Source organism: Algibacter pectinivorans (assembly GCF_900112595.1).
Lineage (GTDB): Bacteria > Bacteroidota > Bacteroidia > Flavobacteriales > Flavobacteriaceae > Algibacter_B > Algibacter_B pectinivorans.
On record NZ_FOMI01000002.1, the window covers coordinates 16,690 to 74,360 of the forward strand.

A 57,671-nucleotide genomic window follows, 5' to 3' on the forward strand; every position below is an offset into this window, starting at 1 on the left:
AATGTTACAAGCTATAACTTGCCTTCAGATTTACCGGAAACTTCAACCATTTTTGTAACCATTACACCTTATAATTCGGTTGGTGATGCCATTTCTTGTACAGAAGAATCTTTCAGCACTGAAACTTTAGAAACTATTCCGGTGTGTACCACATTAACAAGTCCGTTGGATGGTGAGTCTGATATTGAACCGGACACCACCATTAGTTGGAACAACATCCCAAATGCAACAGGTTACACACTAACACTAGGAACAAACCCGGGAGATTCCGATATTTTAAACAATGAAGATGTTGGAAACACCACAACCTTTTATTTAAATTCAAACTTACCATACAATGAAACTATTTTTGTAAGCATTACACCATACAACACTTTGGGCGATGGTATTTCTTGTTCAACAGAATCATTCACAATAAAAGCAGAACCATTGGTAGAATCTAAATACGGATTCTCCCCAAATGGCGATGGTTTTAACGATTTCTGGGAAATTAAAGGCATTGAAAATAGCCCTAATAATAGCGTTGATATTTATAACCGATGGGGCGATTTAGTTTTCACAATTAGTAATTACGACAACCAATCCAATGTGTTTCGAGGCGAAGCTAATAAACTAACAAAGTTTGGAGCAGGCTCCCTACCAAATGGCACCTATTTCTTTCATATTAAAGTTAACGGAACACACAATTTAAAAACCTTAAAAGGATTCGTAGTTATAAAGCGATAATAACAACATGAATAATATTAATAAACTTTACGCTTTAATAGCCATAGTGGTTGTTTCCCTAATTAGTAACGCTAGTTTTGGGCAACAGACACCCACATTTTCGGAATATAATTACAACCCATTTATAATTAACAGCGCATATGCAGGTCTTACGCAAAACACCGAAGTTTCGCTGTCCAATTCTGGTTTTTTTAACGATTTCGAGGGTAGCCCAAGCAGTCTATCCTTAAGTGGTCACGGACAAATGAACCGTGGAAAAGTGGGTCTAGGCGCCGGACTTATTCGAGATAAAATTGGGGTAACCACCTCAACCAGTTTTTTTGCTGCGTACTCCTATAAAATCTTTTTCGATTTTGAGAGTAACCGTCCTTATTGGCAACACTACTCACCGGGCGTAATCTCTTTTGGTATTACTGCTGGCGTACAACAATACCAAGATAATTTAACCGAATTAGGTATTACCAACGACCCCAATTTTGCGCAAGACATAAACACGACAATACCAACAATAGGTTTAAGTTTTCTTTTTAATCATGCGTCCTTCTATGCTGGTTTTTCCGCTCCCAATGTTATGGGTAATTCTTTGGCTACCAACAAAGATGTAAAACTTAGCACACCCGTTTATGGGTATTTTGGTTATAGGATTCTAAGCGATGCCTTCCGGAATATTATGATAAAACCCAACGTACTTATTAAACACGAAAAAGAAGCGCCCATGCAAATCGATTTTAATCTGGCAACAAGCTTTAAAAACAAATTCGAAATAGGCGCAGGTTACCGCACAAGTTCGTCTGTAAATCTTTTGGCTGGTATCTATTTGTTAAATAATTTACGTTTTATTTACACGTACAATATCGCTTCAAACAATTCACCTCTAGGAAACAGTCATGGCATAATATTAAGTATACAATTTAAAGAAGGCTACGCAATAGATTAGTTATATATTACTAACTTTACCATAAAAAAACACAATGAGCAGTCTTAAAGAATTCCAAAAATTAGTTATAAAAAATGCTTCGCATATAAATGGTCTAAAGGCAGGAGATAAAGCTCCCGATTTTAATTTACCCAATGCATATGGTAAAAATATATCGCTTTCAAAAAAGTTAGAATCAGGAATAGTACTTATTAAGTTTTATCGTGGTGAGTGGTGCCCCATCTGTAACCTTGACCTACGAGAAATACAAAAATATATACAAGAAATTAAATCTTTTAACGCGTCGGTTATAGCTATTAGTCCGCAAAAACCAGACGATACTTTAACTGTACTAGAAAAAAATAAATTAGAGTTTGAAGTACTGAGTGATTTAAAACAAGATACAATAAAAGCCTATAACCTTCAATTTAATCCTGGTAAAGATTATCTTAAAAGACGTGATTTAACTTTATTAAATGCCGATGGGTCCAGTAATTTACCCGTACCAGCTACATTTATTATAAATACAGACCAAATAATAGAAGCAGCTCATGTCGACCCTAATTATACTGAAAGAATGCCTATTATAGACATAATGAATACTTTAAAACGAATAAAAAGATAACATACATTAGAGTTTCCCTTACCTGTAGGTTTAAATAACCACCACAATAATTCTTTTATAGTTTCTTCTAGACTATTTTTAATAGCGTCTACTTTTTTTGCTGCAAATTTTTTAAATTAGCTCAACAAATTCATAGGTCTATCTTTATTTGACCTAAAAATCATGTTTAAATGATTCGGAATAAAACAATAAGTATAAAACTCCAAGTCTCTTTCTTTTCAGAAATAATCCATACGCTTTACTAAAATATCAAAATAAACTTAACGCGTTGTAAAAACTTACATCCAATTTATAGTTACAACAAACTCAAATCACAAATCTGATTTACGGTAAAATTTAGATTTTCAACTTATATTACAAAACCCAAAAGCTTTCTTATTGTTACCACCCGCTATAAACGAGCGCTAACAATAAGATGGAAATATACAGCTTGACATCTTTTTATTTTAAGGCGCTGGATTAGGCATGGCCTCATGTACCGCATCAATTTGCTCCAAAATAGCATCGCTTAGGTTTACATTTAAACTTGCAATATTTTCTTTAAGCTGTTCCATTTTTGTGGCTCCAATAATAGTACTGGTTACAAAAGGGCGTTGGTTTACAAAGGCTAAACTCATTTGCGCTAAGCTCATGTTGTTCTCTTCTGCAATTTCCAAATACTTTTTAGCAGCTTCACTTGCTTTTTCGCCACTATATCTGGCAAACCTTGGGAATAATTTTAGTCTAGCATCATCTGCTGCCGTTCCTTTTATGTATTTACCAGAAAGCACACCAAAAGCCATTGGCGAATACGCTAATAACCCAACATTTTCTCTTAAAGCAACTTCTGCCAAATCGCTTTCAAAAGATCTAGTTAGCATGGAATATGCATTTTGAATGGTTGATATTTTAGGTAAATTATGGTGTTTCGATTCTTCTAAGTAGCGCATGGTGCCCCAAGCATTTTCGTTAGATATTCCAATATTTCTTATTCTGCCTGCTTTAATTTCAGCATCTAGACTTTGGAGAATTTCATTAAAATTATCGTTCCATTTAGCATCTAATTTATAATCTCTAATTCCGAAACGATTAGTATCGCGCTCTGGCCAATGCAATTGGTATAAATCGATATAATCGGTTTGTAGGCGTTGGAGTTCTAAATCTATGGCTTCTTTTATGGCGCTTGGACTAAACCCTGTGGTTCTAATATGAGCCGTATAATCCCCAGGTCCTGCAATTTTAGATGCTAAAATAACCTTGTCTCTATTCCCCGATTTTTTTAACCAGGTTCCAATAATTTTACTTGTACGTCCGCTACGTTCTGCCGTGGCTGGTACTGGATATAACTCGGCAGTATCAATAAAATTAATACCTTGATCTAGAGCATAATCTAATTGCTCGTGGCCTTCGGCTTCGGTGTTTTGGTTTCCCCATGTCATAGACCCTAGGCATATTTTACTAACTTTTATATTGGTGTTGGGTAGTGTTGTGTATTTCATATAAAATTTTATTATAAAACGTAAAGATAAAAAACCGTTAAAAGCTAAAATGGCTTTTAACGGTTTTTTATGCGTTAGGGATTGCGGTATTGTTGGAGCTCTTTTTGTGTTGTTGCACACTTGTCTGCCTAAAGGCAGATATGCAACACAAAAAAGCGACTACCAAAATGTTTACATTCATGAGTTCGTTAATTTACAATAAAAACCAACGAACTAAAGCCCGACCCTTGTGGTAACCTGCCTGTCGGCAGGCAGGCACCCAAATTTTATTCCTCACTTAGCAACTTAGAAAGTTCGTCTAACTTTGGTGTTAAAATAACTTCTATACGTCTGTTTTTCGCTTTACCTTCCTTGGTTTCGTTAGAGGCCACTGGTGCGAATTCGCCACGTCCTGCTGCCGTTAAATTTTCTGGATTAATAGCATCATTCTGACGTAAAATATTTACAATTGCCGTGGCACGTTTGGTAGATAAATCCCAGTTGCTTGTTAAAACACCATTACCTGTGTATGGCACGTCATCGGTATGACCTTCAATTAAAACAGCTATGTCTGGATTCTCGCCAAGTACCGTACCTAGTTGCTTTACAGCACGTGTACCCTCTGAACCAACAGCCCAACTTCCTGAACTAAAAAGTAGTTTATTTTCCATAGACACATACACTTTACCGTCGCGTTGCTCTACCGTTAACCCTTTACCTTCAAAATCGGTTAAGGCTCTAGAAATGGCATTTTTAAGCGCGGTCATTGCGGCATCTTTAGAGACGATAACTTGCTCTAGTTCTGCCACACGGTTAGAACGGTTTTCTAGTTCTTTTTTAAGTTTCTCTAGACGTGCGTTTTCGGCTGCTAGCGCTTGCTCTTTAGCTTCTAATTGCGCTAATAACTCTCTGTTTTTTTGAGAGTTTGCCGCAATTGCTGCCGAACTATTTTTCTCTAAAGCATCGTAAGAGGCCTTCATATTATCTAGATTGGCTTTGGCAGCGTTATACTCGCCTTGTAATTTATCGCGTTGTGCTATAGCCTCGTCGTAAGCCGATTGTAACTGCTTTAATTCGTTTTCGGCTGCTGTTTTAGCACTTAAAAGCGCTTCGTTATTGGTTGATAATTTGCGATTTTCTTTTTTTAAATCGGCATACTTGGCTTCGAGGTCCTTATATATCTTTGGAGACACGCAAGATGCTAATACTACAAGAGTGAATACTGTGAAAATGCTTTTTTTAATCATGTTGCTTTGCATTAATTTGTTATTAATTTTCTATTTCTACAAGAATAGGACAATGGTCGCTATGAACTGCATCTGAGAGTATAACGGCTCTTTTTATGTTTTCTTGTAAAGGTTGTGAAACCATGGCATAATCTAATCGCCAACCTTTGTTATTGGCTCGAGAATTGGCACGATAACTCCACCAGCTATATTGTTGTAAATCAGGATGCAGATGCCTAAATGAATCGATAAACCCGCTTTCTATAAAACTCCCAATCCACTCGCGCTCTACAGGTAAAAATCCCGAAACACCCTTCATTTTTGGGTTATGAATATCTATTTCTTCATGGCAAATGTTATAATCGCCACAAATTACTAAGTTTGGAATCTCTTTTTTAAGATTGTTTATATACTCCTGAAACAGGTCCATATATTCAAGTTTATGGTTTAATCGGGCATCGTTAGTTCCCGAAGGTAAATACAAACTCATAACCGAAACGCCATTAAAATCGGCACGAATATTTCGGCCTTCAAAATCCATAGACTCAATTCCGGTACCGTACTCGATGTGATTCGGTTCGGTTTTACTTAAAATGGCAACACCACTATATCCTTTTTTTTGTGCGCTATACCAATAGTTGTATTTATATCCAGCACCTTCAAAAAGGCTTAAATCCAATTGTTCTTCCATAGCCTTAATTTCTTGTAAACAAATAACATCTGGATTTGCAGCTTTTAACCAGTCGATAAAACCTTTATTAATGGCTGCACGAATGCCGTTTACGTTATAGGATATAATTTTCATTAGTTTTTATTTAAATTTTTAAAAGCGTTGTACCTTTTGTTGGAAAAATACGCTTTTTATAAAAAAGCGATTGTTTCAGCTAAAATAAATAATACATTACTTTTACGGTATCATTTTACAGCAGATTTAACTAATTTTTTTAACATATTAGTTTTAGTGTTTGAGATCTCGACATAAAAATCGAGATTAGTTGGATCATATAATTTTAGAACCCCAAAAAGGCTTCTAAAACAGCGTTTCACTAAAATATTTTAAACAATTTGTAGTTTACATAGTTAATGAAGGACATAATTACCTTACTTATAGTTTTAATTGGATTTTGCGGCTTTTCGCAAAACCCATCCTCCAACTATAAAACTAAAAAATATGCTGTAAAAAACACGATTAAAATTGACAGTGTAAGCATTAATTCTAATTACTTTTTTATAAAAAAAAAGGATAGCACCGTTATAGATCCCACCTACTATTTGGTTGATTTTCCAAACGCCATTTTAACATTTAAAAAGGCTATTGATACAGATTCTGTACTAATAAACTACCTAAAATTCCCCGACTTTTTAACAAAAAACTACCAACAGCTGGACGAGCGCATTATTGTAAAAAATAATAGCACCATCCAAACCTTATATAAATTAAAACAACCTAATACAGATAAAACCTATGTCCCTTTTGATGGTTTAACAACCTCTGGAAGCATATCGCGTGGTGTAACGGTTGGTAATAACCAAAACTCGGTTTTAAATAGCGAATTAGACCTTCAAATTACAGGAAAATTAAATGATAAGGTATCCTTGCGAGCCTCCATTCAAGATGCTAATATTCCGTTACAAGAAAGTGGGTATAGCCAACGTTTAGATGAGTTCGACCAAGTATTTATAGAGCTATTTAGCGACCGCTGGAATATTCGTGCTGGAGATATAGATCTGGTAAATACTAACTCTTACTTTTCAAGCTTTTCTAAACGCGTACAAGGATTAAATTTTAACTTGAATTTAGGTGAAACAGATAACAGCACCAATTTATTTGCGGCAGGCGCTATAGTTAGAGGGCAATTTAGTACGAGCCAATTTACAGCTTTAGAGGGTAACCAAGGGCCGTACAAACTTCAGGGCCCTAATGGCGAATTATTTGTGCTTATTGTTTCGGGTAGCGAAACGGTGTATGTAAATGGCATTCCTATAAAACGTGGTGAAGACCAAGATTATATTATAGATTATAATGCAGGCGAAATAATATTCAACTCGACTTACCCAATAACATCCGAAATGCGAATAACGGTAGATTACCAATATAGCGACAGAAATTATTCGCGATTTGTAGCCTATGGTGGCGGAAATTATGAAAGCGAAAATTTGAAAATTGGAGTTTCTGTGTATTCTGAAAATGATGCTAAAAACCAACCGCTTCAGCAAAACCTATCGGAAGAACAAGTTGAAATTCTTGCCAATGCTGGCGATGATAAGTCGTTAATGGTAGCACCATCTGAAGTTCGAGATGAACTAAACGACAACCGCATTTTATATAGAAAAACACTTTTTGGTACTGTTGAAGGTTTCGAGTTTTCTAACGATCCAGATGAAGAGTTATACCGCGTAACTTTCACTTTTGTAGGCGACAATCAAGGGGATTATGCCTTGAGCAATATTAACGCTATTAATAATATTTACGAGTATGTTGGCGTAAACCAAGGAAACTACGCGCCTATTATTCAATTGGTAGCCCCAACCAAACTACAAATTGCGGTTTTAAATGGTAGTTATGCACCAACAGAAAAAACGAATATTAGTTTCGAGGCTTCGGGTAGCAAAAATGATTTAAATGCGTTTTCAACCATAAACGACGATAATAACGATGGTTTTGCAGGGAAAATTAATATCAATCAAAACCTTGTAAAAAAAGATAGCCTATGGACTATTGATGCTTATTTGGATAGCGATTACATAAGTTCTAACTACCGCAATATTGAGGGTTTGTACAATCCAGAATTTAACCGCGACTGGAACTTAGACCTCGACAACACCAGTGGTATTGGATTAAATTTAGGAAACCAAATCCTTTTAAATTCGGGTTTAAGGTTATCGCATCTTAAAAAAGGCAGCATTAATTACCAATTTGAACATTTAAACTTCTCTGATGGGTTTAACGGAAACAGACATATTACCTTTGCTAATCTGTTTTTAAATAAGTTTAATATTTATACGTCTTCTAGTTTTTTAAATGCGGATTCTAACGTAAACACCTCAACCTTTTTAAGGTCTTTTAATCGTATTACCTATAGCATGAAACATAGTTGGGTTGGTACAAGAATAGCTATTGAAGATAACGAACAACGTAATAATAGCACGCAAGAACTTACGGCTTTAAGTCAGAAATTTAAATCGTTCGAAGTATTTGTTGGTGTTGGTGATAGCACTAAGATTTTTACGGAAATTGGGTATAAAAACCGTGTAAATGATAGTATTAGAACTAATGCATTGCAAAAGGTAAACACATCCAACACTTTTTATTTAGACTCCAGACTTATTCAAAACAAAAACACCAATTTATCTTTATACGCCAACTATAGAACCTTAAATAATACAGATGATGCTATAGATGATGAGAATTCTATAAATTCTAGACTACAATTTAACCAAAAATTATTTAAGCAAATTGTGCAATGGAATACTATTTTTGAAACCAATTCTGGACAATTAGCACAACAAGATTTCACTTACGTGGAAGTTGAAGCCGGACAAGGTACCTACACTTGGAATGATTATAACCAAAACGGTATTCAGGAACTTGAAGAGTTTGAAATTGCTCAATTTCAAGATCAAGGTATATACATTCGGGTTCTACTGCCCAATCAGGTATATTTAAAAACGCATCAAAACAGACTAAGCCAAACGCTTACTATTAACCCAGCACAATGGTCGGTTTCCAATAAGAAATCCAAAAAACTCTGGTCGCATTTTTACAATCAAACCAGTTATTTAATTGATAGAAAAATAAAACGTGAAGGCAGCGATTTTAATTTGAATCCCTTTAACAATAACGAAGCAGACCAATTGGGTTTACAATTAAACTTTAGAAACGTATTGTTTTTTAACAGAGGAAAACAGCGTTACACGACGTCTTATACTTTTTTAGAAAACACCACACGAAGCATATTATCTGTTGGATTTATAGAAAATGGTTTAAAAAGCCATCAGTTTAATTTTAATCATAAATTATCTGAAAACTGGCTAGTAAATATGCTTTCGGCTTTTGATACTAACGAGAGCATTAGTGAAAATTTTGCTAGTAAAAATTATAATTTTGATGAGGCCAGATTTAACCCTAAACTATCTTACTTATTTAACGACAATTCTAGTTTCGATATATTTTACCAATACGCGAGTAAAAACAATACTATTGGCGATTTAGAAAGTTTAAAACAACAGAATTACGGCGTATCTTTTAGTTTAGCCAGTAGCCAACAAAGTGCTATTAATGGCGAATTTAATTACTTTTCTAACGACTATACAGGCAATTCAAACACACCAGTAGCCTATCAAATATTAGAAGGTTTACAACCCGGAAAAAACTTTACTTGGAGCCTGTTAGCGCAAAAAAAACTAACCAAATTTTTAGATTTAAACTTGAGTTATTTTGGAAGAAAAACGGAAACTAGCCGCACCATACATTCGGGCTCTATTCAGCTTAAAGCTTATTTTTAAAAATGCGTTTTAACCTGATCTATATCTTTAAAAACAGCTAGTATGGTTTTAACGGCTTCGGTATAAAACTCGGGATGAATGTTTTCATAATCATCGGTTGGTTCGTGATAATCTTTATGATCGGCAACCCCAAAATATATAAACGGAATGTTTCTTTTATGAAAATTAGCATGATCTGAAGCATAGGTCCAATTCTCTAATCCATCAAACCCATCATGACCGCTAACTAATTGTATTTTAGAAGTCGTTTTTACCTTCGAAATTAAATATTTCAAATTCTTATTGAATGATGTACAAACGGCAAATAACTCATTTTCATCGCTTCGGCTAATCATATCTAAATTCAAATTAACCAAGATATCATTTAGGGAAACAATAGGATAATTTACATAATACTTAGAGCCTTGTAAGCCTAATTCCTCACCATCAAAAGCAGCTAAAATAACGGTATGTTTTGGTGGGTATGTTTTAAAATATTCCGCGAAAGCGAATAAAGCACTTACTCCAGAAGCATTATCGTCTGCACCATTATATATACGGCCTTGTTTAACACCTTCATGATCGTAATGTGCACTTATAACAATATACTTTTTAGGAAACTCCGTACCTGTTATTTGGCCAATAACATTTACCACATTATACTGTTTACTTCCTTTAAAGAACGTAAATGCTTGTTCGAAGGCTTTTCCTAAAGGTTTAACCTGTGCGCTATGAAATTGGTTTACAATATATTTTCGGGCCTTTATAGCGCCTGTTTCACCGGTTCTTCGACCTTGGAACGCATCGGAAGACAAGAACTTAACATGTTTAAGCAAGTCTTTTTCGTTAAAGGCTTGTGTTAAAGCTTCATTTGATTGAGCATAAACAAGCGTGCTTTGAAAAATGATACTAAAAAATAGAATTAGGGCAATTTTATTCATACACAATAATAGTAAATAAATAACAAAGCCCATACCAACACGTTGATATGGGCTTAAATTTATTTTAAATGGAACTACTTAACGGCAGCTTTCATTAATTCTCTATTCATTCTAGCAATATTATCTAAAGAAATTCCTTTAGGACATTCAACCTCGCAAGCTCCAGTATTTGTACAGTTACCAAAACCTTCTAAATCCATTTGCGCAACCATGTTTTGTACACGGTCTGCCGCTTCTACTTGTCCTTGTGGTAATAATGCATATTGCGATACTTTAGCACCTACAAACAACATAGCAGAGGAGTTTTTACAAGTTGCAACACAGGCTCCACAACCAATACATGTTGCAGCATCCATGGCTTCATCGGCAGCATGTTTAGAAATAGGAATAGAGTTTGCATCTTGCGTATTACCAGAAGTGTTTACAGAAATGTAACCACCTGCTTGTTGTATACGCTCAAATGAAGTTCTATCGACTACTAAATCTTTTATTACTGGAAAAGCTGCTGCTCTAAAAGGCTCTATGGTAATAGTATCGCCATCTTTAAACATACGCATATGCAATTGGCATGTTGTAACGCCCCTGTCTGGACCATGTGCTTCACCATTTATATACATAGAACACATGCCGCAAATACCTTCGCGACAATCATGATCGAAGGCTACTGGCTCTTCACCAGAATTCACTAACTGCTCGTTCAAAACATCCATCATTTCTAAAAAAGACATGTGTTCTGAAATTTCAGTCACCTTATAATCTACCATTTGACCCTTTGAACTTGAGTCGGCTTGTCTCCAAATTTTAAGTGTTAAATTCATAATGCCTTTATTATTTGTATGAACGTTGTTTTAGTTCTATATCTTTAAATTCTAATTCTTCTTTATGTAAAACAGCATCTGCAGGCTCTCCTTTATATTCCCAAGCAGCTACAAAAGCAAACTCTTCATCATTACGTTTTGCTTCTCCTTTTTGAGGACCGTCTAACTCGGCAGATTCTTCTCTAAAGTGACCTCCACAAGACTCAGATCTCATTAATGCATCTTTAGCAAACAACTCGCCTAACTCTAAGAAATCTGCAACTCGTCCTGCTTTTTCTAGCTCTGGGTTCATTTCGTTTGCCGTTCCTGGTACAGAAACTTCTTTCCAGAATTCTTCACGAATCGCTTTAATTTCGGCCATGGCCTCTTCTAAACCTTTTGCGTTTCTAGACATCCCTACTTTATCCCACATTACTTTCCCTAATCGCTTATGGAAGTAATCTACAGATTTTGTGCCTTTATTATTTACGAAGAAATTAATTCTTTCGGTAACTTCTTTTTCTGCAGCTTCGAACTCTGGAGTATCTGTTGAAATTTTTCCAGTTCGAATATCATCAGATAAATAATCGCCAATAGTATAAGGCAATACAAAATATCCATCGGCTAAACCTTGCATTAATGCAGAAGCTCCTAATCTATTTGCACCGTGATCTGAAAAGTTGGCTTCTCCAATACAGTAACATCCAGGAATGGTAGTCATTAAGTTATAATCTACCCATACACCACCCATGGTGTAGTGTACTGCAGGATAAATCATCATTGGAGTTTCGTATGGGTTCTGATCTACGATTTTCTCGTACATCTGGAATAAATTTCCATACTTAGCCTCAACAATAGCTTGTCCTAATTCGTATATTTTTTCCTTAGAAGGATTTGTTATATTTTGGATTTTAGCTTGCTCTTTACCATAACGTTCTATGGCCGAAGCAAAATCTAAATACACCGCTTCGCCTGTAGCATTTACACCAAAACCAGCATCGCAACGCTCTTTAGCGGCACGCGAAGCTACATCTCGAGGTACTAAGTTACCAAATGCTGGGTAACGTCTCTCTAGGTAATAATCTCTTTCGTCCTCAGATAAATCGACTGGTTTTTTCTTTCCTTCTCTAATGGCTAAAACATCTTCCATTTTTTTAGGAACCCAAATACGACCATCGTTTCTTAAAGACTCAGACATTAATGTTAGTTTAGACTGATAATCTCCTGAACGCGGAATACATGTAGGGTGAATTTGCGTATAACATGGGTTTGCAAAGTATGCGCCTTTTTTATGGATTTTCCATCCGGCAGATACATTGGATCCCATAGCGTTGGTTGATAAGAAAAACACATTTCCATAGCCACCAGAAGCAATTACAACGGCGTGAGCAGAATGACGCTCAATCTCGCCCGTAATTAAGTTTCTAGCTATAATTCCTCTTGCTTTACCATCAACAACAACAACATCTAACATTTCGTGACGGTTAAACATTTCAATTTTACCACGAGCAATTTGTCTATTCATTGCAGAATAAGCGCCCAATAGTAATTGTTGGCCTGTTTGACCCTTAGCATAAAATGTTCTAGACACTAGTACACCACCAAAAGAACGGTTGTCTAACAAACCACCATAATCGCGAGCAAAAGGAACACCTTGAGCCACACATTGATCTATAATATTTGCCGAAACCTCTGCTAAACGATATACGTTTGCCTCACGAGAACGATAATCGCCACCTTTTACAGTATCGTAAAACAATCTATATGTAGAATCGCCATCGCCTTGGTAGTTTTTTGCTGCATTAATTCCCCCTTGAGCTGCAATAGAGTGTGCTCTACGTGGAGAATCTTGATAAGCAAATGCTTTTACGTTGTATCCCAGTTCTGCTAAAGTTGCAGAAGCGGAACCACCTGCTAGACCTGTTCCAACAACAATAACATCAATATTACGTTTGTTTGCTGGGTTAACTAAATCTATATGATTTTTATAATCTGTCCATTTATCTTTAATTGGACCTTGAGGTACTTTTGAATCTAAAGCCATAGTTTTAAGATTAATGGTTATTAAATAAATGATGAAAAAGCGCGATAATTACAAATCCTAAAGGAACTATTATAGAATACGCTTTACCAAATGCTTGTAAATTCTTTTTACGACCAGCTGTAGATCCCATAGATTGGAAAGCCGATGTAAAACCATGAGCTAAGTGCAATCCTAATAGGACAAATGAAATAACATAAGCCCCAACACGTAGTGGGTTTTGAAATTTCTCTACTAATTCGTGGTAATATCTAAATTCACCATTGTGAAGTCCAGACATATCACCTACAATATATTTTGTATTGATTTCTGGAATCCAGAAATCGATAAAATGCAGTACAATAAAAGCTAAAATCACTAATCCGCTGTAAATCATGTTACGACTAGACCAAGTTGAGTTTGCGGCACCGTTGTTTCTAGCATAAGCCACACCATTAGCTTTTTTGTTTTTAAGCTCTAAAATGAAACCCATTACAAAATGAAATACTACTGCAAAAATTAACACTGGTTGCAATGCATATTGCACGAGTGGGTTTGTACCCATAAAGTGTGAAACCTCATTAAAGGCATCTGGACTAAAAACAGATAACATGTTTATAAATAGATGCTGAAGTAAAAAAAACATAAGGAAGAATGCAGAAAGCGCCATGGCTACTTTTCTTCCAATCGAAGATTTAAAAAATCCGCCCATTATTTTAGAAGTTGTTATTTTGATTTAAACAAAGGTAGTTATGGATGGACTCTTAGACAAATAACAAATGTGATGTTTTCCTTATTTAGAATGATTTTAAAAAATACTTAATTTTAAAAATAACATAAAATCTTACCTATGTAATTAATAGTTAAAATATTTTTTTATTAACGCACAAAAAACTAAACAATTTACGGCATAAAAAGAAGCTTATTATCCATAGCTTCTTTTAAAAATTTTCAATATGCCTAATCAATCGATTAAAAGCTTTTTTGTTAAAACGGTATTACCTGAATAGATATCAACAAAATACATACCTTTTGAAGCGTTTTTTAAGTTAATAGCTTTTGGCCCTGAAGAATTTTTAACAAAATTATTATAAATAAATCTACCACTAACATCGTATACAACAATTTTCTCTATATTTATTGAGCTATCATGACTTATAAACAAATTTCCATTTGTTGGATTTGGATACATTTTAACACTCGTAGATAAATTATTATCTTGAATACTTAGCGAACAATTTTTAGGCGAATCTTTAAGTATTGGTTGGCTACATATAGGTTGGCTTGTACTACTAGCTTGCACTAATGCCGCGGCTTCAATATTATCATTATTTAAAGTTCTTAGTACTTCTTCCTTTGCAATTTCAAAATGCATTAAATCATTGGTATCGATAACATGATCTATTTGTCTGCAATGCCCAAGCTCATGAAGAGCAACACTTTGAAAATCAAATTGAACGGTCGAAGGTGGATTTAAAGAAAAATTCCAATCTGCATCTCCATCGAACACGATATCAAACTCCTTAACATACCAAACTAATCTACTTACTCCATTAATAGTTTCGCTGCATGAAACGTAATAGCTTGTTCTTTGCCCAAGTACTAAATCTGGTAATTGTTCTTCAGGGTTAGAACTCTCACTACTATCAAAAGAAATTACATTTTTGTTATCGTTAATTGCTTTATGAATGGCGTTTGAATTTGTTGCTAAATTATCTTCGTCTAGTTCCCAGTTCATTTTGGTTTCACAACTCCAAGTATCTAGCGCCAATTTAAAAGCCTCCTTTACTCCTTTAGTTTGGGCTAAATGCGCAGACATTTGCCAAGTATATCCACCATTCCCATTATCATCTACTAACTGTGCAGGGTATGCTATTCCATTACTTACAATATTATTTTGAGCATAATTAATTTTTAAAGCATTATCAGTCAAATAACTACTACCATTATTTAGGGTAATTCGTAATTCACCTGTTCCTGCTTGAGATGGAACTTCGACTTCTATTTGAATATCTGTCCAAGTTAAAACCTGCGTATCTAAAGCATCGATAAAATTACCTCCGGCGTTATCGGCGTTTCTAAAGCCAACTTTACCTTTAATTGAACCAAAATCCGAACCTGTAATTGTTAAAATAGATTTAGTTCCTGCAGAAATTGTAGTTGGATAAAAATTTGCTACATCAAACAACTTAGCACTAGTTTGTTTTGGTAATTTATTTTTTATACTAAATTTTGATACTTCTACAAATTTAGTTTTAGTACTACTTTCTATTTCTTTATATAATGTACTTTCTATACCTTGCTTTGTAATTAATTGGTTTGAAGCTAAATTACTAATAAAGTCATATTTATAAAACGCTTGAGAGAGTCCATAAGGCGAAAACACGACGTTATTTGAAACATTACTAACCCCTTTTAACTTACCATTATAGTCGTGCAACGTAAAAACACCTACGTCACTTAGCTTTAAATCTAAACTAGGTGATACTATTTGTGCCTCATTATCTATAACTCCTCCTAAAGTAATAACATCTACAAATGCCTTTACTTCTCCTTTAAAAACCTTAAACACCTCTACCGTATTAACGGTATATATTTTTTCGTGATTAGCATCCCAGAAAGACTGTTTACCTATAACCTGACCTTCAACTACAAAACTAGATTTTTCAATTTGATCTTTTAAAGTTACTTTTTTTAACAAGACTTGAGCGCTTAAAGCCTTTAGGTTTACAATAATTAATAAACTAAGTAATATATACTTTTTCATTTCCTAAATTTTAAATAGTTGGTTTAAGCCCTTCGTAGAAGCACTAATGATTGTTTTTCTATTTACGATTGTTATCCGGTTTTAGACTATATTAAAATAAAAAAAACAAATACTATCACTTTAAAACCAACTTTTTAGAAACAAAACCTAAATTTACTGAATACAAATTAACAAAATAAACACCTTTAGAAACTCCTTTTAAACTTACGGGTACTAAGTTACTACTATCTATCGTTTCTATTTGACGAATTAAGCGCCCACCTAAGTCGTAAATAGTAATCTTTTTTAAATTCACAGCTGGAGACTCAATATAAAATTCATTTTCTGTAGGGTTTGGGTATATGGTAATACTATTTAACAAAGCAATATTATCTTCTACACTTAAACCACATGAACCGGAGTAATCTGTCATTAAAGGAATGGCCGGATTACCATTACAAACTTGATTTGTTGTACTTCTTAAGTGCACACTATTTCCTGCTTCGATACTATTATCATCCAAAGTTGAGTTTATAACCGCATTGAATATTTCAAAATTCATAATGTTTGAGATGTCGTTAACATGCCCTAATAAGTGCGCATGCCCCAACTCATGTAATGCTACTGTTTCAAAATCAAATTCACCATTATCTAAAGTTTCTCCTTCAAGGCCAAAATACCAGTTTGTTTCTTTATCGAAAACCATATCACTATCTACAACATAAGCAATTACACTCGACCCACAAATCCTACCGCTAAATGCTGTGTAGGTTACGCCCAATACTCCTGCTTCAAGTTCATTTCCATTATCAAACCGTATTATATGTGAATCAATATCACTAATTTCACTAGTGGTAGATTCCTCTGTATCTATAACCCAATTAACACCTGTTTCACACCTCCAACTTTCTAAAGCCTTTTCATAGGCAGCTTTAGCACCTGTATGAACCACATCCTCATAAAAATCGGCATAAAACGACCACGTATTGCCTCCTTGCCCATTATTATCATAGTGCTGAACCTCAAAAGCCTGATTTTCTCCACTAATTTGAAATACAGCATTTATTGTAGCATATTTAACAGTTAAATTATTAGTTGATGTATTACTTATACCTCCTGAATCTGTAACACGAATATTACCACTGCCAGCAAAACTTGGAACCAGAACTCTAATTTCTGAATCGGACCAAGATATAACTTCTGAATCCAAAGCATCAGTAAAAACCGCACCTCCTTCATCGGCGTCCCTAAAACCCACTTTACCTATAGCTGTACCAAAACCAGAACCCGTTATTACCAACTCCGTTTTAGTTCCAGATGTAACTGGTGTACTTGGAAAAGATATACCTGTCGGCATTAAAACACCAGCATTTTTTTGACTCTCTTTAGCCGCTTTAAAAGCTCTAACTTCTTTATAACTTGTTTTAGTAAGCTTTGTTAGGGTTTTATAAAATGTGCTTTCAATACCATTTGTTTTACCAAATACATTAGCAACCTCATTGTTATCTCTATCATATTTATAGAAACCTTGAATAGCACTATATATTTTAAACTGCTTTAATTTTGCTTCTTTTAAATTATAGTTACTATCATATAATGTAAAAACACCTAGATTTCCTTTTTTAAGATTTAAACCATGCGAAACAACAAAAGCATTTAACCCAACCGTTCCTCCTAACTCTACAACCTCTACCCGTTCTACAAATTGGCCTTTAAAAACCTTATAGACATTTACGGTATAAGCTGTGTAAATTTTTTCTTGTGCCTCGTCCCAAAAAGAACGTTGAGAAACCACTTCGCCCTCTACCACCAAGCTAGAATTATCAATTTGTTCCTTTAACGATATTTCTTTTAACGATACCTGAGCATAAACATTTGTTAAATTCATTAAAAAAATTAATGCAACAAACATTAATCTAAACGGTAAATTTTTAATCATATTTTTTTTAAATTTTGTTTAAATACGCCAAGGGATTATCAAATATAACAAATATAATTCTACTTTTTATTTATACATTTACATCAATGATAAAATTAAACTTTATTTAATATGAAATATTTACCTATAGATAAATCTCTTTTTATAACAAACAGAGCAAATTTTAAAGCTAAAATGAAACCTAATAGTTTGGCTGTTTTTAACTCCAATGATATTTATCCTATAAGTGCAGATAGTACAATGCCTTTTCAGCAACACCGCGATATTTTTTACTTAAGTGGTGTAGACCAAGAAGAAAGCATTCTTGTACTTTTTCCTAATTGCCCAAAAGAAAAACATCGTGAAATTCTATTTTTAAAAGAAACCAACGCACATATTGCCGTGTGGGAAGGTGAAAAACTAACCAAGGAAAAAGCTTATGAAACAAGCGGTATAAAAACCGTTTATTGGTTGCAAGACATGGAAAAAATCATGTTTGAATTAATGACCCAATGCGACACTGTTTATATTAACACCAACGAGCATTACCGCGCTAATGTTGAAACCGAAACCCGTGAAGACCGATTTACAAAGTGGTTGAAAAATAAATATCCTGCACATGCGGTAGCCAAAAGCAATCCTATTATGCAGCATTTACGCTCGGTTAAATCGCCTATAGAAATTGACTTAATACAAAATGCTTGTAATATTACCGAAAAAGGTTTTCGTAGAGTATTAGATTTTGTAAAACCAGGAGTTTGGGAATATGAAATTGAAGCAGAGTTTATGCATGAATTTTTACGAAATCGATCTAAAGGCTTTGCTTATACACCTATTATTGCCTCGGGCAACAATGCTAATGTTTTACACTATGTAGAAAACAACCAACAATGTAAAGCTGGCGATTTAATTTTATTTGATGTGGCTGCTGAATACGCTAACTATTCTAGTGATATGACACGAACTATACCCGTTTCTGGTCGATATACCGATAGGCAAAAATCAGTCTACAATGCTGTACTTCATATTAAAAACGAAGCGACTAAAATGCTAATACCTGGTACAGATTGGGCTACATACCATATTGAAGTTGGTAAACTAATGACTAGCGAATTACTAAGTTTAGGATTATTGGATAAGGCTGATGTGCAAAATGAAAATCCAGACTGGCCTGCATATAAAAAATACTTTATGCATGGCACGAGCCACCACATGGGGTTAGACACACACGATTACGGTATACTAACCGAACCTATGGAAGCCAATATGGTTTTTACAGTAGAACCTGGAATTTATATACCAGATGAAGGATTTGGAATTCGATTAGAAGACGATGTGGTTATCCAAAACACAGGTGAACCTATTAATTTAATGAAAAACATTCCTATAGAAATTGAAGAAATTGAATCTTTAATGAATTCTTAAAAATAAAAAAGGGTCGTTTTAAAAACGACCCTTTTATCTACAACACTAAATATTTTATTTTACAGAGTGACTAATTCAAATAAATAATCGTTTAGCTTTTGTAGCGTATTTATCTTATCATGAGAATCAATTAACAAAGAAATATTATTATTGCTCCCTCCATAAGAAATCATTCTAATTTTTACGTCTTGTAATATTTTAAACAACTTATAAGTATCTTTATGGTTTACAACAGAATTACCAACTAAACAAACTATACTTTGATTAGCATCCACTTCAATTGATGCAATTTTGTCTAGCTCTTTTAAAATTTTATCTAAATTTTTATCATCATCAATCGTTAATGAAACAGCAACCTCAGAAGTTGTAATCATATCAATAGATGTTTGGTACGTTTCAAAAATTTCAAAAACCTTTTTCAAAAAGCCATGAGCCTGTAACATTCTAGCCGATTTAATTTTAATAGCTGTAATATTATCCTTTGCAGCAATAGCTTTAATACCCTCTCCTGAAGTACTATTAGAAATTAAGGTACCGTGCGCATCTGGTTTCATAGTGTTTTTTAACCTTACTGGAATGCTATCCTTTCTAACTGGTGTTACGGTTTGAGGATGCAAAATTTTTGCTCCAAAATATGCTAACTCTGCAGCTTCCTCAAACGATAGGTTTGAAATAGCATTTGTATTATCCACGTATCTAGGGTCATTATTATGCATACCATCAATATCTGTCCATATTTGAACTTCTTCAGCCTTAAAAGCCGCACCTATAATAGTGGCAGTATAATCACTTCCACCGCGCTGTAAGTTAGAAATTTCCCCAGCGCTATCTAAACAAATAAAGCCTTGAGTAATATATATTTGAGCATCTTCTGCTGCCTTAAAAACACGATCAAATTCTGCTTTTATATAGTCGGTATCAGGTTCCTTAAAGTCATCAATACGCATAAAACTCAATGCAGGTAATAATGTAGAACTTACACCTTCTTGTTTTAAATAACTATTAAACATATAGGTAGAAAGCAATTCACCTTGTGCTAAAATTTTATTTTCTAAGGTTTCAGAAAACACCTCATTTGTGCTTTCAACCAAAAGCTCAAAAACGCTTGATACATAATTTTTAACATCGCTATTTAACGCAGCATCATTTAAAAGCTCGTCGATAGTAACAAAATACGTTTCAAGTAAACTATTTACTTTATCGATAGCTGCATTAGACTCATTATTTTTAATATCGTTAGCTATAGCTACTAATTTATTTGTTGTTCCAGACATAGCCGAAAGAACAACTATCTTTTTACTCCCGTCGTTAATTATACTTTTAACCTCGCTCATGTTTTTTACTGAGCCTACCGAAGTTCCACCAAATTTTAATACTTTCATCTGTTTATTCTATGTTTACAAAGCTTTCAGATGTAACCTTAAATGAGAAAAATAATCAAGCCGTTTTGCTTTTAGAAATTATTTTTAACCCTACCGGTTTCATTTTCAATAAATTGAGTTACAAAAATATAACTCATTTATTAAATAAAGCATTTTAAATAAAAAAAAAGTTATTTTTACACAAATTGTTAAATAATTAACATTAAAAACGTTTAATAACATGAAAACGGTATCAAATTGTGTTGAGGACATTTTAATAACACAGCCTTATTTAGAAGAAGCACTCTCTAGAAACATAATAAACTTTAGTGCGCTTGCCATTGAACTTGTAGAACCCATAAGTAAAATGTTAAAAAAGGATGTAAAATCTGGAGCTATTATGATGGCTTTAAGGCGCTACAACCCACCTGTAACTTTAGGTAATTCCATTAAAATGAAAAGAGTAATACAAAACCTAGGTGATATTACAGTACGTTCTAACCTTACCGATTTTACAGTAAAAAACTCAACCACATTAATAGATAATCACGCCAAAATTCTAGAACGTATTAATACAGAAGAAAAACTTTTTTATGCTTTTACAAGAGGTATACATGAGAGTAATATTGTAGTTTCTAGCAGCTTAAACAACTTTGTTAATCATCATTTAGCTGGCGAAACTTTTATTGCGGTACAAGAAAACCTATCGGCCATTAGTATTAATTTACCTCAAGACAACTCTAAAATAGCAGGTTTATATTATCATTTTTTTAAACGATTAGCCTGGGAAGGTATAGTCCTCTACGAAGTTTTATCAACTACAAACGAGTTTACTATTTTAGTTGAAGACGAATTTGTAGACAAAGCATTTACAGCAATTAAAAGAGTAAAATCTTAGCTTATTTATACTGTTGATTTTATCTTTGCATTAGATAAAGACCGCATGTATTTAGAACATAAAGGCATTAGAATATTTTACACAGATCATGGTCAAGGTAACACCGTAGTTTTACTTCACGGATTTTTAGAAAACGCCTCGATGTGGGAGCCATTTACACCTACAATTTCGCAAAACAATAGAGTTATTACTATAGATTTATTGGGCCACGGAAAAACCGGATGCTTAGGTTATGTGCACACCATGGAACTCATGGCCGAAGCCGTACAAGCAGTTGTAACACATTTAAAGGTATCACGATTTTATATTGTAGGACATTCAATGGGTGGATATGTATCACTCGCTTTTGCGGAAAAAAATCCAGCCGCATTAAAAGGTTTGTGTCTAATGAATTCGACACCAAACGAAGACACACCCGAAAAGAAAAACAATAGAGATCGAGCCATAAAAACCGTTAAGCAAAACCATAACACTTTTATACAATTAGCAATAGGCAACTTATTTAGCCCTAAAAACAGAATTACATTTGCCGATAATATTAAAACTTTAATTCTAGAGGCACAACAAACACCAATTCAAGGTATTGTTGCTGCATTAGAAGGTATGAAAATACGAAAAGACCGCACCTCTGTTTTCCACTCGGCACCATATAAGACTATGCTTATAATTAGCAAAAAAGACCCCATTTTAAATTACGAAATGCTTCTTAATCAAACCAAAAACACTAAAGTGAGCATTGTAGAATTTAACGACGGACACATGAGTCATATTGAAAATAAAGAAGATTTTTCACACGAATTAATGCATTTCATCGAATTTTAAATACTTTTTATCGACCAATTGAATGATTTGTATTAAATTTAGACAACCCAAATTAACAAATCATGAAAAAACCTAACCAATTACCTAAAATGTACTGCAACCTTTTTGGCCATGATTATCAAGTTACTAAGCGAGTAACTTACCATGTAAAGGAGTACACTTGTAGACATTGCAAAACACAACTTACCACAAATAGCAATGGCAGTTTAACCAAGCTTACACCTAAATTTAAGGAAATTAACGCTATTCTTGAAAGAATTCACAACTCTAGAACGCAACGTTTAAAGAATAAAAATCTCTCTTCGTCGATTTATTAAATACTAATTATTTTAATATACTGATTTTTAATACTTTTAAAACGGTCCTTAAAATTAATTAATATGAAAATAAAATGAAGAGCATCCAATGCAAGGTGTTTGGGCATGACTTTAAAATATCTAGACACGTTACTTACCATGTAAAAGAATACGCTTGTAAAAATTGTAAAACAGAACTTACCACAAGCGGAAACGGCGAATTAGTAGAATTAACTCCTAAATTTAGAGAAATAAACGACGTTTTAGAGCGCATACATCACAAACGCATTCTAAGAAAAAACGCCCCTCTAAACCAAGAACTGGATAAAACCCAAGCAAAACTGCGTATTGCTTAATCGTTAAAACCCTTCCAACCTTGTGCTTTTATAGGAATTCTTGTGTCCGCTCGCGTTACAAGATGTAAACCTTCGCGCGCTTCTTTTACAAAGCCAATAACCGTTAAGTTAGGATTAGCCTTAATTTTCGGGAAATCGTCTTGCGAAATAGTAAAAAGCAACTCATAATCCTCACCTCCATTTAAAGCAACCGTTGTGCTATCTATATTAAATTCTTCGCAAGTTGAAATAACTTGAGGATCTAATGGAATTTTTTCTTCATATAAATCGCATCCAACTTCGCTTTGTTTACAAATATGAATAATTTCAGAAGACAAACCATCACTAACATCAATCATAGATGTGGGCTTTACATCCAAATCCCTTAGTAATTTAATAATATCTTGTCTTGCTTCTGGCTTTAGCTGTCTTTCAACAATGTACGAGTACATTTCTAAATCTGGCTGGCTATTAGGATTCACTTTAAAAACTTCCTTTTCGCGCTCTAACACTTGAAGCCCCATATAAGCAGCTCCAAAATCTCCCGACACAACAATTAAGTCGTTTGGCTTTGCACCGCTTCTATAAACTTCCCGATCGTTTTCCACAGTACCAATAGCGGTAACCGAAATTAACAAGCCTTTATTAGACGAGGTCGTATCTCCACCAATTAAATCTACATTATATAAAGCCGATGCCGCCTCTATTCCGGCGTACAAATCTTCTAAGGCTTCCAAGGGAAACCTATTAGAAACCGCAATAGATACGGTAACTTGAGTAGCCGTAGCATTCATTGCATAAACATCAGACAAATTTACCATTACCGCCTTGTATCCCAAGTGTTTTAAAGGCACGTAGCTTAAATCGAAATGCACGCCTTCAACCAATAAATCTGTGGTAACAACTACTTTTTTATCGTCAAATTTTAGCACCGCAGCATCATCCCCAATACCCTTAACAGTAGAGGTTTGCTTAATTTCAAAATGTTTAGTTAAGTGGTCTATTAATCCAAATTCACCAAGATCACTTAACTGCGTTCGTTGCTGGTTTTTATCTTCTATCATAATGCAAAAATAAGAAGCTATATTTGTTTTTACTATCTTTAATAATTATTTAGCATTTTAATACAATTATAAATGACTTTTTCACGCCCATTTTCCTACCTAATACTTGCATGCGTTATAGTTTTTAATATACAATCTTGTAATGATGAGCCCTACGAAATAATTCCTGTAGTAGATAGCGATAGCGATGGCATTTTAGATGATTTTGATAATTGCCCATTTATAAGCAACCCAAACCAATTAGATGATGATAAAGATGGTATTGGAAATCTTTGCGATGATGATTTTATTAATACTGAAAATACACCACTAGCTATTTGCAAAAACGGTTTTGCCGATATTTACCCCTGTAACGATTACGATTTAATGGCAAACATACCATTAACCATTTTTGGTGCTACAGCAGGCAATGATTGTTGGGGTTGGACAGACACCACAACCGGAAAAGAATATGCGTTAATGGCAACATCGCACAACACGGCATTTATTGATATTACCGAACCTACCGCGCCCATTTACTTAGGAAATCTTCCAACAGCGACCTCTAGTAGCCCTTGGCGAGACGTTAAAGTGTATAAAGACCACGCATTTGTAGTTGCCGATTGCAGCCTAGGAAACGACCCTAATTGTAACGACAACCATGGTATGCAGGTATTTGATTTAACACGATTGCGTAACGTACCTAACCCTCCAGAAACTTTTACGGCAGATACACATTTTACCGAGTTTGGCAAAGCGCATAACATTGTAATTAACGAAGATTCTGGCTATGCTTATATTGTTGGCGCCAACCGAAGCTCAACATACCTTGGAGGCCCGATTTTTATAAACATTCAAGACCCTAAAAATCCAGTTGCCGAAGGTGGATTTAGCGAAGGCGGCTACTCCCATGATGCCCAAGTTGTCACATATAATGGACCAGATAGTGATTATAGCGGTAAAGAAATTTTAATTGGCAGTAATGAAAACGAGGTGGTTATTGCAGATGTTACAGATAAAGCAAATCCAACCATTATTTCAACTATAAGTTATGCTAACGTGTGGTACGCACACCAAGGTTGGTTTACTCAAGACATGAAATATTTTATTTTAGGCGACGAGTTAGACGAAGCTAGAGCCGGAAACAACACAAGAACCGTTGTTTTCGATTTTACAGATTTAGATAATCCTGCATTTCATTTTGATTATTATGGCGAAAGCGCTGCAATAGATCATAATGGTTATGTAAAAAATGACACCTATTATTTTGCCAGCTACCGTGCCGGAGTGCGAATGCTAAACATTTCTAACATAGGAAATAGCAGTTTTACAGAAGTTGGATATTTTGACACCTACCCAACTAACAACGGTACCGAGTTTAATGGCGCATGGAGTATTTATCCATATTTTTCTAGCGGAAACATAATAGTAAGCGATTTAGATAGAGGCTTATTTATTATAAGAAAAAGTGGTTCATAGAGGTCTTAATATGTCTATTTTCATAAAGTCATACCAAAATTTAATAGGCGTTCTCGCCATAGCCTTGTTATGCTTTAATTGTTCTAAAACAGAAGAATCTTCAAAAACTATAACCGAATCTGTTACCATTAATTTTGTAAAATCCCTAGGCGGATCCAAAAACGAAAGCGCTCAAGCTATTACCAAAACTTTAGATGGTGGTTATGCTATATTAGGATACACACAAAGTTTAGATGGCGATATTACCAATAAAACCAACGAGTCTTTTGATTACTGGATCCTAAAATACGACCAAAACAGTAACCTAGAGTGGCAAAAAACTTATGGCGGAACTGATGATGACAGAGGTAACGACATAATTCAAACCTCAGATGGCGGGTATGCCATAATTGGATTTAGCAAAAGTAACGATGGCGATATTACAAGTAACCAAGGTGCTCAGGACTTTTGGGTATTAAAACTAACAGCTTCTGGTACTATTTTATGGCAAAAAAATTATGGTTTTTTAGGGGCCGATATAGGCAACACCATAATCCAAACCAACGATGGCGGCTTCTTACTAACGGGAGTTTTAGATGTTTCGGCGTCTAACGGACAGGGAAATAGCAAAAACGCGAATGCAAAACATTCAAAAACAGCACATGCTGGAGGCGATTACTGGGCCATTAAAATAAATGCTTTAGGAGCTATCCAATGGCGCAACTATTACGGAGGCTCTTTTACCGATACACCATATGATGCCATTCAAACCGAAGATAATGGGTTTTTACTTGTAGGCTCGTCCGATAGCAGCGATGTGGATATTAAGGGTAATTTAGGTACCTACGATTTTTGGGTGGTAAAACTATCTGAAACCGGAGCTCTTGTTTGGGAGAAATCGTTTGGTGGCTCGCAAACCGATGAAGCTAGAAGCATTGCTAAATCTAGCGATGGCAACTATATTATTGTTGGTAATACTAGAAGTAGTGATAACGACGTTTCTATTAACAATGGTGCTGCAGATTTATGGGCTATTAAAATAACACCTACAGGAAACCTTATTTGGGAGAAATCTTTTGGTGGCTCTAGTTTTGATGTCGCACTTTCTATTTCTAAAACAGTAGATAACCACTTTATAATAGCGGGAAACTCCCGAAGTTTAGATAGCAATTTAACCAAAAATTACGGACAAAATGACGCATGGATTTTAAAAATAGATACTAACGGAAATCTTTTATGGCAAAACACCATAGGAGGATCAGAAATTGACTTTGCCTACGACGCTGTCGAGCTAAACAACAAAAGCATCATAGTTGTTGGAGACACTAGTAGTGCTAATTTTGATCTTTCAGCTAACAATGGATTTTCAGATTTACTCATATTCAAATTAAATTAAATACATAAAATGAAAAGAATCTCCCTTTTACTTCTTATTTTATTAACGCTATCCTTGGCATGTAGCAATAATGATAAAGTAGATTTAACCAATGTTACGTTCAATTTTAATCATAATTGGGATGGCACTAAGGTTACAAACGCCGATTTCAATACTTTAAAATTCACTAATGCGTACGGCAATCAAATGAGCATAGAACGTTTACGCTACCTTATTTCAAGAATAGTATTTCAAAAAAGTAATGGTAAAACTATTGTTTTAGAAGGCTACAACCTAGTTGATGTTACAAATAATGAAACCCTATCTTTTATGCCTTCAACCTTTGTTACAACAGGCGAATACAGCAATATTTCATTTACTTTTGGGTTTAATAATGAAGCCAATACAAACAACTATGCCGACTTAAATACAGCATCATGGAATGTACCAGACATGCTTGGTGGCGGTTACCATTATATGCAACTGGATGGTAAATTTTTAAACGATGCCAATGAAGAACAAGGCTATAACTACCATGCTATTCGGGCAGTTGATACCCCAGGAGAAACCCCAAGTTTCCCTCAAGACACATTTATAGTTGTTAACCTTGGTCCAACCACAATAACCGATAATGCCACTTTTAATATTGAAATGAATATTGCCGAGTGGTTTAAAACACCAAACACTTGGAATTTAAATGAATTAAACCAAACACTTATGCCAAATTCGGCAGCACAAATAATGATGTATGAAAACGGACAAAATGTATTTAGTTTAGAATCTGTAAATCAATAACTTAATTGAACAAATGGTTGTACCATATCGCGCTTGCTTTCCTGTTTTGTTTTTCTTGCGAAAATGAGCCAGTAGAACAATACGTGGCAACTCCAAGCCCTTTACAAATTCCAAAACTATTTTCAGACAATATAATTGCACCAATAATCCCCATTAACAATCCACAAACCCAAGAAGGCATTGCATTAGGGAAAAAATTATTTTTCGATCCCATTTTATCTGGAAATAACACCCAAGCCTGCGCAGACTGTCATGCTCCAGAAAATGCATTTACAGATTCGGCTAAATTTAGCGAAGGCATAAACGGCAATTTAGGCACCAGAAATTCCATGCCTCTATTTAACCTAGCTTGGAATTACGATGAAAAATTCTTTTGGGATGGCAATACTTTTAGTTTAGAACACCAGGTATTTGTTCCTGTTTCAGACCCAACCGAAATGAATAGCAACTGGAAAGATGTCGTACTAAAACTACAACAACACAGCGAATACCCAAACTTATTTAAAAATGCTTTTGGCACAAATAATATCGATTCAACTTTAATATCAAAAGCCATTGCACAGTTTGAACGCACCTTAATTTCTGCCAACTCTAAATTTGACCAATATCTTTTAGGTGAAACCAAATTAACGCCCAATGAACTAAACGGTTTTAATGTTTTTATGGACGAAACCAAAGGCGATTGTTTCCACTGTCATGGTAGCGACAAAAACCCACTCTGGACAGACCATGCATTTCATAACAATGGTCTAGACAACGCTTTTACAGATCTAGGTTTAGGTGCCGTAACAGGAGATCCAGCCGACAACGGAAAATTTAAATCCCCCTCGCTTAGAAACCTTGCCTTTACCGCGCCATATATGCATGATGGCCGATTTGCAACACTAGACGACGTTATAAACCATTACAGCCAAGGACTAAAAAACTCTGCAACTGTAGACCCTTTAATGAAAAAACTAAACCAAGGCGGTGTTCAATTATCTGATAACGACAAAGCCGATTTAAAAGCTTTTCTACTAACACTTTCGGATTATGAATTTATAAGCAATTAAGTCTAAAAATAGGTATTAGATTACATTTAAAATGCATTTCATCGAAAAAATAGTTTATTTCAACTGAAAATAGTCGTTTTTTAGTACTTTTACAGTCCCCAAATCTGTCATTGTTATGAACACAACTACTTTAAATGCGTTTTGTATTGCCTATGGACACAATTACTTCAGGCTTCACAAAGCCAACGAAAATACACCAGAACTTGTATGTAAGTCTTGTCGTGGTTATTTTAAATTTGAAAACAACGGCATAATAACACCCTTTTACAATTCAGAAAAGAGTGTCTTTACAGTTAATTTTCTTCACAAAAAAACGGCTTAATCCGTTAATTTTATTTTCATAATTAACCTATTATTAAGTACGAATGCAATAATAATTCGCGCTCTTATTACTTGATAAGTAAAACCTATTAAACTATATACTAATATAATGTTAGGTTATTCGATTTTCAGGGACTTATATTGTATATTTGTGCTCTATTTAGAAACTGTCTTAATTTATGCATTAATACACATCTAAATTTAATAATAAAACAATATGATAAAAGTCTCTGAAACAGCAAAAAAGAAAGTGGTTGAGCTTATGGCCGATGATGGTTATGATGCAACTGTTGACTATGTACGTGTTGGAGTAAAAAGTGGAGGTTGCTCTGGATTATCTTACGATTTAAAGTTTGACAAAGAACAACATGAAGGCGATAAAGTTTTTGAAGATAACAACATCAAAATCATAGTTGACAAAAAAAGCTTTTTATACCTAATAGGTACAACATTAGAATATTCTGGAGGGTTAAACGGAACAGGTTTCGTTTTTAACAACCCTAACGCCAACCGTACTTGTGGATGTGGCGAATCATTTTCATTATAAAATAAGAAAAGTAATATGTCGAAGTATACCGAGGATGACTTACGCGAAGAATTAAAAACCAAAGAATATGAATACGGGTTTTATACGGATATAGAATCTGATACATTTCCTAACGGTTTAAATGAAGATATCGTTCGTGCTATTTCTAAAAAGAAAGAAGAACCAGAATGGATGACCGAATGGCGTCTAGAAGCCTTTAAAGCCTGGAAAGAAATGATTGAGCCAGAATGGGCCAATGTACATTATAAAAAACCAGACTTTCAAGGTATTTCTTACTATTCTGCACCCAACAGCAAACCAAAATACGATAGTTTAGATGAGGTAGACCCTGAGCTTTTAGCAACTTTTGCTAAATTAGGTATCTCTATAGACGAGCAAAAAAAATTGGCTAATGTAGCTATGGATGTTGTTGTAGATTCGGTTTCGGTTGCAACAACATTTAAGAAAACATTAGGTGAAAAAGGTATTATTTTTATGAGTATTTCGGAGGCTATTAAAGAGCACCCAGAACTTGTAAAAAAATATTTAGGTACCGTTGTGCCACAAAAAGACAATTTCTACGCGGCTTTAAACTCGGCTGTGTTTAGCGATGGATCTTTCTGCTACATCCCTAAAGGTGTACGTTGCCCTATGGAACTATCAACTTACTTCCGTATTAATCAAGCAGGAACAGGACAGTTTGAAAGAACTTTAGTAATTGCAGACGAAGGTAGCTACGTAAGTTACCTAGAAGGCTGTACAGCACCAAGTCGTGACGAGAACCAATTACACGCTGCAGTAGTAGAGTTAATTGCTTTGGATGATGCCGAAATTAAATACTCGACCGTGCAAAACTGGTTCCCAGGAAATGCCGAAGGTAAAGGTGGTGTTTACAATTTTGTAACCAAAAGAGGCTTGTGTGAAAAGAACGCTAAAATCTCATGGACACAAGTTGAAACGGGTTCTGCAGTAACCTGGAAATATCCATCATGTATATTAAAAGGAGATAACTCGGTAGGTGAATTTTACTCAATAGCAGTAACAAACAACTACCAACAAGCCGATACTGGTACAAAAATGGTACACTTAGGAAAAAACACGAAGTCTACCATTATATCAAAAGGAATTTCAGCTGGAAAATCCCAAAACAGTTACCGTGGTTTAGTTCAAATAAACTCTAGAGCCGAAAACGCACGTAACTTTTCGCAATGCGATAGTTTACTAATGGGTAACGAATGTGGCGCACACACGTTCCCGTACATTGAAGCTAAAAATAAAACAGCAAAAATAGAACACGAAGCAACAACAAGTAAAATTGGTGAAGACCAAATATTTTACTGTAACCAACGTGGTATCGATACAGAAAAAGCCATTGCATTAATTGTAAACGGTTTTAGTAAAGAGGTATTAAATAAATTACCAATGGAGTTTGCCGTTGAGGCTCAAAAATTATTAGAAATTAGTTTAGAAGGCAGTGTTGGATAAAACTTTTTGACCTTTCTGCCCAGGTAGAAATGGCATCCGTTTAACTGAAAACATGAATAAACATGAAAAGCGTATTATTAATTTTATTAGCATCTTTTACGGTTTTAACAAGCTGTAAAAACGATTCGAAATCGGAAAACCAAAACACTAGTAATTCTTCATCTGAAGAAAAAACAGTAAAACAAAATGACGGACTCACACATTTAAAAGGTGAGTTTGTGTATTACGATGGTGCTGCGGTTTTACAAACACACGCTAATATTTACGGTGTATTAATTACAGATAAGCTCAAGGAGTTAGACAAACAAGCCCAACAGTATAAAAGCGAACCAACAGATATGGTTTTAGTTGAAATACGCGGAAAAATAACAAACCAAAAAGACGAAAAAATTCTTTGGGAAAACAAAGTTGAAGTTATGGAAATCCTAAACGTAAAACCAACACCTAAAGAAGATAATAAAGTTATAAAATTAGAAAACTAACTGGAATAAAAAACAAACTACAAACTCTAAACCCATAGCAGAAGTAATCACTTGGGATTTTGAATTTGGAATTTTAAATATAAAGTATGTTAAAAATAAATAATTTACACGCAAGCATTGAAGATAAAAGCATCTTAAAAGGTATTAATCTTGAGGTTAAAGCAGGTGAAGTACACGCTATAATGGGACCTAACGGTTCTGGTAAAAGTACACTGGCCTCTGTAATTGCTGGTAAGGAAGAATACGAAGTTACCGATGGTAACATTATTTTTGAAGGTGAAGATATCGAAGAATTAGCAGCCGAAGAACGCGCACACAAAGGTGTGTTTTTATCGTTTCAATATCCAGTAGAAATTCCTGGAGTGTCTGTTACTAACTTCATGAAAACAGCTATAAACGAAACACGTAAAGCAAAAGGTTTAGAGGATATGCCTGCAAAAGACATGCTTAAAATGATTCGTGAAAAATCTGAATTACTAGAAATAGATAGAAAGTTCTTATCACGTTCGTTAAACGAAGGATTTTCTGGAGGAGAAAAGAAACGTAACGAGATTTTTCAAATGGCTATGCTAGAACCTAAATTAGCGATTCTTGACGAAACCGATTCTGGATTAGATATCGACGCCCTTCGTATTGTAGCTAATGGTGTAAATAAATTAAAAAGCAAAGATAACGCTGTTGTAGTCATTACGCACTACCAACGTTTGTTAGACTATATCGTTCCTGATTATGTACACGTACTTTATAATGGTCGTATAGTAAAATCTGGTGGTAAAGAACTAGCGCACGAATTAGAAGAAAAAGGTTACGACTGGATTAAAGAAGAAGTAAACGCGTAAATAGTTGCAGTATTCAGTGGTAGTTTGCAGTGGCTTACTCAAAACTGATTACTAAAAATTTTAAAAGAAAGTAAACAGTCAAAATCAAAGTTTTAATTTATCGAAAACGGAGACTGAGACTGAAAACTGAAAACAATGGATTTAAAAGAAAAATTAGTATCGTCATTTTTAGCATTAGAAAACAAAGTTGATATAGACAGCTATGTGCACGATGTTAGAACTGATGCTATAAAAATATTTGAAGACCAAGGTTTCCCTTCTAAAAAAGAAGAAGCTTGGAAATACACCTCTTTAAATAGTATATTAAAAGAAGACTACAGTGTTTTCCCTAAACAAGAAAACGCATTAGAATTTAAGGATATTAAAAAGTACTTTATCCATGATATAGATACTTACAAAATTGTTTTTATAGACGGTAAATATGCTTCGCATTTGTCGCAAACTACACACGATGGTATCGATGTATGTTTAATGTCTGCGGCATTAAGCAAACCAAAATACCAATTGGTTATTAAAAATTATTTTAATAAAGCAGCCGAAAAAGACAGTTTAACCTCTTTAAACACAGCCTTTTCTTGCGAGGGTGCTTACATCCATATTCCTAAAAATAAAATAGTAGAAAAACCTATACAAATTCTACATTTTTCAACAGGAAACGAGTCTGCAACCATGTTACAACCACGTAATTTAGTTGTAGTTGGCGAGAATGCCCATGTGCAAATAATAGAGCGTCACCAAAGTTTAACAGAAAATCCTGTACTAACAAATAGTGTCACCGAGATTTTTGCTAGCAAACGTGCCATTGTCGATTTTTACAAAATCCAAAACGACAACGAAAACGCAACGCTAATAGACCACACTTTTGTAAAACAAAGTAGAGAAAGTTTTGCTTCTGTGCATACGTTTTCTTTTGGTGGTAAATTAATACGTAACAATTTAAACTTCTATCAAGAAGGTGAGCGTATCGATTCTACCCTAAAAGGGATTACCATAATTGGTAACAAACAACATGTAGACCACAACACTTTAGTACACCATATAGAGCCTAATTGCGAAAGTCACCAAGATTATAAAGGTATTTTCGATGGTAAATCTACAGGCGTATTTAACGGAAAAGTATTAGTAAATAAAGAAGCACAAAAAACTAACGCATTTCAAGCCAACAATAATATTTTAATAAGCGATAAAGCCTCCATAAACACTAAACCGCAATTAGAAATTTTTGCAGACGATGTTAAGTGTTCTCACGGGTGTACAATTGGGCAACTAGACGAAAGCGCTATGTTTTACATGCAAGCTAGAGGTATTCCAGAAAAAGAAGCCAAAGCCCTTTTAATGTTTGCTTTTAGTAATAACGTACTAAGCTCTGTTAAAATACCAGAATTAAAGCAACGTATTACCAAAATTATCGCCAGCAAATTAGGCGTAAATATTGGTTTCGATTTATAGCATATTTTAGCATTCCCTCTTTCGAGGGAATCTCTATATGTTAATTATAAAATTTTTATTTTGAAGCTAATCCCGCTTTCGGCAAAAGTTTATCCAGAGCGCAGTCGAAGGACTATATGTGAGGAGCTCCAACAAATGCCTCAATCGGGGCTAAACCACCCGCCATGTTTAATGTAGAAGACATACGAAAAGACTTCCCGATACTTTCTAGAAAAGTAAACGGTAAACCTTTAGTGTATTTTGATAATGCAGCCACATCGCAAACCCCACAACAAGTTATCGATGTTATTGTAGATTATTACTCAAACTACAATGCAAACATACACCGTGGTGTACATACCTTAAGTCAAGAAGCAACAGATTTATACGAACAAGCACGCCATAAAATACAAGCACATTTTAATGCTAAGTTTGCGCACGAAATCATTTTTACATCGGGAACTACACATAGTATTAATTTGGTAGCCAATGGATTTTCGTCGTTATTAAAAAAAGGAGACGAAATTATTGTTTCTGCCTTAGAGCACCACAGTAATATTGTGCCTTGGCAAATGCTATGTGAACGTACAGGCGCTAGTTTAAAGGTCATTCCTATGAATGCCGAAGGCGAACTAGTCATATCAGAATTCGATGCATTACTGTCCAAAAACACTAAACTTGTATTTGTAAATCACATTTCAAATGCATTGGGCACCATAAATCCTATAGAATATATCATCGAAAAAGCGCATCAAGTTGGTGCTGCAGTTTTAATTGATGGCGCACAATCGGCACCACATATAAAACCAGATGTACAGGCTTTAAATGTCGATTTTTATGTAACATCGGCGCATAAAACCTGTGGACCAACAGGTGTTGGTATGCTTTACGGTAAAGAAGAATGGCTAAATAAATTACCGCCTTATCAAGGTGGTGGCGAAATGATAGACGAAGTAACATTCCAAAAAACCACATACGCCGCTTTGCCGCATAAATTCGAAGCCGGAACACCAAACATATGTGGTGGTATAGCTTTTGGCGCAGCGTTAGATTATATGAACAGCGTAGGCTTTAAAGCCATTGCTAATTACGAACATGAACTTTTAGAATACGCCACAAAAAAACTTTTAGAAATAGAAGGTTTAAAAATTTACGGCACTTCAAAACAAAAAACCTCTGTTATATCTTTTAATCTAGAAGGCATACATCCTTACGATGTTGGTACCATTTTAGATAAACTAGGTATTGCGGTAAGAACGGGACACCATTGCGCCCAACCCATCATGGATTTTTACAAAATTCCAGGAACCGTTAGAGCATCTTTTGCATTTTACAACACTAAGGCCGAAATAGATACTTTGGTTGAAGGTGTAAAAAAAGCAAAAATGATGTTATCCTAACAGCTTTGGCTTATTTTTTGTACTATTTTTCAAATAACATTCAATTTATTATTCAACATGAAATATTTTACAATTTTACTAGTAAGCTTTTTAGCCCTAAACGCCTGTAAAAACAGCAATACTAATCCAGATTCCAGCAATGCCGAACCACCATCGGGCACCTACACTATTAACACACTTCCAGAGCATAATAACATATCACAAGAGTTAACAATAACTTTCGACGAGGCAACAAAAAAAGTATCAGGACATTCTGGCTGTAACCAATTTTTCGGCACCTATAACGTAAATGGAACTTCTTTAACGTTTAGCCAAATGGGGTCTACAAGAAAAATGTGCGATCCTAACGCAAATGCTTTAGAAACGGCTATGCTTCAATCGTTAAACCAAATTAACACCTATACTATAAAGGACAACGTATTACAATTAAAGGTAGATAATAAAACTTTTATTCAGGCCGTTAAAAATTAACATGCCTCTAACTATTGAATAGCAAATTTACTTATTGTATTTTTGTAGAAAAAGTAACCTATGAGTATTGAAGACATTCAAAACGAAATAATAGACGAATTCTCAATGTTTGAAGATTGGGAAGAGCGTTACCAATATATGATTGATTTAGGGAAAGATTTACCCTTAATTAACGACCAATATAAAACGGATAGCAACATCATAAAAGGCTGCCAAAGTAAAGTTTGGGTTCATGCCGAAATGAACGACGATAAAATAGAATTTACTGCCGATAGTGATGCTATTATTACAAAAGGTATAATAGCTATTTTAATACGGGCTTTTTCAAACCAACACCCACAAGACATTATAGATGCCAACACCGATTTTATTGATAAAATTGGATTAAAAGAACATTTATCGCCAACACGAGCTAACGGTTTAGTAAGTATGGTGAAACAACTTAAAATGTATGCCATAGCATACCAAACACAACTTAAATAGCCTGTGTTGTTAGTCCTGTAAAAACAGGAATATTAATACCATTTTCGCTTTCGCGGAAATAAAAAATTTAGAACCATGAGCGAAGCCATAGATACTGCCGAATTAGGCGAAAAAATAGTAAACGTTTTAAAAACGATTTACGATCCGGAAATCCCTGTTGATATTTACGAACTAGGATTAATTTACGATGTATTCGTAAACGAAGATTACGATGTTAAAATACTAATGACTTTAACAACACCTAACTGTCCTGTTGCTGAAACTTTGCCTTTAGAAGTTGAGGAAAAAGTAAAATCACTTAACCAGGTAAAAGATGCCGAGGTAGAAATTACTTTCGATCCGCCATGGACACAAGAACTAATGAGCGAAGAAGCAAAATTAGAGTTAGGTATGCTTTAATTTGGCCGAGAGCCTGCAACTAAACAAAAAAACACTTTAAAAAATCATATTTTTGGAAGACAAAATTATAAATCGCGTAGCGAATAGCAAACTAGTTACCCTAGACCTTGAGGATTTCTATCCTAAAGGCAACCGTGTATTGTTTGATATTAAAGATTGGCTATTTGAAGGATTTGTGCTTCGAGAAAAAGATTTTAGAGCACAGGTTAAAACCTTCGATTGGTCTCAATACCAAGATGCTTATGTGGCATTAACGTGTAGCTCAGATGCTATAATTCCGGGTTGGGCATATATGTTTTTAAGCATTCAGTTAGAGCCTTATGCAAAAAAAACAATAGTTGGAAATTTGGATAATTTAGAAACTTCTATTTACCAAGACATCATTAATTCTATGGATGTTTCCGGCTATAAAGACAAACCTATAATTATAAAAGGTTGTTCAAACAAACCTGTACCACAAAACGCTTACATCATGCTTTCCAATAAGTTACAAACGGTAGCAAAGTCTATCATGTATGGCGAAGCGTGTTCTTCTGTTCCGCTTTTTAAAAAACTGTAATTTTATTGTGACTAAAGTATTTTACTTGAGTCTAAAATGTATATTTGCAAAAATTTTCAACAAAAATTAAAATTATGAAAAAATTATTTTTCACTTTATTATTATCTGTTAGCGTAATATCAATAAACGCACAAACAAAAGAAGAGCTTCAAGCTCAGAAATCTGAAAAGCAAGCTATAGCAGATGCCGCACAAGCTGAGGCTAATGCTTTACAAGCTAAAATAGATGCCCTTCCAGGATGGAGAAAAGGAGCTTTTGGTACAATTGGAGGAAGTTTATCTAACTTTAACAACTGGTATTCTCAAGGTACTCCAAATAATGCTTCTGGTAACATTGGTTTTACAGTAAATGGTTTTGCTAACTTAATTGAAGACAAGTTTTTCTGGAGAAACAGTTTAACTACAAACTTGAATTGGGTAAAATTAGACAATAAAGACAACGGAACGGACGAAGACGATAGCTTTGAGCCTTCTACTGATGTTTTTAACATTTCTTCTTTATACGGTAGAAATATTACTAAAACATTAGCAATCTCTGGTTTAGCAGAATACAGAACTACTATTTTAGACAACTTTAATGACCCTGGTTATTTAGATGTTGGTGTTGGTGCTACTTGGACTCCAGTACAAAACTTAATAGTAGTTGTACACCCATTAAACTACAACTTTGTATTTGCTGATGGCGACTCTGTTTTCGAATCTTCTTTAGGTGCTAAAATTGTTGCTGATTATACAAGACAATTAGGAGCTATTAACTTTAAAACAAACTTATCTGCTTTCCAAAGCTATAAGTCTGGAGATTACTCAAACTGGACTTGGACTAACTCATTTAGCTATACTTTATGGAAAATGATTGGTGTTGGTTTTGATTTTGGATTAAGAAGCAACAAACAAGAAGCATTAAACTACTCTATTGAAACTCTTGGTAATACTGGTGAAACTTTTGATAGCGTTGATAACGACTTACAATCTTACTATACTTTTGGTTTAAGCTACAAGTTCTAAGAACTTCTCTTTTACACCAAAGAAACAAAAAACGCACATCTTAGGATGTGCGTTTTTTTTGTTTTAACTTATTTTTTATCGCCCTTAAACTTTCGTTTTTTCTTTTTACCACTAAAAATTCGCTTTAAAAACCCATCTCGTTTTTCTTCATTACAATCCAAATCTGAAGCGACTTGATCGCTAGGTCTTTCAAAACGACTTTTTGTAATGTCGTTATACTCGGAATCTTTATTTAGTTTAGAATAAAACTTTGCAAAAATTGGTAGGGCAGAATTTGCGCCCTGTCCCAATCCTGTTGTTCTAAAACCAATAGCTTGGTTATCGTTTCCAACCCAAGTTACAGTCACTAATTTTGGCGTAATACCAACAAACCAACCATCCTTATTATCTTGTGTGGTTCCTGTTTTACCGGCAATATCATTATTTAAACCATAGGTTGACCTTAATCTAGATGCCGTACCCTTATTAACAGTAGACTGCATGATTTCTAACATAACCTGACGCGTGTAGTCTTTAAAAGCAGGCTCTGATACTTCTGGTTTAAACGCTCCCAAAACCTTACCGTTTCTATCGGTAACTTTAGTAATGGCATAAGGCTTAACCGGTTTACTATCGTTTACATAACTAGCATAAGCACCTGTAAGTTCTTTTAAATTAATTTCTGCTACACCAAGCGCAATGGAAGGTAAACTAGGCAGCTCTTTATTAATACCAATACGTTTTGCTTGCTGTAATACTTTCGGGATTCCAACCTCATTTAAAACTTTAACAGCAATGGTATTAACCGAGTTACTCAAAGCCATTTCTAGATTGTAATTAAGGTGTGGATCTTCATTCTCACCACCCGAGTTTGATGGTGTCCAATTATTAAAATTACTATAAGTTACTTCAGCTAAAGAAAAATACGTGCATGGTTTCATGCCATTCTCAATAGCAGCAGTATAAACAAAAGGCTTAAATGTAGAACCTACTTGACGCTCACTTTGCGACACATGATCGTATTTAAAATAACGATAATCAATGCCTCCAATATAAGCCTTAATAGCTCCCGTTTTAGGTGCAATACTTAGTATACCAGTATTTAAAAACTTTAAATAATGTTGTAAGCTATCAATAACGCTTGCTTTTTTAATGGTATCGCCTTCCCATGCAAACCATTCGGTATCTCGTATAATGGATAATGAATCTTTAATTTGAGCCTCTGTTAATCCTGCTTCCTTATATAATTTATATTGTGGTAGTTTTTTTAAAGTAGCTTCAATTAATTTCTTATTCTTCTGCCAAGGCGCAGCGCTACCATAAGAATGTTCAAAACTTTTTTGCAACGTTGTAAGATGCTCTTTCATGGCTTCCTCGGCCATTTTTTGCATACCAATATCCAAGGTGGTGTGCACTATAAGTCCGTCGCGATACAAATCGTAAGCTTCGCCATTCGGCTTTTTAATACTATCTAAAATTACAGCCAATTCCTTTTTAACCTGAGCTCTAAAATAAGGTGCTATACCCACATCGTGATTAAACGATTTATAATCTAATCCCAATGGTTTATCGGCGTAAACCTTAGCCGAATCTTGAGGCATATTGCCATATTTTACCATTTGGTTTAGCACTACATTACGCCTATTTAAGCTTCGCTCGGGATGTAATCGTGGGTTATAATAATTATTAGCTTTTAACGAACCAACCAAAGTAGCAGCTTCGTCTATAGAAAGCTCGATTGCTGGTTTATTAAAAAATTTACGAGCGGCACTTTCAATACCATACGTATTATCCGAGAAAGGCACCGTATTAAAATACATGGTAAGAATCTCATGTTTGGAGTATATGGTTTCAATACGTTTAGCAATAATAGACTCGCGAAACTTATTAATTACCATACTAAAAAACCTATAATTATTTCTTCCGTATAGGTTCTTAGCTAACTGCAAAGTTACGGTGCTTCCACCTCCTGCAGATTTATCTTGAAGTAAAATACTTTTTACAAAAACTCGCATTAAACTTACATTATCAATACCATCATGCTCAAAAAACCGAACATCTTCCGTAGCAACTAAGGCATCAATAAGGTGTTTTGGTAAATCTTCAAATTGTAAAGGTTGCCTATCATAAACATAATATTTACCAATAAGTTTCCCTTCTTGATCTAAAACTTGCGTAGCTTCTTCTTGCTTAATAAAACTTAATTCAGCCGATGTTGGCACTTTACCAAAAGCGCCTAGATAAATACTAATATAGAGTCCTACAAAAAATAATAAAACAGACGTAAAACCAATAAAGGCCCATTTTACCCATTTATTTCTAAATAACTTTTTAAGTAATGCCATATATAGTTTTATCTATTCCATGTCTTCGTAATTGTAATCTGGGTATAAAAACTCGTTATATGGAAAACGGGTAACATGAATATCGCGAACCTCGTCGTAAACACGTTTTTTAAAGTCTTCTAAATTCTTTTTATTTAAGGCCGAAATAAATAAAGCGTTATTACCTACTTTGCTCATCCATGTGCTTTTCCATTCCTCTAAAGTATAGTGTTTTTCGGTACGTTCGGTTTCTAGATCGTCTTCCTCTAAAGGCTCTGCAGTATAAGCATCTATTTTATTAAATACCATAATGGTTGGCTTATCACCACTTTTAATTTCGCCTAGAATTTTCTCTACAGAGGCAATATGCTCTTCAAAATTAGGATGCGAAATATCCACTACGTGCAATAACAAGTCGGCTTCACGAACTTCATCTAGTGTACTTTTAAAACTATCTACCAATTGCGTTGGAAGCTTTCTAATAAACCCTACCGTATCACTTAATAAAAATGGTAGATTTTGAATAACAACTTTACGCACGGTGGTATCTAAGGTTGCAAATAACTTATTTTCGGCAAAAACCTCACTTTTACTAATAACATTCATGAGTGTAGATTTGCCAACATTGGTATACCCCACAAGTGCTACACGCACCATTTTACCACGATTACCACGTTGCACCGCCATTTGCTTATCGATTGTTTTTATACGAGCTTTAAGTAATGCTATTTTATCACGTACAATACGTCTATCTGTTTCAATTTCGGTTTCACCAGGACCACGCATTCCAATACCACCTTTTTGGCGTTCAAGGTGTGTCCACATTCCTCTTAATCGAGGTAGTAAATATTCGCATTGTGCTAATTCTACTTGGGTACGCGCATAACTTGTTTGTGCGCGTTGTGCAAAAATATCGAGTATTAAATTGGTTCTATCTAAAACTTTTACGTTTAATATTTTACTAATATTTCGTTCTTGTGCCGACGATAACTCATCATCAAAAATAGCGGTAGTTATATCGTTATCCTCAATAAATTGACGTACCTCTTCCATCTTACCTGTACCAATAAAAGTTTTTGGATTAGGCATATCCATTTTTTGCGTAAAACGCTTTATGGCATAACCACCTGCGGTATACGTTAAAAACTCTAATTCATCTAAATACTCTTTAGACTTTTCTTCATTTTGGTCTTTAGTAATAACGCCAATTAACACGGCGCGTTCTAAAGAAATATCTTTCTCTTCTATCATATTACAAAGTTAAACAATTGCCATGATTTTATATTTAATATTTTAATCTTAAAAATGATTAAAAAAGGTTTAATTATTTTAGCATATTTTTGAATTATGATAGCACCTTTTGAAGATATACCTGTACGCCAAGATATGCAAGCTGTGGCGTTTTATAATGTAGAAAACTTATTCGATTTAAAAAACAATAAACATAAACATGATAATGATTTTTTACCGGGATCTATTAAAAAATGGACCCATAAACGTTACCAAAATAAACTACGAAAAATAGGTTATGCCATTTCTAATATTGGAAGACGAGAAACCGGAAAACATCCATCTTTAGTAGGTTTAGCCGAGATAGAAAACGCTAGAGTACTTAAAGATTTAGTAACATCCAAACATTTAAAAGACTACAATTACAACTACATTCATTTTGAATCGAAGGACGAACGTGGTATTGATGTAGCCTTGTTATACGATACTAAAACATTTAAGGTAACACATTCTAAGGCCTTTGCTGTAGTTTTAACAGAATTAGATGGCTCTATTGATTACACACGCGATATTTTACTAGTTTCTGGGGTTCTAGACAACGAAAACGTACATGTAATTATAAACCATTGGTCGTCTAGAAGAGAAGGCGAAAAAGAAACAGAATTTAAACGTTTAGCGTCATCGAAAAAAGTAAGCGATATTATTGAAACGCTAAAAAGTAAAAATGATGATGCCAAAATTTTGGTGTTAGGCGATTTTAACGACACACCGCAAAATGATAGTATTAAACGATTGGTAGACGATTACGGTATGTATAACCCCATGGAAACCCTGCGTTCTTTTACTCGTGGCACGGTAAAGCACAGAAGACAGTGGTTTGTTTTCGACCAAATATTAGTATCCATTAATTTTTTTAGAAGTTCTAAAAACGAGTTCGAATTTTTTAAAGCCAATATTTTTGATGAACCCTTCTTAAAACTTTTTAAAGGCCCTTATAAAGGTTCCCCATACCGAACGTATGCTGGTCCTAAATACCAAGGTGGTTACAGCGACCACTTTCCGGTATATGTTATTTTAAAGAAGTAATTATATAACCTGAAACAACACAAAAGCTAAACCTAATATGGCGATAGGTAAGAACCAAAGCATCCAAATATTATAAGACAACTTTTTCTTTTTTAGCATTTTGGCATTTAAAACTTTTCGTTTTCTTCCGCCATATTGCATCCAATTTTTAAAATAAAGAAAAACAGAAACCAAAACAAACAAAGTCCATGCCTTAGGTGCCGACATAGTATTAACATGCATTTGACTAAAAAAACCAGCAAAGAACACGCCTAAAAGCAGTAGCAAACTGCATTGTAAAATCGTTACGAAAAACGTAGCAATACTATTAGCTTTATTATTTTTTTTAGTTTTATAATGCTGAAAGAAATGAAAAAATAGGGCGTCGAATGTGGTCATGAAATTATTTATTGCGCCAAAGGTAAAACTTATGTTTCACTATTCAACATAATCTACACTAATCTCATCCAATTCGTAAATACCATCAAAAGTAGCTTGTCCGCTTCCTGTGTATTTAAAGGCTATATGAATGGTTCCTGTAATACAAGATAAATCCACATGACCAGAATTAAACCACTCGGCAAAAGAATCGGAATCTTTAACAACATAAGCAGCAGATAAAACACCCCAATTAGCACTAGTTATATTGGCCTCAACCCCATCCCAATCTAAGGAATACAATACTTCCATATAACTACTATCGGACAAACTATTAGAGGTTTTAAAACGCAAGGTTTCACCATCTTGGGCATCTAAATTTATAGCAGGCGTTATTAACCAACCTATATTGCTAACATCGCCAGAACTACTAGATTGAAACCGAGCAGATCTTCCCAAAGATGCATTAGATGATGTAGACGAATAACCCTCCCAAGCCTCCGTTCCGGTTTCCATAAAATTAGTCCAACCCTCAATTTCAATAGGTCTATTATTCCTTTGGTTTTCAAAATCTTCATATAACAAATTACCTGTGCCAAATGTTTCAGCTAAACCACATGTTAACTCCATGGGATCGCAGCGCTCATTACTTTCAAAAGTAACATCGGCCGACGTATTAATAACCAACACATTAAAATTGTCTCTAAAATCGCGACTAAAAACACCTGTTACACTGCCCTTTCCTTGTGGCACAATTAAGCTTTTAAAGTCTGAAAATGTGCTGGTTTGCATAATCATTTGAATTCCAGAATCGCAACTTTCTAATAAGCGTAAACCATCAAACTCATCGAACGATTCACTGGCAAACGTAGCGCCTATTTCGAATCTATTTAGCTGCATATTTTCCAATTGTATTAATGTATTTTCATCGGCTTCAGTTAAATTTGCCAACCCAGAAATTTTAGGTTCTATGTCTGCAATTTCATTACTTCTAATTACAATATCTTTATATTCCGCAGCTTGAATTTGCTCCACTTGCACCGCATTTCCTTTACCAATAGTAATAACACCGCTAGTTTCACCAACGGTTAGTCCAGTCATTTTCACGTATACTTTTTGTCCAAATTGATAGGTGTCCGATAGACTACTCACATTAATATCGACCTTAAAACCAAGCCTAGGATCTGCGTCGCTAGTACTTCCATCGGTTTTATTTTGTATAATCAATTCCTCAAAAAAATTCCCAGATTTATCAGACGATACCACATAACCTTCAATATACAATTCGTTATCATTGTCAATAACCACTGTTGTATTTCCTTTATTTACAGCCTGTTCATAAAGCGATTTTATAGCCTTAAAAGTGGTAATTTGCTCCCGGGGAATATCAGGCTCTGTAACCGAAATATCGGGTACACTATAATCTTCATCCTTAACGCACGACCATAAAAGCAACACTAAAACGCTAATACCTATTAAAATTTTATTCATAACTCTTAATTTTATTTGGGCGTTACTTTTTACTCATACCTACAAGGTTTTCAAAACCTTGCAGTATGGCAAAAAGTCGGGCTTTCACTACTCAATCTTTTTGCGAAAAAACAAAAAGGATTTCAAACAAACCGTTCAATCCCTAACGCGCAGCACAACTAATATCAACATTACAACACAAATTAAAACCTAACATTTAAATTCAAAAAATAGGTTACACCTCTGCCATACCAATATTTTGCACCAAAAACAGGAGTATCTAAAGCAACATCATCCCTCAGTTCCCTATAATTAGCATTTCGGCCTTGTTCGAAACCTCCAGTTTTATAAACTTTATCTAGTAAATTATTAATACTTGCAAAAAACCCAATGTAATACCTCCCTATTTTCCACGATTTTCCGCCTACCAAATTCACCGACATATAATCATCAAAACGTTCTTGCTTTAAAAGTACTCGCGCTAAATCTTCATCATAATCATTAAACACATTACCATCAAAATCTGTATTAAAATTTATCGATCTGGTTAATGGACTTACATCTATATAAGTATCTTTAAAAAAATTGGTAGTTGCTCCAAACCACCAATATTCCGGATCTCGATACTCAAAACCTACCGAAATTGCGGTTTGCGGCCCCGAAGCCAATCTGTAGTTTTTTAAGTTAGATGTACCAAAATCTTTAAATCCGTTTATAAACCCAGCGGCTTCCGCCTCGGCATCCGGTTCTGTAGATAAATATAAATTAGGGTTGTTAGCATAAGTAAATTGCCCTACGGCCGCCGCGCCTTTTAGTTTAATAGTTGGTGTTACTTGAGCTTCTACCCCCAGTTCTCCACCTAAATGCATCTTATCAATACCTTGTAAAATCTCTTGAACAAAAGCTGTATTATCGCCGCCAATGCCATCGGCAAAAAAGAACGAAATCTCGCTTGCATCAGCTATTTTAGTGTAATACCCCGTTAATTTTACTTTTACAATTGGCGATCTAAATATATAACTAGCATCCATAGAGACCACGGTTTCATTGCTAATATTAGGCACCGTATTATGATTTTCTCTAGAGTTTGAATAGGTGTTTTGAACGGTTGGCGCTCTTGAAATATAACCCGTATTAAAATCGAACACATGTTTCCCGCTTAACTTATAAGTGACACCACCTTTTAACCCAAAACCTGTAAAACTAAGGGACTTGGCTTTACCCAAACTAGTATCTGGAAATCCTCCATTTTGATATATTCCTTCTCTTTGGTATTGGGTGTTTTTTACACTACCCGAAACATAAAAATCTAATTTATTATAGCTAAATTGAGATTGTGCGTAACCATCAAATTCATTTACAAAAAGGTTATAATTGTATTTAAATTTATCGCCTTCGCCAACAATTCTGTTTGGGTTTAATACATCGTTTTGTGCCTCATCAATTTGAGTTGCAAAAGCATCAACATCCAAATAGGTTGAAGCACCTAGCAAATCTATTACCTGAGCAAAATTTTCAGATTTTAAAGCCTTATAATGTATTCCGGCATTAAGTATAACATTATCGTTTATTTGTTTAGTTAGAATGCTATTTGCGCTTATCTGCCTATCGTCTACCCGGTCTTCATACAAGGCATAAATAGCGTTGCCGCCGTTTTGAGAATTCTCAATATTTGCACGATACATGGTATTCCAATCTATTTGACCATCATCTTGAAACGCTTTTAAAGCACCATAAGCAATACCTAAATTATCAGGAAAATTACGTTCGGCATAACTAGGTAACTTTTGGTAATACGTTGGGCTTGGGTTTGCACCACCACCTTGAGGAAAACCATCAATTAAATCGGTTCCGTTATAATCAATTCGGCTATTCCCAATTTTACCAAATTGGTAAGACACATTAGTATTTAAAGTTGTTTTATTATTTAAATCCCAATAATGATTCAACATAATAACGGGTTCATTAACTTCCTTAATTCTAGAATTTCGTTTTTCACCATTTTGCCAGCCCCAATACTCGTTGTATTTAATATCTTTTAAATCGAAAACTTCCTGCGTATTTGGCGACGACTTGCCTCGGCGGTTAGGCGTATAAATAGCGGCTAAATTAAGACTATGGTTATCGTCAAGTTTCTTTTCTACGGAAGTGAAAAAAGAATTTGAACTATAGCTAGTTGCATCTTGATAAGCTTCATTGCCCCATCGTCTGCCAATAGAAACGGTATAGGCCCAGTTATTTTTTAATAATCCCGAAGCATGAGTTGCCATTAATCGATTTGTATAACTTCTGTTTGATGACGAATAGGTTAACCGACTTCCTGCTCTAGCTTTTGAAGCTCTTACATTTATATTAGTAGTACCTAAAACACCACCAAAATTATAGTTTGATGGTATTAAACCCCAAGTTAACTCTTGGTTGCGTAACACATCGTTTAAACCACCCCAATTACTCCATTGTGGTCTGCCATTATAGATTTTGTTCATTTCGATACCGTTTATTAGAATGGAACCATTTTTAGAATCTAATCCACGAACACGAAAAAAAGACGAACTAAACTCGAAAGCTGCGGTTCTTTGAAAAATATCTAGCGAAGATGCTAATAGCCCTGAAATGTTATCGGCACCACTAACATCGTCATTCAACTCATCGTCCGATAAGGTAATGGTAAACAAATCTGCCGTTTGCGATGCAGCACGTTCTAAAACCATATCGGTAATGTTAACCGTTTGGCCTTCGTTTACTATTATAGGATAACGTTTTGTAATATATCCGGTTTTTGAGATTCTAAGAATTTGTTCTCCTAACGGTACGTTTTGTTCAAACTCGAACACACCTAATGCATTAGTTAAAAGAAACAAGCTTGAATTTTCTATGGCAACGGTTACACCTTCAATAGGATGATAGGATAAAGCATCCAATACACTTCCCTTAACTATAGTGTTTTGAGCTTGAAAAGTATGGCTAATAAATCCGAACAAAAAAATGAGGGAGATTTTATTCATAAATAATTGTACTACACCATAGCCTAACAGCGTAATTTTTCAAACCTAAAATTTACGATATTTATTACAAATATCAAAAACTGACATAATTTTTGTAAATTATTTGCCGAATAAAGCACAAATTACGTAATGAAATTCTTAAAATATTACATTTTTATAATAGCCTTAAGCACCACTTTTAATCATTTTGGTCAAGACAAAACATTTAAAATACATACGGTTGCCTTCTATAACCTTGAGAATTTATTCGACACTATAAACGACCCGAATAAATTTGATGAGTATAGCCCTATTATGGAATTGAAAACAAATCGTGAAGATGCCTATTTAAAAAAGATAAAAAATATGTCGCGAGTAATTTCCAAAATCGGTCAAGACATTACTCAAAATACACCAGCTATTTTAGGTGTTTGCGAGGTAGAAAACAAAACGGTTTTGGAAGATTTAATTAACGACGCTCTGTTACTCAAAAAAAATTACGGTATTGTACATTATGATTCACCAGATGTAAGAGGAATAGACGTAGCACTGCTCTACCAAAAAGCAATATTTACACCAACGCATACAAGTTCGCATACTTTGAAGCTTTATGATGAGCAAGACCAAAAGAGGATTTACACAAGAAATCAATTATTAGTAAGTGGTAAACTAGAAGGGGAACTCATTCATATTATCGTAAACCATTGGCCTTCTAGACGTGGTGGCGAAGCCAAAAGTAGACCTAAGCGGGTTGCTGCGGCTAAATTAAATAAACGTATTATAGATTCACTTCAAGTTATTAATCCATATGCTAAAGTGATTATTATGGGCGATTTAAACGACAACCCCAATAACGCGAGTGTAAAGTCTATTTTAAAGGCTAAAAACAAGAAGAGCAAAGTAGGTTTAAAAGGGATTTATAACCCATATATAAACTTCTTTAAAAATGGTTTAGGCACTACAGCATATCGAGATTCTTGGAGCTTATTTGACCAAATTATGATTACAAAACCATTTACCAAGAAAGACTATAGTTCTTTCAGGTTTTATAAAGCTGGAATCTTTAATAAACGCTTTCTTATACATAAAACAGGAACGTATAAAGGCTACCCTTTTAGAAGTTGGGCTGATGGTGGTTTTAGCAATGGTTTTAGCGACCATTTCCCTGTTTATATCTACTTGATTAAGGAAGTCTCAGCAAAATAAAATAAATAAAAAAGACCTGCCAAGGTTTTAAACTGGACAGGTCTAGAATTATAAATTATTTTTAGGTTTTAGCCAATCCAGGCACTCCAAGGAATTCTTGATAAAAACAATAGCAATGCAATGGTATAGAAAATAGCTATCATTTTTGATTTAGCCTTAGAGGTTAGTTTCTTTTTATGTTTTGAATATCCTATAGTAATTAATGCAACCGCAATAATATTTATTAAAGGGTGCTCTACTAAATACAATCTGTTTACAGAATCTTTCATGATTGCTCCCATACCAGATTCGCTAAATAACTGCAGTCTTGGAGACACGAAATACAGCACCAAACCTATTAATAATTGAATATGAGACACTATTAAAGTAAATAATGATTTTCTAAAATCGTTTGCTTCATATTCCTTATCGCCAAAAAATTTGATAATTGCGTTAACCGCAGCTATAGTTAATATAATAAGTACTAAATAAGCCCAATAGGAATGCAGTGATAATACTGTATTGTACATGTATATTTGTTTTTAATGATTCTTACAAAAATAGTAATTTAATCTAATTTAAGCATTTTTAAATTACTGAGATACCTAGAGAAATTTAGAACACAAAAAAAACCGCCTAGAATAAGGCGGTTTTTAATATTATTTGCAAAATTAAATTTTAGTATTAAAAGCTATATCTTAAACCAACTTGCATTTGCCATCTTGATGACTGAAAACCTGAGTTATCAATAAGATTTTTAGTATCCACAGACTCTGGGTCAAAAGAGAACTGAGGTGTTGTATTATCCGCAGCAAATCCTTCAAAATCCAATAAAGTAACTTGGTTAAAGCTGGTAAATGTTCTAACACCCCAATCTTTATTTAATAAATTTGTGAAGTTAAAAATGTCGCAGGTTACTTCAAACTTATGCACCTTATCTCCAAAGTTAATTCCAAATTCTTGCGCTAATTTTAAATCAATAATATGAGTCCAATCAGAACGGTCTGCATTTCTTTCTGCAAATCTACCTTTTCTACTTCTTAAGTAATCATCTCCATCAATATAAGCACTTAATAAAGCATATTGCTCCGATGCTGTTAAATCTCCAGAATCAACAAGATTTGCTTCGGCTTCATTACTTGGTACATATATTAAAGACGATGCAAAAGCACCTGTATCTCCTAGTAAAGCGCTACTGTTTGCATATACATAACTAAAAGGTTGTCCGTTTGCACCTTCGTAAAACAGTCCAATTCTTGTTTTAATTTTATCCGTCCATTTATATTCAAATGTAGAGTTAGCAATAACTCGGTGTCCTGCTGAGAAATCTGACGTTGAAACAACAGGTCTGTTAGACCCATTAACTGTTTCTAAATTTTCCCATTGAGAACTGTTTTGAGAACTTGTTCCATCAAGCAATACATCTGAATCACCATAAGAATATGACACTTGGTTTCTTACTTGTAATCTATCACTAATAAAGTTTTTAGATAATGTACCACTAACGTTATAAGAGCTACCTTCACCTGTATTATATCCTAAAAAGATATCACTGTAAACATTATCTATAGACTGAAATCTATACATAGGTCTAGAACCTGCACCAGTAGTAAACGATTGCGGTTCTGCTACGTTTAAGTTTTCGTAAGCTACAGCAGAAATGTTGTCATTCCAAACTAAATCAGCAGAGAATACGAATCCATAAGGTAATTTTTGGTCTATAGCTATATTTGTTTTAAATACTTGAGGAAGCTTAAAGTTTTTAGCAAACAAGTCTACTTTACCACCTAAAATACCTGAACCAGGGGCTGGGTCTTTAAATTGCGTATTTACATCTGGGTTGAACAGTTCTGGTGTTTCACCTCTAAAAGAACGTTGTCTTGTTTCTCCGGCAGTTAATCCATTGTTATTATATGTTCCACCAGGCCATACTAGAGGTACACGAGATGTAAAGATACCTAAACCACCACGAATTTGAGTAGATTTGTCGCCATTAACATCCCAGTTAAACCCAATTCTTGGCGATACGTGTACTGTAGAAGCAATTCCTTGACCAACACGAGCTCCTCTTAAATCTTTACCTGCAGCTTCTAATAAACCTACTGCACGCGTATTAAAATCGGTATTTTCTAAACCATCACTCCAATAAGGTATATCAAAACGTAAACCCGCGGTAAGTTTAAAGTTTTCAGTTACATCCACTTCGTCTTGTACATAAAAACCTAATTGAGAATAATCAAACTCGGCAGCACCTAAAGAGGCATCTCCAGTACCTCCTAATAAAGAGTATCCAATTCTATATTCAATAGGTCGGTTGTTGTTTAAAAAATCTGTTAAATTATCAAAGTTATAAAAACCAAAGTTTCTTCCAAAGAATACATTTAATGCTGATGTAAACTCACCATTAACACCCAAAGTTACAGTATGTGCTCCAGTATAAATTTCAAAGTTATCAGTTACAGTTAATACTCTTTGCTCTAATAAATTTGCTGTAGAGAATGGTTCAGATCCAAAACTAATACGTCCAGAACCATCGTTAATAGTAACCGACGGAAATGCTCCACCATTTGGATCTCTATTATCATTAACGGATGTATATCCAACAACTAAATTATTTGAAAACTTCTCACCAAACTTAGAGTTTAATTCTAATGCCGTTGAATTAGTAATAGATTCAAAGTTAACCGCTCCACTCAAGAAATTAATTCTTCTTGCATTAGAGCCAGAAGCATTTACTTGCGTTGCTTTTACATAACTGTGTTTTAAAGATAATTTATGGTTATCGTTTATATTCCAGTCAATCTTAGCAATTAGTTTATCACTATTTAAAGAAGATGTATTATTGGTATAACCACCCGCGTCGTAATTGTAATTAGACACTAAAAAATCAGAAAGTCCTTGAATATCTGAAACTGAAGAATCTCCAATATAATTTTCTCCGTCAAATGGTTGAGGTGTTTCTCTCTTTTCGTTCTCGTAATTCAAGAAAAAGAATAATTTATCCTTAACTATAGCACCGCCTAGTCTAGCTCCATAGATATTAGAAGAGAAATCGTCTAATTTTTCTCTTTCATCATCAGAACTAACTAATCCAACAGGTGTTTTACCTGCAAGATTTTCGTTTCTTGTAAATGTATAAGCAGACCCCTCAAAGGTATTTGTTCCCGATTTAGTTATCGCGTTAATGCTACCACCTGCAAAACCAGATTGTCTTACATCAAAAGGAGCTACATTTATTTGGAAAGCCTCTATGGCATCTAAAGATATTGGACTTACTCCTGTTTGTCCTCCATTAGTTCCGCTTGATGATAAACCAAAAACGTCATTATTAACCGCACCATCAATATATATAGCATTATATCTATTATTTTGTCCTGCAATTGAAATATTATCATCTCCAGAAATACGTGCTTGAGGAGTTAAACGAGCAAAATCTGCAATATTTCTAGAGATAGATGGTAAACTTGTAACTTGTGTATTCGAAACTCTATTTCCTGCTCCATTTTTACCTGAATCAAAAATACCATTTCTCTCTGCCGAGATTACAACCTCTTGTAATTCGTTAGAACCCTCAGATAACACTACACTTATTTTTTGAGAATCACCTAATTGTAGATAAACGTTTTCGTCTACATAACTACTATAACCAACAAACGAGATTGATATCTTATATGGCCCACCGGTTCTCATATTAGAAATTCTGTAAAACCCATCAAAGTTTGTAGCCGCTCCATACTTTGTACCAGATGGTGTATGAATAGCTAAAATATTAGCTCCTGGTAATGGCTGCCCATTGGCATCGGATATCTGCCCATTTATAGCAGAAGTTGTTACCCCTTGCCCAAACGAACACATTGAAACAACAAACAATATTGCAATCAATAAATTTTGTGTAATTTTTTTCATAATTTTAATTATGTATTAATTTTTTGAAATTAGTCGCTGCAAAAATAAGGATTATTAACCGACTAATATTAACTAATTATTAACAAATTGATTGTTTTATTAAAAGTAAAAAGACAATAACACTTAAGATATTATCGCCTTTTAATGGTTTTATTAAGAATAATATTCGATTTTAAGACATTTGATTATAATAATTTAATAAATTTAGAGTAGAAGAATCATGTTGATTATTGGTAGTATTGTTAAATTCTTGTAAAATTTTACTAGCTAATTGCTTTCCTAATTCCACTCCAAATTGGTCGTAACTAAAAATGTTCCAAATTATACCTTGCACGAAAATTTTATGTTCGTACATAGCAATTAATTTACCTAAGCTTTCTGGTGATAACTTATTAATGTAAATGGTGTTTGTTGGTTTGTTTCCTTCAAATATTTTAAAAGGAATAATAGACTCACTAGTACCTTCTGTAACAACTTCTTCGCGTGTTTTACCATTTAAAAGCGCTTCGGTTTGTGCTAAAAAGTTAGACGTTAACTTATCTTGATGATCTTGATTACCGTGCAGGGATTTAACAAACCCAATAAAATCGGCAGGTATTAACTTTGTACCTTGATGTATTAATTGAAAAAATGCATGTTGCGAATTCGTTCCTGGCTCTCCCCAAATTATAGTACCTGTTTGGTAATCTATTGGGTTTCCATTTCTGTCTATACTTTTACCATTACTCTCCATAATACCTTGTTGTAAATACGTTGCAAACTGGTTTAAGTATTGAGAATACGGAATAATTGCTTCGCTTTCGGCGCCAAAAAAGTTATTGTACCATACACTTAGTAATGCTAAAACTACGGGTATATTTTTATCGAAATCTTCATTTTTAAAATGCTCGTCCATTTTGTTAGCCCCTTTTAAAAGGCTATCAAAATTATTATAACCCACGGCTAAACTAATAGTTAAACCTACCGCACTCCATAACGAAAAACGACCACCAACCCAATCCCACATTGGGAAAATATTGTTTTCGTCAATACCAAAAGCTTTTACATTTTTAATATTTGTAGACACAGCTACAAAATGTTTAGCAATTGCCTCTTCTGAAGCCGATTCTAAAAACCATGCTTTTAATGTATTGGCGTTAGACAAGGTTTCTTGTGTTGTAAAGGTTTTTGAAACTATTACAAATAGCGTTGTTTCTGGGTCTAGCTTTTTAATAACTTCATTAACATGATCGCCATCTACATTACTAACAAAGTGTGTAGTTAAGTGGTTTTTGTAATACTGTAACGTATCAACCACCATAGCTGGACCAAGATCGGAACCTCCAATACCAATATTAACGACATCGGTAAATGCTTTTCCTGTGTATCCCTTTCTATCACCATTAACAACTTCGTTTGTAAAACCCTCAATTTTTTGTTTTACTTGATATATTTCTGGCATTACATTAACACCATCTACCTTAAAATCTGCATCTTTTGGCGCTCTTAATGCCGTATGTAATACTGCCCTTCCTTCTGTTTCATTGATAATTTCGCCCGAAAACTGACTTTTTATAGCCGCTTTCAACTTAACATCATCTGCTAATTCTAACAGATATTTAAAAGTTTCTTCTGTGATTCTATTTTTAGAAAAATCTACATAAAAATCTTCCCATTTAATGGTAAATTTATTTGCACGTTGACTATCCTTAGCAAACAAATCCTTCATTTTTACATCTTTAATATCCTCAAAGTGCGCTTTTAATGCATTCCATGATTTGGTTGTTGTTGGGTTAATGCTTGGTAGTGCCATATTCTATTAGCGGTTTAATGAAATCTGATTAGTATTTTGTTTAATGGTATGTTCTGGCTGATTTTGCTCCTCGAAAACATCTTCTAAAAAATGAATATTATCTAGCTGTTGTTTAATGGGCGCAATAAAATCAAGATATTGTACTTTTAAAGAATCGGATATAGGTTTAGCTTCTGGTAATTTCTGCTTAAAAGGATCTACTTGCTTTCCATTTTTCCAGAAGCGATAGCAAACATGGGGACCTCCCGTATTGCCAGTCATTCCAACCCAACCAATAACATCACCTTGTTTAACAAAGTCACCTTTTTTAACATTTTGAGCTTTCATGTGCAAATATTGCGTTTCGTAAGTGGCATTGTGCCTAATTTTTACAAATTTACCATTTCCACCTCGTCTTGTAGACTCGGTAACCGTACCATTTGCAGTAGCCATAATAGGCGTACCTATTGGAGCCGCAAAATCGGTTCCTTTATGCGGACGTAGTTTAAAACCATAGACCGCAATACGTCGTTTTAAGTTATAACGAGACGATATTCTACTAAACTTTACTGGAGCTTTTAAAAACGCACGACGCAAATTTTTAGCATCTTCACTAAAATAATCCACAATGCCTTTGGCAGAATCTGTTACAAACTCAAAAGCATAAAAAGGCTCCTTATTATGCTCAAAATACGCTGCTTTTATATTGTGTACACCGGTGTAAATGGTATCATCAATAAACTTATCGGTATAAATTACTTTAAATCTATCTCCTTTTTGCAGTCTTCTAAAATCTATGGTCCATGCATAAATTTCGTCGGCCATTTTATATGCCAACCTCGAGCTTAACCCTTGGTCTTCTAAGGTTTGGGAAATATTACTATTAATAATTCCTGTAGCCGTTTTTTCAACGTACTTAATAGGTTTTCTGCTAGTATAGGCATGAATAGAGTCGTGAAAATTTATTACCACATACTCCTCTAAAGTTGGCTGATAAATAAAACATTTAGGGGTTTCTAAAGAATCTTTAGAACATAAAAGCGTATAAGGCTTCCCTACTTGTAGTCGTCTTATATCAAAAGTATCCTTTGCTTTTTCTGCAATATTAAAAATTTTAGGATACCCAACTTTATTACGCTCTAGAATTTCGCCAAAACTATCGCCACGACGTATAGTATCTCGTTTAATAACATAATCATCTACCTTAAAACCGAATTCTAAAATCTCTTCTGGCTCTTCAACAACCTCAGCAAGGTCTTCTACAACAGGTTCTTTATCGTCTTTACATCCAAAAACAAATGCAATACACAGTATTAAAACTAAATATCTGTTCCCCACGTTTCTTTTTCTTTCTCTGTCCATAAATCTGGAAAAAATATTCTTTTTTGATATTTTGGGTGCATATATTTCACCCATTCACTTCCACCGGTAGCCTCGGCAGTTTTTCCGTTAATATTTAAATAATGGTTTGCCGTTTCGTAATGCGCCATAACCCATTTTATGTTTACCGTATAATCATAGTGTCGCATGGCACTTATTAAATCTTTATTCGCCTGATCCTCTTTTGGCAACGATTTAAACTTGCTCCACAAATTCTTATCCTGATAACGTTTAATAAATCTAATAAATTCATCTTTATAACGCTCCTCAAAAGCAGATAGTGTATACGTTTTTTTACCTGTTTTAAAATCCTTACCCGCTGCTTGCCAATATAAATGATCAAAAGCATTCATAAACGTATTGTCCATAGTAAAACCATCTCTAAAGCGCTTATCAATAAGGTTAATTAACTCTGTAGATGCAAACTCAACCATTCTATATTGTGCACTTTGAAAGCCACTAGCAGGCGTTAAGGTGGTTCTAAACTTATTATACTGCTCCACATCCATACCATCTTTCATGATGCTAAACGACGAGGTTAACACATCAAAATAGCGACTAATACGCATTATCTTTGTAGTAAAGGTTTCGGTATCAATGTTTTCTATTGTTGCTATTTGCTGCATCTCAGAAAGCACCATTTTAAACAGTAACTCATTAACCTGATGATACATAATAAACACGTTCTCATCGGGAAAAACAGTACGTTGCACCTGTAAACTTAATAAGGCATCGGTTTGTATATAATCCCAATAATTAATGGGCTTGCTATAAAGTAAACCTTCCAAATGCACCTCTGCATCTTGGTCTATAGCGTTATATTTTTCGTTTAGTTGGTCGGTTATTTTAGATTTCAAAATATCTTAATTATTAACAACTACTTTAAAGGGATGTTTTAACCCTTTAAATGCTTCTAGGTCCGCTCTTAAAGACCCAACAGCTAAGTCTGCCTTAATGCGTAAAGGTACTTTATTTTTGTCTTTTGACACCCATAGCGTTAAACTTTCTTCCTCTTTAAACACACGTCCAGCCATAACATAAGGTCTAAATTTTAAAGACTCTATAGTACCAAATTCAGTGTCAATTGTTTCTTCTCCAAGATATTTTAATTTAAAACCATAATTTTCCTCATCGAAAAACATATCAATCCTTACCTCATCTCCTATTTTAAGTTTATCTGTTTTTAAGTTATTACGCAAATAATAAAAAGTAGACACCATGTCTTGAATATTAGGCTTGGTGGTAAAAACCTTTTTAGTTTTATGCTTATTATCGGTAACGTGCGCTTTATTATTTTTTTGATCAAAATTAATTTCTAAATCTTTGGTATGTCCACCTTCATCAATATTTCTAACAAATTTATACGGCATAATAGTTTTCTTATCAAAATAGCTTTCATATCGATCTTTAACCTTAAAAAACCATTTTATCATACCGGTAGTCCAACCTTTACCAACCACATGATATACATCTTTACCATTAAGCGTAGCATCCTTAACCGCTAATGTGGCATTACCAGCCTTAAGCCAGTTACTATAACTCATTTTAAACTTAAACCATTCGCCATCTTGAAAAGCCGATTCTTGCTGAGAAAATGCCGTTTGTAAAGTTAATATTGCAATACATATAAGTAGTAAATTTTTCATCCTATTTGGGTAATTGTTATGTAACTCCTTTGTGGTTACTTTTATTGTTTTAACCTAGAAATTACAATTACTGTTCCAAAAATAAAAATTTTATTCTATAAGCTACCTTAAAGCTAGTTATAGTTATGTTACAACATTAAAAATTAACGAATTCGTAATATATTTTGGGCGTTCCGCAAAGGGTCGGGCTATACGCTATACCTTTTTTTGCCATATACCGAAGCAAAAAAAGGGTGCCG

Annotated in this window: 48 protein-coding genes; 26 read left to right on the forward strand and 22 right to left on the reverse strand. The window is 34.4% G+C overall.

Annotated elements, in window-relative coordinates; translation table 11 throughout:
* The 3 genes from BMY96_RS02795 to BMY96_RS02805 all read left to right on the forward strand — a co-directional run.
* Window positions 1-726, forward strand: a 726-nt coding sequence (locus tag BMY96_RS02795; protein ID WP_139205214.1) for a T9SS type B sorting domain-containing protein, incomplete at its 5' end; no start/stop codon positions are given.
* A gap of 7 nt (window positions 727-733) precedes the next feature.
* Window positions 734-1,663 carry a PorP/SprF family type IX secretion system membrane protein gene (locus BMY96_RS02800; RefSeq protein WP_092848827.1) on the forward strand — a complete coding sequence of 310 codons (930 nt, stop codon included), beginning with the start codon at window positions 734-736 and terminating at the stop codon, window positions 1,661-1,663.
* A 34-nt stretch (window positions 1,664-1,697) separates the two neighbouring features.
* Complete coding sequence (locus tag BMY96_RS02805) at window positions 1,698-2,267, forward strand: peroxiredoxin-like family protein (protein ID WP_092848830.1); 570 nt, start codon at window positions 1,698-1,700, stop codon at window positions 2,265-2,267.
* 446 nt (window positions 2,268-2,713) lie between these two features.
* Here the strand turns inward: BMY96_RS02805 and BMY96_RS02810 are convergent, their stop codons facing one another.
* The 3 genes from BMY96_RS02810 to BMY96_RS02820 form a co-directional block, all read right to left on the reverse strand.
* Window positions 2,714-3,745 (reverse strand): aldo/keto reductase, encoded by a 1,032-nt coding sequence (locus tag BMY96_RS02810; RefSeq protein WP_092849842.1) that lies wholly within the window; start codon window positions 3,743-3,745, stop codon window positions 2,714-2,716.
* Between the two features lie 266 nt (window positions 3,746-4,011).
* On the reverse strand, window positions 4,012-4,971 hold the full coding sequence (locus BMY96_RS02815; protein ID WP_092849844.1) for an OmpA family protein: 960 nt from the start codon (window positions 4,969-4,971) through the stop codon (window positions 4,012-4,014).
* A gap of 22 nt (window positions 4,972-4,993) precedes the next feature.
* Entirely contained in the window at window positions 4,994-5,755 is a 762-nt protein-coding gene (locus BMY96_RS02820) for an exodeoxyribonuclease III (protein WP_092848833.1), read from the reverse strand.
* 278 nt (window positions 5,756-6,033) lie between these two features.
* Here BMY96_RS02820 and BMY96_RS02825 point away from each other — a divergent pair, with 278 nt between their 5' ends.
* On the forward strand, window positions 6,034-9,456 hold the full coding sequence (locus BMY96_RS02825; protein ID WP_092848836.1) for a DUF8818 domain-containing protein: 3,423 nt from the start codon (window positions 6,034-6,036) through the stop codon (window positions 9,454-9,456).
* On the opposite strand, the gene BMY96_RS02830 is transcribed toward BMY96_RS02825, so the two are convergent.
* From BMY96_RS02830 to BMY96_RS02855, 6 genes are all read right to left on the reverse strand, one after another.
* Window positions 9,453-10,376, reverse strand: coding sequence for a M28 family peptidase (locus BMY96_RS02830; RefSeq protein WP_092848839.1), 924 nt, complete (start codon window positions 10,374-10,376; stop codon window positions 9,453-9,455). The genes BMY96_RS02825 and BMY96_RS02830 overlap by 4 nt on opposite strands.
* A 74-nt stretch (window positions 10,377-10,450) precedes the next feature.
* On the reverse strand, window positions 10,451-11,194 hold the full coding sequence (locus tag BMY96_RS02835) for a succinate dehydrogenase/fumarate reductase iron-sulfur subunit (RefSeq protein ID WP_092848842.1): 744 nt from the start codon (window positions 11,192-11,194) through the stop codon (window positions 10,451-10,453).
* Between the two features lie 10 nt (window positions 11,195-11,204).
* Window positions 11,205-13,217, reverse strand: coding sequence for a fumarate reductase/succinate dehydrogenase flavoprotein subunit (locus BMY96_RS02840; protein ID WP_092848844.1), 2,013 nt, complete (start codon window positions 13,215-13,217; stop codon window positions 11,205-11,207).
* Window positions 13,218-13,227: 10 nt separating this feature from the next.
* The gene (locus tag BMY96_RS02845) at window positions 13,228-13,905 is read right to left on the reverse strand and encodes a succinate dehydrogenase cytochrome b subunit (protein ID WP_092848846.1); all 678 of its coding nucleotides are present in this window, start codon (window positions 13,903-13,905) and stop codon (window positions 13,228-13,230) included.
* Between the two features lie 252 nt (window positions 13,906-14,157).
* Complete coding sequence (locus BMY96_RS02850) at window positions 14,158-15,960, reverse strand: T9SS type A sorting domain-containing protein (RefSeq protein WP_092848849.1); 1,803 nt, start codon at window positions 15,958-15,960, stop codon at window positions 14,158-14,160.
* Between the two features lie 115 nt (window positions 15,961-16,075).
* On the reverse strand, window positions 16,076-17,878 hold the full coding sequence (locus BMY96_RS02855) for a T9SS type A sorting domain-containing protein (protein WP_092848852.1): 1,803 nt from the start codon (window positions 17,876-17,878) through the stop codon (window positions 16,076-16,078).
* Between the two features lie 111 nt (window positions 17,879-17,989).
* On the opposite strand from BMY96_RS02855, the gene BMY96_RS02860 reads away from it, so the two are divergent.
* Window positions 17,990-19,282 carry an aminopeptidase P family protein gene (locus tag BMY96_RS02860; RefSeq protein WP_092848855.1) on the forward strand — a complete coding sequence of 431 codons (1,293 nt, stop codon included), beginning with the start codon at window positions 17,990-17,992 and terminating at the stop codon, window positions 19,280-19,282.
* A gap of 59 nt (window positions 19,283-19,341) precedes the next feature.
* Here the strand turns inward: BMY96_RS02860 and BMY96_RS02865 are convergent, their stop codons facing one another.
* Entirely contained in the window at window positions 19,342-20,664 is a 1,323-nt protein-coding gene (locus BMY96_RS02865; protein ID WP_092848858.1) for an aspartate kinase, read from the reverse strand.
* Between the two features lie 220 nt (window positions 20,665-20,884).
* Between BMY96_RS02865 and BMY96_RS02870 the strand changes: the two genes are divergently transcribed.
* From BMY96_RS02870 to BMY96_RS02885, 4 genes are all read left to right on the forward strand, one after another.
* Complete coding sequence (locus BMY96_RS02870) at window positions 20,885-21,541, forward strand: hypothetical protein (RefSeq protein WP_092848860.1); 657 nt, start codon at window positions 20,885-20,887, stop codon at window positions 21,539-21,541.
* A gap of 45 nt (window positions 21,542-21,586) precedes the next feature.
* Complete coding sequence (locus BMY96_RS02875; protein ID WP_092848862.1) at window positions 21,587-22,363, forward strand: alpha/beta fold hydrolase; 777 nt, start codon at window positions 21,587-21,589, stop codon at window positions 22,361-22,363.
* 62 nt (window positions 22,364-22,425) lie between these two features.
* Window positions 22,426-22,680: a DUF1660 family phage protein gene (locus BMY96_RS02880; RefSeq protein WP_092848864.1), complete on the forward strand. Its 255-nt coding sequence runs from the start codon at window positions 22,426-22,428 to the stop codon at window positions 22,678-22,680.
* Window positions 22,681-22,754: 74 nt separating this feature from the next.
* Window positions 22,755-23,015, forward strand: coding sequence for a DUF1660 family phage protein (locus BMY96_RS02885; protein ID WP_092848866.1), 261 nt, complete (start codon window positions 22,755-22,757; stop codon window positions 23,013-23,015).
* Here BMY96_RS02885 and thiL read toward each other — a convergent pair.
* Entirely contained in the window at window positions 23,012-24,058 is a 1,047-nt protein-coding gene (gene thiL, locus BMY96_RS02890; RefSeq protein WP_092848869.1) for a thiamine-phosphate kinase, read from the reverse strand. The two genes, BMY96_RS02885 and thiL, sit on opposite strands and share 4 nt — an antisense overlap.
* 72 nt (window positions 24,059-24,130) lie before the next feature.
* Between thiL and BMY96_RS02895 the strand changes: the two genes are divergently transcribed.
* From BMY96_RS02895 to BMY96_RS02965, 15 genes are all read left to right on the forward strand, one after another.
* Window positions 24,131-25,516: a choice-of-anchor B family protein gene (locus BMY96_RS02895; RefSeq protein ID WP_245750525.1), complete on the forward strand. Its 1,386-nt coding sequence runs from the start codon at window positions 24,131-24,133 to the stop codon at window positions 25,514-25,516.
* Window positions 25,517-25,526: 10 nt separating this feature from the next.
* Window positions 25,527-26,891, forward strand: a complete 1,365-nt coding sequence (locus BMY96_RS02900) for a hypothetical protein (protein ID WP_092848871.1) — start codon at window positions 25,527-25,529, stop codon at window positions 26,889-26,891.
* A 9-nt stretch (window positions 26,892-26,900) separates the two neighbouring features.
* Window positions 26,901-27,665 carry an MbnP family protein gene (locus BMY96_RS02905; RefSeq protein WP_092848873.1) on the forward strand — a complete coding sequence of 255 codons (765 nt, stop codon included), beginning with the start codon at window positions 26,901-26,903 and terminating at the stop codon, window positions 27,663-27,665.
* A gap of 5 nt (window positions 27,666-27,670) precedes the next feature.
* On the forward strand, window positions 27,671-28,717 hold the full coding sequence (locus BMY96_RS02910; RefSeq protein WP_245750526.1) for a cytochrome-c peroxidase: 1,047 nt from the start codon (window positions 27,671-27,673) through the stop codon (window positions 28,715-28,717).
* A gap of 538 nt (window positions 28,718-29,255) precedes the next feature.
* The gene (locus BMY96_RS02915; protein ID WP_092848876.1) at window positions 29,256-29,585 is read left to right on the forward strand and encodes a HesB/IscA family protein; all 330 of its coding nucleotides are present in this window, start codon (window positions 29,256-29,258) and stop codon (window positions 29,583-29,585) included.
* 15 nt (window positions 29,586-29,600) lie between these two features.
* Window positions 29,601-31,049 (forward strand): Fe-S cluster assembly protein SufB, encoded by a 1,449-nt coding sequence (gene sufB / locus BMY96_RS02920; RefSeq protein ID WP_092848879.1) that lies wholly within the window; start codon window positions 29,601-29,603, stop codon window positions 31,047-31,049.
* 62 nt (window positions 31,050-31,111) lie between these two features.
* Window positions 31,112-31,531, forward strand: coding sequence for a hypothetical protein (locus tag BMY96_RS02925; RefSeq protein WP_092848883.1), 420 nt, complete (start codon window positions 31,112-31,114; stop codon window positions 31,529-31,531).
* An 86-nt stretch (window positions 31,532-31,617) separates the two neighbouring features.
* Window positions 31,618-32,370 carry a Fe-S cluster assembly ATPase SufC gene (sufC, locus tag BMY96_RS02930; protein WP_092848886.1) on the forward strand — a complete coding sequence of 251 codons (753 nt, stop codon included), beginning with the start codon at window positions 31,618-31,620 and terminating at the stop codon, window positions 32,368-32,370.
* A 135-nt stretch (window positions 32,371-32,505) separates the two neighbouring features.
* On the forward strand, window positions 32,506-33,819 hold the full coding sequence (sufD, locus tag BMY96_RS02935; protein ID WP_092848889.1) for a Fe-S cluster assembly protein SufD: 1,314 nt from the start codon (window positions 32,506-32,508) through the stop codon (window positions 33,817-33,819).
* A gap of 164 nt (window positions 33,820-33,983) precedes the next feature.
* Window positions 33,984-35,198, forward strand: coding sequence for an aminotransferase class V-fold PLP-dependent enzyme (locus BMY96_RS02940; protein ID WP_092848892.1), 1,215 nt, complete (start codon window positions 33,984-33,986; stop codon window positions 35,196-35,198).
* Between the two features lie 57 nt (window positions 35,199-35,255).
* Entirely contained in the window at window positions 35,256-35,669 is a 414-nt protein-coding gene (locus BMY96_RS02945; protein ID WP_092848894.1) for an META domain-containing protein, read from the forward strand.
* 60 nt (window positions 35,670-35,729) lie between these two features.
* Entirely contained in the window at window positions 35,730-36,152 is a 423-nt protein-coding gene (locus tag BMY96_RS02950; RefSeq protein WP_092848897.1) for a SufE family protein, read from the forward strand.
* Window positions 36,153-36,227: 75 nt separating this feature from the next.
* On the forward strand, window positions 36,228-36,551 hold the full coding sequence (locus BMY96_RS02955) for an SUF system Fe-S cluster assembly protein (RefSeq protein WP_092848900.1): 324 nt from the start codon (window positions 36,228-36,230) through the stop codon (window positions 36,549-36,551).
* A gap of 52 nt (window positions 36,552-36,603) precedes the next feature.
* The gene (locus BMY96_RS02960) at window positions 36,604-37,110 is read left to right on the forward strand and encodes a DUF2480 family protein (RefSeq protein ID WP_092848902.1); all 507 of its coding nucleotides are present in this window, start codon (window positions 36,604-36,606) and stop codon (window positions 37,108-37,110) included.
* 74 nt (window positions 37,111-37,184) lie between these two features.
* On the forward strand, window positions 37,185-38,114 hold the full coding sequence (locus tag BMY96_RS02965; protein ID WP_092848904.1) for a DUF3078 domain-containing protein: 930 nt from the start codon (window positions 37,185-37,187) through the stop codon (window positions 38,112-38,114).
* Window positions 38,115-38,182: 68 nt separating this feature from the next.
* On the opposite strand, the gene BMY96_RS02970 is transcribed toward BMY96_RS02965, so the two are convergent.
* Window positions 38,183-40,438, reverse strand: a complete 2,256-nt coding sequence (locus BMY96_RS02970; protein WP_092848907.1) for a penicillin-binding protein 1A — start codon at window positions 40,436-40,438, stop codon at window positions 38,183-38,185.
* Between the two features lie 12 nt (window positions 40,439-40,450).
* Window positions 40,451-41,668 carry a GTPase HflX gene (gene hflX, locus BMY96_RS02975; RefSeq protein WP_092848910.1) on the reverse strand — a complete coding sequence of 406 codons (1,218 nt, stop codon included), beginning with the start codon at window positions 41,666-41,668 and terminating at the stop codon, window positions 40,451-40,453.
* 96 nt (window positions 41,669-41,764) lie between these two features.
* On the opposite strand from hflX, the gene BMY96_RS02980 reads away from it, so the two are divergent.
* A complete protein-coding gene (locus BMY96_RS02980; RefSeq protein ID WP_092848913.1) occupies window positions 41,765-42,733 on the forward strand; it encodes an endonuclease/exonuclease/phosphatase family protein in 969 nt (322 codons plus the stop codon).
* Here the strand turns inward: BMY96_RS02980 and BMY96_RS02985 are convergent, their stop codons facing one another.
* The 3 genes from BMY96_RS02985 to BMY96_RS02995 form a co-directional block, all read right to left on the reverse strand.
* A complete protein-coding gene (locus tag BMY96_RS02985) occupies window positions 42,734-43,111 on the reverse strand; it encodes a hypothetical protein (protein ID WP_092848915.1) in 378 nt (125 codons plus the stop codon).
* Between the two features lie 39 nt (window positions 43,112-43,150).
* Window positions 43,151-44,581, reverse strand: coding sequence for a DUF5689 domain-containing protein (locus BMY96_RS02990; protein ID WP_092848918.1), 1,431 nt, complete (start codon window positions 44,579-44,581; stop codon window positions 43,151-43,153).
* Between the two features lie 182 nt (window positions 44,582-44,763).
* A complete protein-coding gene (locus BMY96_RS02995; RefSeq protein ID WP_092848920.1) occupies window positions 44,764-47,565 on the reverse strand; it encodes a TonB-dependent receptor in 2,802 nt (933 codons plus the stop codon).
* A 129-nt stretch (window positions 47,566-47,694) separates the two neighbouring features.
* Between BMY96_RS02995 and BMY96_RS03000 the strand changes: the two genes are divergently transcribed.
* Window positions 47,695-48,750, forward strand: coding sequence for an endonuclease/exonuclease/phosphatase family protein (locus BMY96_RS03000; protein ID WP_175473500.1), 1,056 nt, complete (start codon window positions 47,695-47,697; stop codon window positions 48,748-48,750).
* A gap of 68 nt (window positions 48,751-48,818) precedes the next feature.
* Here BMY96_RS03000 and BMY96_RS03005 read toward each other — a convergent pair whose 3' ends face one another.
* From BMY96_RS03005 to BMY96_RS03030, 6 genes are all read right to left on the reverse strand, one after another.
* The gene (locus tag BMY96_RS03005; RefSeq protein ID WP_092848922.1) at window positions 48,819-49,259 is read right to left on the reverse strand and encodes a hypothetical protein; all 441 of its coding nucleotides are present in this window, start codon (window positions 49,257-49,259) and stop codon (window positions 48,819-48,821) included.
* A 154-nt stretch (window positions 49,260-49,413) separates the two neighbouring features.
* Window positions 49,414-52,635: a TonB-dependent receptor gene (locus BMY96_RS03010; RefSeq protein WP_092848925.1), complete on the reverse strand. Its 3,222-nt coding sequence runs from the start codon at window positions 52,633-52,635 to the stop codon at window positions 49,414-49,416.
* 172 nt (window positions 52,636-52,807) lie between these two features.
* Entirely contained in the window at window positions 52,808-54,427 is a 1,620-nt protein-coding gene (gene pgi / locus BMY96_RS03015; protein ID WP_092848930.1) for a glucose-6-phosphate isomerase, read from the reverse strand.
* A 6-nt stretch (window positions 54,428-54,433) separates the two neighbouring features.
* Complete coding sequence (locus BMY96_RS03020; protein WP_092848934.1) at window positions 54,434-55,768, reverse strand: M23 family metallopeptidase; 1,335 nt, start codon at window positions 55,766-55,768, stop codon at window positions 54,434-54,436.
* On the reverse strand, window positions 55,726-56,643 hold the full coding sequence (locus BMY96_RS03025) for a tryptophan 2,3-dioxygenase family protein (protein ID WP_092848937.1): 918 nt from the start codon (window positions 56,641-56,643) through the stop codon (window positions 55,726-55,728). Before BMY96_RS03025 ends, BMY96_RS03020 begins: the two co-directional genes overlap by 43 nt.
* A gap of 6 nt (window positions 56,644-56,649) precedes the next feature.
* Entirely contained in the window at window positions 56,650-57,432 is a 783-nt protein-coding gene (locus BMY96_RS03030; RefSeq protein WP_092848939.1) for a DUF3108 domain-containing protein, read from the reverse strand.
* Window positions 57,433-57,671: the final 239 nt, after the last annotated feature.

Excerpts from the sequence above, each read along its gene's own strand:
- BMY96_RS02800 (WP_092848827.1), top strand. The coding sequence starts at position 734 with ATGAATAATATTAATAAACTTTACGCTTTAATAGCCATAGTGGTTGTT.
- BMY96_RS02805 (WP_092848830.1), top strand. The coding sequence starts at position 1,698 with ATGAGCAGTCTTAAAGAATTCCAAAAATTAGTTATAAAAAATGCTTCG.
- BMY96_RS02810 (WP_092849842.1), bottom strand. The coding sequence starts at position 3,745 with ATGAAATACACAACACTACCCAACACCAATATAAAAGTTAGTAAAATA.
- BMY96_RS02815 (WP_092849844.1), bottom strand. The coding sequence starts at position 4,971 with ATGATTAAAAAAAGCATTTTCACAGTATTCACTCTTGTAGTATTAGCA.
- BMY96_RS02820 (WP_092848833.1), bottom strand. The coding sequence starts at position 5,755 with ATGAAAATTATATCCTATAACGTAAACGGCATTCGTGCAGCCATTAAT.
- BMY96_RS02825 (WP_092848836.1), top strand. The coding sequence starts at position 6,034 with ATGAAGGACATAATTACCTTACTTATAGTTTTAATTGGATTTTGCGGC.
- BMY96_RS02830 (WP_092848839.1), bottom strand. The coding sequence starts at position 10,376 with ATGAATAAAATTGCCCTAATTCTATTTTTTAGTATCATTTTTCAAAGC.
- BMY96_RS02835 (WP_092848842.1), bottom strand. The coding sequence starts at position 11,194 with ATGAATTTAACACTTAAAATTTGGAGACAAGCCGACTCAAGTTCAAAG.
- BMY96_RS02840 (WP_092848844.1), bottom strand. The coding sequence starts at position 13,217 with ATGGCTTTAGATTCAAAAGTACCTCAAGGTCCAATTAAAGATAAATGG.
- BMY96_RS02845 (WP_092848846.1), bottom strand. The coding sequence starts at position 13,905 with ATGGGCGGATTTTTTAAATCTTCGATTGGAAGAAAAGTAGCCATGGCG.
- BMY96_RS02850 (WP_092848849.1), bottom strand. The coding sequence starts at position 15,960 with ATGAAAAAGTATATATTACTTAGTTTATTAATTATTGTAAACCTAAAG.
- BMY96_RS02855 (WP_092848852.1), bottom strand. The coding sequence starts at position 17,878 with ATGATTAAAAATTTACCGTTTAGATTAATGTTTGTTGCATTAATTTTT.
- BMY96_RS02860 (WP_092848855.1), top strand. The coding sequence starts at position 17,990 with ATGAAATATTTACCTATAGATAAATCTCTTTTTATAACAAACAGAGCA.
- BMY96_RS02865 (WP_092848858.1), bottom strand. The coding sequence starts at position 20,664 with ATGAAAGTATTAAAATTTGGTGGAACTTCGGTAGGCTCAGTAAAAAAC.
- BMY96_RS02870 (WP_092848860.1), top strand. The coding sequence starts at position 20,885 with ATGAAAACGGTATCAAATTGTGTTGAGGACATTTTAATAACACAGCCT.
- BMY96_RS02875 (WP_092848862.1), top strand. The coding sequence starts at position 21,587 with ATGTATTTAGAACATAAAGGCATTAGAATATTTTACACAGATCATGGT.
- BMY96_RS02880 (WP_092848864.1), top strand. The coding sequence starts at position 22,426 with ATGAAAAAACCTAACCAATTACCTAAAATGTACTGCAACCTTTTTGGC.
- BMY96_RS02885 (WP_092848866.1), top strand. The coding sequence starts at position 22,755 with ATGAAGAGCATCCAATGCAAGGTGTTTGGGCATGACTTTAAAATATCT.
- thiL (WP_092848869.1), bottom strand. The coding sequence starts at position 24,058 with ATGATAGAAGATAAAAACCAGCAACGAACGCAGTTAAGTGATCTTGGT.
- BMY96_RS02895 (WP_245750525.1), top strand. The coding sequence starts at position 24,131 with ATGACTTTTTCACGCCCATTTTCCTACCTAATACTTGCATGCGTTATA.
- BMY96_RS02900 (WP_092848871.1), top strand. The coding sequence starts at position 25,527 with ATGTCTATTTTCATAAAGTCATACCAAAATTTAATAGGCGTTCTCGCC.
- BMY96_RS02905 (WP_092848873.1), top strand. The coding sequence starts at position 26,901 with ATGAAAAGAATCTCCCTTTTACTTCTTATTTTATTAACGCTATCCTTG.
- BMY96_RS02915 (WP_092848876.1), top strand. The coding sequence starts at position 29,256 with ATGATAAAAGTCTCTGAAACAGCAAAAAAGAAAGTGGTTGAGCTTATG.
- sufB (WP_092848879.1), top strand. The coding sequence starts at position 29,601 with ATGTCGAAGTATACCGAGGATGACTTACGCGAAGAATTAAAAACCAAA.
- BMY96_RS02925 (WP_092848883.1), top strand. The coding sequence starts at position 31,112 with ATGAAAAGCGTATTATTAATTTTATTAGCATCTTTTACGGTTTTAACA.
- sufC (WP_092848886.1), top strand. The coding sequence starts at position 31,618 with ATGTTAAAAATAAATAATTTACACGCAAGCATTGAAGATAAAAGCATC.
- sufD (WP_092848889.1), top strand. The coding sequence starts at position 32,506 with ATGGATTTAAAAGAAAAATTAGTATCGTCATTTTTAGCATTAGAAAAC.
- BMY96_RS02940 (WP_092848892.1), top strand. The coding sequence starts at position 33,984 with ATGTTTAATGTAGAAGACATACGAAAAGACTTCCCGATACTTTCTAGA.
- BMY96_RS02945 (WP_092848894.1), top strand. The coding sequence starts at position 35,256 with ATGAAATATTTTACAATTTTACTAGTAAGCTTTTTAGCCCTAAACGCC.
- BMY96_RS02950 (WP_092848897.1), top strand. The coding sequence starts at position 35,730 with ATGAGTATTGAAGACATTCAAAACGAAATAATAGACGAATTCTCAATG.
- BMY96_RS02955 (WP_092848900.1), top strand. The coding sequence starts at position 36,228 with ATGAGCGAAGCCATAGATACTGCCGAATTAGGCGAAAAAATAGTAAAC.
- BMY96_RS02965 (WP_092848904.1), top strand. The coding sequence starts at position 37,185 with ATGAAAAAATTATTTTTCACTTTATTATTATCTGTTAGCGTAATATCA.
- BMY96_RS02970 (WP_092848907.1), bottom strand. The coding sequence starts at position 40,438 with ATGGCATTACTTAAAAAGTTATTTAGAAATAAATGGGTAAAATGGGCC.
- hflX (WP_092848910.1), bottom strand. The coding sequence starts at position 41,668 with ATGATAGAAGAGAAAGATATTTCTTTAGAACGCGCCGTGTTAATTGGC.
- BMY96_RS02980 (WP_092848913.1), top strand. The coding sequence starts at position 41,765 with ATGATAGCACCTTTTGAAGATATACCTGTACGCCAAGATATGCAAGCT.
- BMY96_RS02985 (WP_092848915.1), bottom strand. The coding sequence starts at position 43,111 with ATGACCACATTCGACGCCCTATTTTTTCATTTCTTTCAGCATTATAAA.
- BMY96_RS02990 (WP_092848918.1), bottom strand. The coding sequence starts at position 44,581 with ATGAATAAAATTTTAATAGGTATTAGCGTTTTAGTGTTGCTTTTATGG.
- BMY96_RS02995 (WP_092848920.1), bottom strand. The coding sequence starts at position 47,565 with ATGAATAAAATCTCCCTCATTTTTTTGTTCGGATTTATTAGCCATACT.
- BMY96_RS03000 (WP_175473500.1), top strand. The coding sequence starts at position 47,695 with ATGAAATTCTTAAAATATTACATTTTTATAATAGCCTTAAGCACCACT.
- BMY96_RS03005 (WP_092848922.1), bottom strand. The coding sequence starts at position 49,259 with ATGTACAATACAGTATTATCACTGCATTCCTATTGGGCTTATTTAGTA.
- BMY96_RS03010 (WP_092848925.1), bottom strand. The coding sequence starts at position 52,635 with ATGAAAAAAATTACACAAAATTTATTGATTGCAATATTGTTTGTTGTT.
- pgi (WP_092848930.1), bottom strand. The coding sequence starts at position 54,427 with ATGGCACTACCAAGCATTAACCCAACAACAACCAAATCATGGAATGCA.
- BMY96_RS03020 (WP_092848934.1), bottom strand. The coding sequence starts at position 55,768 with ATGGACAGAGAAAGAAAAAGAAACGTGGGGAACAGATATTTAGTTTTA.
- BMY96_RS03030 (WP_092848939.1), bottom strand. The coding sequence starts at position 57,432 with ATGAAAAATTTACTACTTATATGTATTGCAATATTAACTTTACAAACG.